At 48.5% G+C, this 57,671-nt stretch carries 50 protein-coding genes (1 of these 50 running past the window's edge); 15 read left to right on the top strand and 35 right to left on the bottom strand.

All coding sequences use genetic code 11. The annotated features are described in order from the left end of the window. Positions 1-189, bottom strand: the 5' portion of a protein-coding gene (locus KBW69_RS17850) for a hydroxymethylglutaryl-CoA reductase, degradative (protein ID WP_257255039.1). 1,134 nt of this gene lie to the left of the window's left edge; 189 of the gene's 1,323 nt are visible here — the first part of the coding sequence; the start codon lies at positions 187-189; the stop codon falls past the left edge of the window. Between KBW69_RS17850 and KBW69_RS17845 the strand changes: the two genes are divergently transcribed. Next, positions 184-411, top strand: coding sequence for a hypothetical protein (locus KBW69_RS17845; RefSeq protein WP_257255040.1), 228 nt, complete (start codon positions 184-186; stop codon positions 409-411). The genes KBW69_RS17850 and KBW69_RS17845 overlap by 6 nt on opposite strands. A gap of 32 nt (positions 412-443) precedes the next feature. Here KBW69_RS17845 and KBW69_RS17840 read toward each other — a convergent pair whose 3' ends face one another. The 9 genes from KBW69_RS17840 to KBW69_RS17800 all read right to left on the bottom strand — a co-directional run bounded on the left by KBW69_RS17840 (position 444) and on the right by KBW69_RS17800 (position 16,242). Further along, positions 444-2,177, bottom strand: coding sequence for an F-box/WD repeat-containing protein (locus KBW69_RS17840; protein WP_257281729.1), 1,734 nt, complete (start codon positions 2,175-2,177; stop codon positions 444-446). Positions 2,178-2,379: 202 nt separating this feature from the next. Next, positions 2,380-4,149: an F-box/WD repeat-containing protein gene (locus tag KBW69_RS17835; protein WP_257281728.1), complete on the bottom strand. Its 1,770-nt coding sequence runs from the start codon at positions 4,147-4,149 to the stop codon at positions 2,380-2,382. A 202-nt stretch (positions 4,150-4,351) separates the two neighbouring features. After that, positions 4,352-6,115 carry a WD40 repeat domain-containing protein gene (locus KBW69_RS17830; RefSeq protein WP_257281727.1) on the bottom strand — a complete coding sequence of 588 codons (1,764 nt, stop codon included), beginning with the start codon at positions 6,113-6,115 and terminating at the stop codon, positions 4,352-4,354. 131 nt (positions 6,116-6,246) lie between these two features. Further along, positions 6,247-8,037, bottom strand: coding sequence for a WD40 repeat domain-containing protein (locus KBW69_RS17825; protein WP_257281726.1), 1,791 nt, complete (start codon positions 8,035-8,037; stop codon positions 6,247-6,249). Between the two features lie 46 nt (positions 8,038-8,083). Beyond that, positions 8,084-9,838 carry a WD40 repeat domain-containing protein gene (locus tag KBW69_RS17820; protein ID WP_257281725.1) on the bottom strand — a complete coding sequence of 585 codons (1,755 nt, stop codon included), beginning with the start codon at positions 9,836-9,838 and terminating at the stop codon, positions 8,084-8,086. A gap of 202 nt (positions 9,839-10,040) precedes the next feature. After that, on the bottom strand, positions 10,041-11,792 hold the full coding sequence (locus KBW69_RS17815; RefSeq protein ID WP_257281724.1) for a WD40 repeat domain-containing protein: 1,752 nt from the start codon (positions 11,790-11,792) through the stop codon (positions 10,041-10,043). A 202-nt stretch (positions 11,793-11,994) separates the two neighbouring features. Beyond that, positions 11,995-13,746, bottom strand: coding sequence for a WD40 repeat domain-containing protein (locus KBW69_RS17810; protein WP_257281723.1), 1,752 nt, complete (start codon positions 13,744-13,746; stop codon positions 11,995-11,997). A 202-nt stretch (positions 13,747-13,948) separates the two neighbouring features. Further along, positions 13,949-15,661: a WD40 repeat domain-containing protein gene (locus KBW69_RS17805; protein WP_257281722.1), complete on the bottom strand. Its 1,713-nt coding sequence runs from the start codon at positions 15,659-15,661 to the stop codon at positions 13,949-13,951. Between the two features lie 251 nt (positions 15,662-15,912). Beyond that, positions 15,913-16,242: a PBPRA1643 family SWIM/SEC-C metal-binding motif protein gene (locus KBW69_RS17800; RefSeq protein WP_257254297.1), complete on the bottom strand. Its 330-nt coding sequence runs from the start codon at positions 16,240-16,242 to the stop codon at positions 15,913-15,915. 339 nt (positions 16,243-16,581) lie between these two features. Between KBW69_RS17800 and KBW69_RS17795 the strand changes: the two genes are divergently transcribed. The 7 genes from KBW69_RS17795 (at position 16,582) to KBW69_RS17765 (ending at position 24,671) form a co-directional block, all read left to right on the top strand. Further along, a complete protein-coding gene (locus tag KBW69_RS17795; protein WP_257254298.1) occupies positions 16,582-17,583 on the top strand; it encodes an ArsJ-associated glyceraldehyde-3-phosphate dehydrogenase in 1,002 nt (333 codons plus the stop codon). 4 nt (positions 17,584-17,587) lie between these two features. After that, positions 17,588-18,391, top strand: coding sequence for a metalloregulator ArsR/SmtB family transcription factor (locus tag KBW69_RS17790; protein ID WP_257281721.1), 804 nt, complete (start codon positions 17,588-17,590; stop codon positions 18,389-18,391). After that, entirely contained in the window at positions 18,388-19,617 is a 1,230-nt protein-coding gene (arsJ, locus tag KBW69_RS17785; RefSeq protein WP_257281720.1) for an organoarsenical effux MFS transporter ArsJ, read from the top strand. The genes KBW69_RS17790 and arsJ overlap by 4 nt, the downstream gene beginning before the upstream one ends. Before the next feature lie 254 nt (positions 19,618-19,871). Further along, complete coding sequence (gene fkpA, locus KBW69_RS17780) at positions 19,872-20,666, top strand: FKBP-type peptidyl-prolyl cis-trans isomerase (protein WP_257254301.1); 795 nt, start codon at positions 19,872-19,874, stop codon at positions 20,664-20,666. Between the two features lie 211 nt (positions 20,667-20,877). Further along, entirely contained in the window at positions 20,878-22,854 is a 1,977-nt protein-coding gene (locus KBW69_RS17775) for an amidase (protein ID WP_257281719.1), read from the top strand. Between the two features lie 114 nt (positions 22,855-22,968). Beyond that, positions 22,969-24,024 carry a putative transporter gene (locus KBW69_RS17770; protein WP_257254303.1) on the top strand — a complete coding sequence of 352 codons (1,056 nt, stop codon included), beginning with the start codon at positions 22,969-22,971 and terminating at the stop codon, positions 24,022-24,024. A gap of 170 nt (positions 24,025-24,194) precedes the next feature. Then, a complete protein-coding gene (locus tag KBW69_RS17765) occupies positions 24,195-24,671 on the top strand; it encodes an RING finger domain-containing protein (protein ID WP_257254305.1) in 477 nt (158 codons plus the stop codon). A gap of 182 nt (positions 24,672-24,853) precedes the next feature. On the opposite strand, the gene KBW69_RS17760 is transcribed toward KBW69_RS17765, so the two are convergent. The 6 genes from KBW69_RS17760 to argR all read right to left on the bottom strand — a co-directional run bounded on the left by KBW69_RS17760 (position 24,854) and on the right by argR (position 29,182). Next, on the bottom strand, positions 24,854-25,435 hold the full coding sequence (locus KBW69_RS17760) for a membrane integrity-associated transporter subunit PqiC (RefSeq protein ID WP_257254306.1): 582 nt from the start codon (positions 25,433-25,435) through the stop codon (positions 24,854-24,856). A 4-nt stretch (positions 25,436-25,439) separates the two neighbouring features. After that, positions 25,440-26,408 carry an MlaD family protein gene (locus KBW69_RS17755; RefSeq protein ID WP_257254309.1) on the bottom strand — a complete coding sequence of 323 codons (969 nt, stop codon included), beginning with the start codon at positions 26,406-26,408 and terminating at the stop codon, positions 25,440-25,442. Further along, positions 26,405-27,250: an ABC transporter ATP-binding protein gene (locus KBW69_RS17750; RefSeq protein ID WP_257254310.1), complete on the bottom strand. Its 846-nt coding sequence runs from the start codon at positions 27,248-27,250 to the stop codon at positions 26,405-26,407. The genes KBW69_RS17755 and KBW69_RS17750 overlap by 4 nt, the downstream gene beginning before the upstream one ends. A 2-nt stretch (positions 27,251-27,252) precedes the next feature. Continuing rightward, positions 27,253-28,374: an ABC transporter permease gene (locus KBW69_RS17745; RefSeq protein WP_257254311.1), complete on the bottom strand. Its 1,122-nt coding sequence runs from the start codon at positions 28,372-28,374 to the stop codon at positions 27,253-27,255. Positions 28,375-28,452: 78 nt separating this feature from the next. After that, the gene (locus KBW69_RS17740; RefSeq protein ID WP_257254312.1) at positions 28,453-28,716 is read right to left on the bottom strand and encodes a hypothetical protein; all 264 of its coding nucleotides are present in this window, start codon (positions 28,714-28,716) and stop codon (positions 28,453-28,455) included. A gap of 7 nt (positions 28,717-28,723) precedes the next feature. After that, entirely contained in the window at positions 28,724-29,182 is a 459-nt protein-coding gene (gene argR / locus KBW69_RS17735) for a transcriptional regulator ArgR (RefSeq protein WP_257254314.1), read from the bottom strand. A 701-nt stretch (positions 29,183-29,883) separates the two neighbouring features. Here argR and KBW69_RS17730 point away from each other — a divergent pair. The 5 genes from KBW69_RS17730 to KBW69_RS17710 all read left to right on the top strand — a co-directional run bounded on the left by KBW69_RS17730 (position 29,884) and on the right by KBW69_RS17710 (position 33,580). Continuing rightward, the gene (locus tag KBW69_RS17730; protein WP_257252332.1) at positions 29,884-30,621 is read left to right on the top strand and encodes an ATP-binding cassette domain-containing protein; all 738 of its coding nucleotides are present in this window, start codon (positions 29,884-29,886) and stop codon (positions 30,619-30,621) included. A 38-nt stretch (positions 30,622-30,659) separates the two neighbouring features. Continuing rightward, positions 30,660-31,433 carry a lysine/arginine/ornithine ABC transporter substrate-binding protein gene (locus KBW69_RS17725; RefSeq protein ID WP_257252331.1) on the top strand — a complete coding sequence of 258 codons (774 nt, stop codon included), beginning with the start codon at positions 30,660-30,662 and terminating at the stop codon, positions 31,431-31,433. A 70-nt stretch (positions 31,434-31,503) separates the two neighbouring features. Then, positions 31,504-32,166 carry an arginine ABC transporter permease ArtQ gene (artQ, locus tag KBW69_RS17720; RefSeq protein WP_257252329.1) on the top strand — a complete coding sequence of 221 codons (663 nt, stop codon included), beginning with the start codon at positions 31,504-31,506 and terminating at the stop codon, positions 32,164-32,166. Next, a complete protein-coding gene (gene artM / locus KBW69_RS17715) occupies positions 32,163-32,843 on the top strand; it encodes an arginine ABC transporter permease ArtM (RefSeq protein WP_257252327.1) in 681 nt (226 codons plus the stop codon). The genes artQ and artM overlap by 4 nt, the downstream gene beginning before the upstream one ends. Positions 32,844-32,893: 50 nt before the next feature. Further along, complete coding sequence (locus tag KBW69_RS17710; RefSeq protein WP_257252326.1) at positions 32,894-33,580, top strand: hypothetical protein; 687 nt, start codon at positions 32,894-32,896, stop codon at positions 33,578-33,580. Here the strand turns inward: KBW69_RS17710 and KBW69_RS17705 are convergent. Next, entirely contained in the window at positions 33,569-34,186 is a 618-nt protein-coding gene (locus KBW69_RS17705; RefSeq protein WP_257281718.1) for a TetR/AcrR family transcriptional regulator, read from the bottom strand. The two genes, KBW69_RS17710 and KBW69_RS17705, sit on opposite strands and share 12 nt — an antisense overlap. A 137-nt stretch (positions 34,187-34,323) precedes the next feature. On the opposite strand from KBW69_RS17705, the gene KBW69_RS17700 reads away from it, so the two are divergent. Beyond that, complete coding sequence (locus KBW69_RS17700; RefSeq protein WP_257281717.1) at positions 34,324-36,372, top strand: NADPH-dependent 2,4-dienoyl-CoA reductase; 2,049 nt, start codon at positions 34,324-34,326, stop codon at positions 36,370-36,372. 285 nt (positions 36,373-36,657) lie between these two features. Here KBW69_RS17700 and KBW69_RS17695 read toward each other — a convergent pair whose 3' ends face one another. From KBW69_RS17695 to KBW69_RS17685, 3 genes are all read right to left on the bottom strand, one after another. Next, complete coding sequence (locus KBW69_RS17695; RefSeq protein ID WP_257281716.1) at positions 36,658-38,667, bottom strand: hypothetical protein; 2,010 nt, start codon at positions 38,665-38,667, stop codon at positions 36,658-36,660. Positions 38,668-38,798: 131 nt separating this feature from the next. Further along, positions 38,799-39,968 (bottom strand): hypothetical protein, encoded by a 1,170-nt coding sequence (locus KBW69_RS17690; RefSeq protein WP_257281715.1) that lies wholly within the window; start codon positions 39,966-39,968, stop codon positions 38,799-38,801. 132 nt (positions 39,969-40,100) lie between these two features. Next, entirely contained in the window at positions 40,101-40,790 is a 690-nt protein-coding gene (locus KBW69_RS17685; RefSeq protein WP_257255225.1) for a hypothetical protein, read from the bottom strand. 375 nt (positions 40,791-41,165) lie between these two features. On the opposite strand from KBW69_RS17685, the gene KBW69_RS17680 reads away from it, so the two are divergent. Further along, positions 41,166-42,710, top strand: coding sequence for a TatD family hydrolase (locus tag KBW69_RS17680; protein ID WP_257281714.1), 1,545 nt, complete (start codon positions 41,166-41,168; stop codon positions 42,708-42,710). Positions 42,711-42,859: 149 nt separating this feature from the next. Here the strand turns inward: KBW69_RS17680 and KBW69_RS23905 are convergent, their stop codons facing one another. From KBW69_RS23905 to KBW69_RS17640, 15 genes are all read right to left on the bottom strand, one after another. Continuing rightward, complete coding sequence (locus tag KBW69_RS23905) at positions 42,860-43,021, bottom strand: transposase (RefSeq protein WP_373690713.1); 162 nt, start codon at positions 43,019-43,021, stop codon at positions 42,860-42,862. Beyond that, positions 43,002-44,864 carry a C2H2-type zinc finger protein gene (locus KBW69_RS17675; RefSeq protein ID WP_257281713.1) on the bottom strand — a complete coding sequence of 621 codons (1,863 nt, stop codon included), beginning with the start codon at positions 44,862-44,864 and terminating at the stop codon, positions 43,002-43,004. The genes KBW69_RS23905 and KBW69_RS17675 overlap by 20 nt, the downstream gene beginning before the upstream one ends. Further along, entirely contained in the window at positions 44,753-45,073 is a 321-nt protein-coding gene (locus KBW69_RS23900; RefSeq protein WP_373690712.1) for a transposase, read from the bottom strand. Before KBW69_RS23900 ends, KBW69_RS17675 begins: the two co-directional genes overlap by 112 nt. After that, positions 45,054-46,916 (bottom strand): C2H2-type zinc finger protein, encoded by a 1,863-nt coding sequence (locus KBW69_RS17670; RefSeq protein ID WP_257281712.1) that lies wholly within the window; start codon positions 46,914-46,916, stop codon positions 45,054-45,056. The genes KBW69_RS23900 and KBW69_RS17670 overlap by 20 nt, the downstream gene beginning before the upstream one ends. Further along, a complete protein-coding gene (locus KBW69_RS23895; protein WP_373690711.1) occupies positions 46,805-47,125 on the bottom strand; it encodes a transposase in 321 nt (106 codons plus the stop codon). The genes KBW69_RS17670 and KBW69_RS23895 overlap by 112 nt, the downstream gene beginning before the upstream one ends. After that, positions 47,106-48,806: a C2H2-type zinc finger protein gene (locus tag KBW69_RS17665; protein WP_257281711.1), complete on the bottom strand. Its 1,701-nt coding sequence runs from the start codon at positions 48,804-48,806 to the stop codon at positions 47,106-47,108. The genes KBW69_RS23895 and KBW69_RS17665 overlap by 20 nt, the downstream gene beginning before the upstream one ends. After that, positions 48,695-49,015, bottom strand: coding sequence for a transposase (locus KBW69_RS23890; protein ID WP_373690710.1), 321 nt, complete (start codon positions 49,013-49,015; stop codon positions 48,695-48,697). Before KBW69_RS23890 ends, KBW69_RS17665 begins: the two co-directional genes overlap by 112 nt. After that, the gene (locus tag KBW69_RS17660) at positions 48,996-50,534 is read right to left on the bottom strand and encodes a C2H2-type zinc finger protein (RefSeq protein ID WP_257281710.1); all 1,539 of its coding nucleotides are present in this window, start codon (positions 50,532-50,534) and stop codon (positions 48,996-48,998) included. The genes KBW69_RS23890 and KBW69_RS17660 overlap by 20 nt, the downstream gene beginning before the upstream one ends. 181 nt (positions 50,535-50,715) lie before the next feature. Next, complete coding sequence (locus KBW69_RS17655; protein ID WP_257281709.1) at positions 50,716-52,416, bottom strand: C2H2-type zinc finger protein; 1,701 nt, start codon at positions 52,414-52,416, stop codon at positions 50,716-50,718. Beyond that, positions 52,305-52,571 carry a transposase gene (locus KBW69_RS23885; protein WP_373690709.1) on the bottom strand — a complete coding sequence of 89 codons (267 nt, stop codon included), beginning with the start codon at positions 52,569-52,571 and terminating at the stop codon, positions 52,305-52,307. The genes KBW69_RS17655 and KBW69_RS23885 overlap by 112 nt, the downstream gene beginning before the upstream one ends. Before the next feature lie 197 nt (positions 52,572-52,768). Continuing rightward, the gene (locus KBW69_RS17650) at positions 52,769-53,902 is read right to left on the bottom strand and encodes a C2H2-type zinc finger protein (RefSeq protein WP_257281708.1); all 1,134 of its coding nucleotides are present in this window, start codon (positions 53,900-53,902) and stop codon (positions 52,769-52,771) included. Next, complete coding sequence (locus KBW69_RS23880; RefSeq protein ID WP_373690708.1) at positions 53,791-54,111, bottom strand: transposase; 321 nt, start codon at positions 54,109-54,111, stop codon at positions 53,791-53,793. The genes KBW69_RS17650 and KBW69_RS23880 overlap by 112 nt, the downstream gene beginning before the upstream one ends. Further along, positions 54,092-55,855: a C2H2-type zinc finger protein gene (locus KBW69_RS17645; protein WP_257281707.1), complete on the bottom strand. Its 1,764-nt coding sequence runs from the start codon at positions 55,853-55,855 to the stop codon at positions 54,092-54,094. The genes KBW69_RS23880 and KBW69_RS17645 overlap by 20 nt, the downstream gene beginning before the upstream one ends. Then, positions 55,762-56,082 carry a transposase gene (locus KBW69_RS23875; RefSeq protein ID WP_373690707.1) on the bottom strand — a complete coding sequence of 107 codons (321 nt, stop codon included), beginning with the start codon at positions 56,080-56,082 and terminating at the stop codon, positions 55,762-55,764. Before KBW69_RS23875 ends, KBW69_RS17645 begins: the two co-directional genes overlap by 94 nt. Beyond that, positions 56,063-57,671 (bottom strand): C2H2-type zinc finger protein (locus KBW69_RS17640; protein ID WP_257281706.1); only part of this gene is annotated, 1,609 nt, incomplete at its 5' end. The genes KBW69_RS17640 and KBW69_RS23875, both read right to left, overlap by 20 nt.

The raw sequence follows: 57,671 nt of genomic DNA, 5'->3' as shown, positions 1-57,671 counted from the left end.
CATTGGAAAAATACCGATGGTATTTTCAATTAAATGATCCGCCTGTTCTTTTTTTAAAGAGGATTTTCCTGAAATGATATCCACTTCCTCTTTTGAGAGCTCCGAAAACCGGGCGACCCGTTCGAGGCGTTCTGCCAATGACAGTTTATAAAACCCTCCAGACAGGGTTTCAAAATCTACCTTGTGCATAATAGCTTCTCTCTTAATTCCGTCAGTGCTTTCAATACAGTACAAAAATATAAAAAATATTTACTCCCAAAAAATATGCCAGGAATAACTGCCGGAACCACCAAAAATTTCCTGAAATTCACACCATACTCTTCAAAGGGTATGCAGACCTTCGGTGCAGACCAACCTTTAAAAAATCCTGAAAAGGCGGTGTTAACCGGTAAAATGCAAAACCATATATGAAATTAAATAACCACAAGACTGATAACACAAAATCAATTATGTATGCTTATTTCAATGATTTTCGCCGTGTGATCCTCACTGGCGGTGACCACATAGCGACCATCGAAACTGAAGGCGGCAGAGTTAACTGCATCCTGATGCGAAATGGAAGCTTTCACTACCCATGATCCATCGATCTGCTGGCCGATGATTTTCGCTGTTTTATCTTTACAGGCGGTTACCACATGACGACCATCAATACTGAAAACAGCTGAATTGACCTCGCCATCATGAGCAATGGAGACTTTTTCTTTCCAGACTCCTTTGGCGTTCTGACCATAGATTTTCACCGTTTTATCGTGACTTGCAGTTACCACATGGCGGCCATCGGGGCTAAAAGTGGCTGATCTCACCGATTTCTGATGGCGAATGTTGGCTTTTCGTTCCCATGATCCATCTGCCTTCTTACTATAGATTTGCGCCGAACCATCATCGCTGGCAGTCACCACATGATTGCCGTCGGGGCTGAAGGTGGCTGAGCAAATCCGCTCATTATGGCGAATGTCAGCCTTTACTTCCCAGGATCCATCGTCCTTCTGGCCGTAGATTTTCACCGTGTCATCGCAGACAGAGGGGAAATGGTAAACTTCGCCGACCACAGTCATCTGGCCTACGGTCAGCACATGGGCACCATCGGGACTGAGGGAGGCTAATTCGACATGACAGTCATGGGGAAGGGCAATAGTGCTTTTCTCCAGCCATGATCCATCGTCCTCCAGACCATAGATTTTCGACTTATCATCATTACCCCTGGTTATCAAATAGCGCCCATTAGCGCTGAAGGAGGCTGAAAAGACCGAATCTTCATGGGAAATACTGGCTTTTGGTAGCCATAATCCATTGGCCTCCTGACCATAAATTCTCGCTGAGCTATCAGCACTGGCGGTCACCAAAAAAGTGCCATCGGGACTGAATTCGGCTGAATTGACCCTGGAACCATGAGTAATGGTCACTTTTACTTCCCACGTTCCATCAGCCTCATGAGCGTAGATTTTCGCCGTGCGATCATCACTGGCGGTGACCAGATGATGGCCATCGAGGCTGAAGGTGGCTGAGTTGATAACATCAGAGTGCAAAATGTTAGTTTTTACATCCCATGACCCACCGATGTCCTGACCAGAAATTTTCGCTGTATTACGACCCTCGGTAGCAGTCTTGGTCACCACATGACGGCCATCGACACTGAAGGAGGCTGATTTAATCCCGCTGCCATGAGAAATTTCGCCTTCTTCAACTAATTTAAATGCTTTACATTCAGACATCAGTTGACTGATGGTGAAAAAGAAAAAAGCAGGAAATCCATCACTCTCCCGGCGTCCTACTACTGACTTGATGAGTGCCTCGTCATTCGTAAACTGCCCTAACCAGTCGCTGAGTTGGTTGTTGTCTTTTGTACTGATGACTGCCTTTATTTGAGCCCGGTGTGCTGAAGAAAACCGGCCATACCATGCCTTCGCCAGAACATCACCTTCTTCAATAACATCGCACAACTCGGAGCATGTTCGCTTTAAAACGGCTACATTTGGAAGATCTAAATGGGCAATGACTTCATACTTCAATTCTTTGGGCAGTGTCTTCAATAATAACGATTCACACGGGTAAGATGCAGTGATCTCCCTACCCATATCGATAACGGTTGGCGGCTCTGATTGAGATCGCCCGGGTGATGTCGGGGCTGAATCGACAATATTGGAGTTGTCGTTTATTTGCTGAGTGCATGGTGTCATTTCTGTTTCCTGTAACGTGAGTATTTCTCCTCATTTTGAAACGACATTCAAAATGGATGTGCCGAGTTAGACCCGGTTTTGGAATAAAAGTTCATAACATGTTGCTAAGCGCAACGAACACTGTTTCTGCCTTTCGACTCACGCAGAATGGCGTCACTCAGCGGCGGCCCTCTGAGTACCCCGCATCAGGTTCCGGGCTTCGTCAATCACCACCAGACTGTGCCGGTTCAGGTGATACCAGAGAACCCCTTATTTCAGTAATTTTCGCCGTGCCATCCTCACTGGCGGTGACCACATGGCAACAATCGGCACTGAAGCTGGCTGAGTTGACTTCACCCTGATGTGAAATGGAAGCTTTCACTACCCATGATCCATCGATCTGCTGGCCAATGATTTTCGCTGTTTTATCTCTACTGGCAGTCACCACATGGCGACCATCAGCGCTGAAGAAGGCTGAATCGACCTCTGCGTCATGAGCAATGGTGACTTGTTCTTCCCAGTTTCCACCGGCCTTCAGACCATAGACCTTCACCGTCTTATCATGGCTGGCGGTCACCAGGTGGCAGCCATCGGCGCTGAAAGTGGCTGATGTCACCAAACCTTTATGGAAAAAAATGGCTTTTGGTTCCCATGATTCATCGGCCTTCTGACCACAGATTTTCACTGTACCACCTATACTGGCAGTCACAATATGGCTGCTATCGGGGCTGAAGGAGGCTGAAATGACCCAGCTAGAATGGCGAATATCAGCCTGTGCTTCCCACGACCCATCAGCCTTCTGGCCACAGATTTTCACCATGTAGGGGAAATCGAGGCTGGAAGGGGGGAACATCATCGGATCGTTCTCAGGCATTTTACCGATGGTCAACACATGAGCGCCGTCGTGACTGAAGGTGGCAAACGTGACATGACTAATATCTGGAATGGAGCCTGTCTCCAGCCATGATCCATCGTCCTCCTGACTATGGATTTTCGCACTGTCAGCACCACCGGCGGTGGTTATCAGATAGCGCCCGTCAGCGCTGAAGGTAGCTGAGAGGATCGAATCATCATGGGAAATTCCAGCTTTTGGTACCCACGATCCATTAGCTTCCAGACCATAGATTTTCGCCGTGTTATCATAACTGGCGGTCACCACAAGAGTGCCACCGGGACTGAAGATGGCTGAGCTGACCATAGAGTCATGTGTAATAGTCACTTTTGCTTTCCATGATCCATCAGCACTATGACCATAGATTTTCGCCGTGCCATCATCACTGGCGGTGACCAAATGATTGCAATCGGGGCTAAAGGTAGCTGAGTTGATAAGATCAGTATGAAAAAAGCTGGTTTTTACACCCCATGACCCACTGATGTCCCGACCAGAGATTTTCACTGTGTGATCGTCAACTTTAGTACTCATGGTCACCACATGGCGGCCATCGCCACTAAAGGTGGCTGATCTAATTTCGCTATCATGAGAAATCTCACCTTTTTCAACTAATTTAAATGCTTTGCATTCAGACATCAGTTCACTGATGGTGAAATAGAAAATAGCTGGAAATTCATCACTTTCCCGGCGTTCTACAAGTGACTTGATGAGCGCCTTATCATTCGTAAAACGCCCCAACCAGTCGCTGATTTGGTCCTTATCTTTTGTACTGATGACTGCCTTTAGTTGAGCCTGATGTGCTGAAGAAAACCAGCGATACCAAGCCTTCGCCATTACATCACCTTCTTCGATAACATCGTACAACCCGGAGCATGTGCGTTTTAAAAGGGCTACTGTTGGAAGATCCAGATAGTCAATAATTTTATACTTGATTTCTATGGGCAGTTTCTTCAAAAATAGAGATTCACACGGGTAAGATGCGTTGACCTCCCTACCCATACCGATAACGGTTGGCGGCTCTGATTGAGATCGCCCGGGTGATGTCGGGGGTGAATCGACAATCTTGGAGTTGTCGTTTATTTGCTTAATGCCTGGTGTCATTTCTGTTCACTCTAAAGTTGTTATTCGTCCTGATTTTGAAACGACATTCAAAATGGATGTGACGAGTTGGACCCGGTTTTGGAATAAAAGTTCATAAGATGTTGGTAAGCGCAACGAACACTGTTTCTGTCTTTCGGCACAAGCAGAGTGGCGTCACTCAGCGGCGGTCCTCTGCGTGACCCGCATCAGGTTCCGGGCTTCGTCAATCACCACCAGTCTGTGCCGATTCAGGTGAAGCCAGAGAACCCCTTACTTCAGTGATTTTCGCCGTGCCATCGTCACTGGCGGTGACCACATGGCAACAATCGGCACTGAAGCTGGCTGAGTTGACTTCACCCTGATGTGAAATGGAAGCTTTCACTACCCATGATCCATCGAGCTGCTGGCCAATGATTTTCGCTGTTTTATCTTTACTGGCGGTTACCACATGACGACTATCAGTGCTAAAGACGGCTGAATTGACCTCGCCGTCATGAGTAATGGAGGCCTTTTCATTCCAGACTCCGTCCTTAAGGCCGTAGATTTTCACCGTTTTATTTTGACTGGCGATCAGCAGATGGCGGCTATCAGCGCTGAAAGTAACTGATGGTACCGAACTGCCATGACGAATGGTGGTTTTTGATTCCCATGATCCATCGGCCTTCAGACCGTAGATTTTCGCCGTACCATCGACACTGGCAGTCACAATATGGCTGCCATCGGTGCTGAAGTCGGCTGAAGTGACCCAAGAAGAATGGCGAATGTCAGCCTTTAGTTCCCAGGATCCATCGGTCTTATGGCCATAAATTTTCACCATGTGGGTGCCATCGCGGTTGGAGGGGGTATCGTTGAACCTACCGTACTCAGGCATTACACCAACGGTCAGCACATGGGTGCCATCGTAGCTGAAGGTGGCTGAAGTAGCATGATTGTCATAGGGAACAGTAGCATTCTCCAGCCATGATCCATCTTCCTCCTGGCTAAGGATTTTCACCCCATTAGCGCTACCGGTGCAGGTTATCACATAGCACCCATCAACGCTGAAGGTGGCTGAGCAGACTGAACCTCGATGGGAAATGCTGGCTTTTGGTACCCAGGATCCATTGGCCTCCAAACCGTAGATTTTCGCCGTGCGACCATAACTGGCGGTCAGCAAAAGAGTGCTATCGGGACTGAACGTGGCTGAGCTGACCGGACGATCATAGGTAATGGTCTCCTTTTCTTGCCAGGATCCATCGGCCTCCAAACTGTAGATTCTCGCCGTGCAATCATAACTGGCAGTGACCAGATGATTGCCATCAGGGCTAAAGGTGGCTGAGTTGATAAGATCGGTATGAAAACAGCTGGTTTTTACATACCATGACCCATTGATGTCCTGACCAGAGATTTTCGCTGTATCTTCACCAAAAGCAGAACTCACGGTCACCACGTGGCGGCCATCGCCACTAAAGGTGGCTGATCTAATCTCGCCACCATGAGAAATCTCGCCTTTTCCAACCCATTCAAATGTTTCACATTTAGACATCAGTTCAGTGATGGTGAAATAGAAAATAGCGGGAAATTGATCACTCTTTCGGCGTTGTATAAGTGACTTTATTAGCACCTCATCATTCGTAAACTGCCCTAACCAGTCGCTGAGTTGGTTGTTATCTTTTGTACTGATGACTCTCTTGAGTTGAGCCTGGAGTGCTGAAGGAAACCGCTGATACCAAGCCTTCGCCAGAGCATCACCTTCTTTGATAGCATTGTAGAACTTAGAGCATGTCCGTTTTAAAAGGGCTACCGCTGGAAGATTCAGAGAGTCAATGACTTTATACTTTATCTCTAAGGGCAGTTGCTCCAATAAAGATTCACACTGGTAAGATGCAGTGATCTCCCTACCCATACCGATACCGGTTGGTGAATCTGATCGAGAACACATAGGCGACGCCGGGGGTGAATCAACAATCTCGAAATTGTCATTTATCTGCTTAATGCCTGGTGTCATTTCTGGTTCCTGTGACGTGAGTATTTCTCCTCATTTTGAAACGACGATCAAAATGGGTGCGCCAGGTTAGACAAGGCTTTGGAATAAAAGTTCATAACATGGGTAAGTACGACAAACACTGCTTTTGTCTTTCAGCAAGGCAGGATGTCGTCGTTTAGCGACCAACTCCCTACTAACGGCAGGTTCCTCCAGATTTCGTCAATCTCTGACAAACTGGATCGTTTCACATCCGTCCAAATCGCCCTGATTTCGTAGATTTTTGCCATACCATCCTCACCGGCGGTGACCACATGGCAACAATCGGCACTGAAGGTGGCTGAGTTGACTGCCCCCTCATGGGAAATAGAAGCTTTCACTACCCATGATCCATTGATCTTCTGCCCGATGATTTTCGCTGTTTTATCCTTACTGGCGGTTACCACATGACGACCATCAGCACTGAAAACAGCTGAATTGACCTCGCCGTCATGGGCAATGCGGGCCTTTTCTTTCCAGACTCCGCCCTTAAGACCATAGATTTTCACCGTTTTATCATGACTGGCGGTCACCAGATGGCGGCCATCGGCGCTGAAAGTGGCTGATCTCACAGAACCCCCATGGCGAATGATGGCTTTTGGTTCCCATGATCCACCGGCCTTCTGACCGTAAATTTTCACCGTATTATCGCCACTGGCAGTCACCACATGACTCCCATCGGGGCTGAAAGTGGCTGAAGAGATCCAATGAGAATGAGGAATGTTAGCCTCTGGCTCCCAGGATCCATCGGGTTTCTGGCCAAAGATTTCCACCTTGTAAGCGTCATTGGCGATCACCACATGGGTGCCATCGGAACTAAAGGTGGCTAATCTGACAATTCTATCATGGGGAATGGAGCCTTTCTCCAGCCATGATCCATCGTCCTCCTGAGCATGGATTCTCGCCTTGCCATCAGCACCGGCGGTTATCACATAGCGCCCATCAGCGCTGAAGGTGGCTGAGAAGCCCAAATTTGCATGGAAAATGCTGGCTTTTGGTACCCACGATCCATTTTTTTCCTGACCGTAAACTTTCGCCGTGTGATCAGAACTGGCGGTCACCACAAGAGTGCTATCGGGACTGAAGGTGGCTGAGTTGACCGCATAATCATGAGTAATAGTGACTTTTACTTCCCATGACCCATCGGCCCTGAGACCACAGATTTTCGCCGTGTGATCATCACTGGCGGTGACCAAATGATTGCTATCGGGGCTAAAGGTGGCTGAGTTGATAGAACCAGTGTGAACAATCTCAGCTTTTACATGCCATGATTGACTGATGTTATGACCAGAGATTTTCGCTGTATCTTTAAAGAGATCAGTAGCTTTAGCCCTGGTCACCACATGGCGACCATCGCCACTGAAGGTGGCTGCTCGAACCCTGATACGATGATGAGAAATTACGCCATCTTCAACTGGTCTAAATAATATGCATTCAGACATCAGTCTACTGATGGTGAAATAGAAAATAGCAGGAAATTCATGACTCTCCCGGCGTTCCACAAGTGATTTGATTAGCGCCTCATCACTCGTAAACCGCCCCAGCCAGTCACTGAGTTGGTCCTTGTCTTTTGTACTGATGAATGCCTTTAGTTGAGCCTGATGTGCTGAAGGAAACCGGCCATACCAGGCCTTCGCCATGACATCACCTTGTTCGATAACATCGTACAACTCTGTGCATGTCCGTTTTAAAAGAGCTACCGTTGGAAGATCCAAAGAATCAATGATTTTATACTTAATTTCTATGGGCAGTTTCCCCAATAATAGAGATTCACACTGGTAAGATGCAGTGATCTCCCTTCCCATACCGATACCGGTTGGCGACTCTGATTGGGATCGCCCGGATGATGTCGGGAGTGAGTCGACAATACGTGAGTTGCCGTTTATTTGCCCAATGCCTGGTGTCATTTCTGGTTCCTGTAAGAGTTGGTATTTGTCCTGGTTCCGGGCTTCGTCAATCACTACCAGCCTGCGCCGGTTCAGGTGACACCAAAGCCCCCCTGATTTCGGTGATTTTCGCGACACCATCCTGACTGGCGGTGACCACATGGCAACAATCGGCACTGAATGTGGCTGAGTTGACTTCATCCTGATGTGAAATGGAAGCTTTCACTACCCATGATCCATCAATCTGCTGGCCAATGATTTTCGCTGTTTTATCAACACTGGCAGTCACCACATGACGGCCATCAGCACTGAAGACGGCTGAATTGACCTCGCCGTCATGAGCAATGGTGGCCTTTTCTTTCCAGACTCCGTCCTTAAGACCATAGATTTTAACCGTTTTATCAAAGCTGGCGGTCACCAGGTGGCGGCCACTGGCGCTGAACGTGGCTGATGTCACCAAATCTTCATGGCAAATGATGGCTTTTGGTTCCCATGACCCATCGCCCTTCTGACTAAAGACTTTCACTGTATCACGTATAGTGGCAGTCACAATATGGCTGCTATCGGGGCTGAAGGAGGCTGAAATGACCGAGCTAAAATGGCGAATATCAGCCTCTGGTTCCCAGAATCCATCAGCCTTCTGGCCGTAGATTTTCACCGTGTAGGGGGGGTCGAGGCTGGGAGGGGGAAACATCAACGGATCGTTCTCAGGCATTTTACCGATGATCAACACATGGGCGCCGTCGGGACTTAAGGCGGCAAATGTGACACGACTATCATTTGGAATGGAGCCTGTCTCCAGCCATGATCCGTCGTCCTGCTGACCATGGATTTTCACCCTGTCAGATCTACCGGGGGTGGTTATCACATAGCGCCCGTCAGCGCTGAAGGTAGCTGAGAGTATCCAAATTTCATGGGAAATTCTAGCTTTTGGTACCCACGATCCATTAGCCTCCAGACCATAGATTTTCGCCGTGTGGTCATAACTGGCGGTCACCACAAGAGTGCCATCGGGACTAAAGGCGGCTGAACTGACCACATGGTCATGAGTAATAGTCACTTTTTCTTTCCATGATCCGTCGGCACTGTGACCATAGATTTTCGCCTTGTGATCATCACTGGCGGTGACCAAATGATTGCAATCGGGGCTAAAGGTAGCTGAGTTGATAAGACCAGTGTGAACAATGTTAGCTTTTACATCCCATGATCCACTGATGTCCTGACCAGAGATTTTCGCTATATCATGACCGATAGCATTAGTCTTGGTCACCACATGGCGACCATCGCCACTGAAGGTGGCTGATTCGATTCCGATACCACCATGAGAAATTTCGCTTTCTTCAACTAATTCAAATGCTTTGCATTCAGACATCAGTCTAGTGATGGTGAAATAGAAAATAGCAGGAAATTCATCACTTTCCCGGCGTTCTACCAGTGACTTGATTAGCGCCTTATCATTCGTAAACCGCCCCAACCAGTCGCTGAGTTGGTTGTTGTCTTTTTTACTGATGACTGTCTTTAGTTGAGCCTGGTGTACTGAAGGAAACCGGTGATACCAAGCCTTCGCCAGAACATCACCTTCTTCGATAACATCGGACAACTCAGAGCATGTCCGTTTTAAAAGGGTCACAGTTGGAAGATCCAAATAGTCAATGACTTTATACTTCACTTCTTTGGGCAGTTCCTTCAATAATGATTCGCACTGGTAAGATGCAGTGATCTCCCTACCCATACCGGTAGCGGTTGTCTGCTCTGATTGAGGTTGCCCGGGCGAATCGACAATATTGGAGTTGTCGTTTATTTGCTTAATGCCTGGTGTCATTTCTGTTCACTCTAAAGTTGTTATTCGTCCTGATTTTGAAACGACATTCAAAATGGATGTGGCAAGTTGGACTCTGTTTTAGAGTAAAAGTTCATAATAGGTTGGTCAGTGCAACCGGCAATGTTTCTGTCTTTCAGCACACGCAGAATGGGGTTGCTTAACGGCAGCTCCCTGCTCACCCCGCAACAGGTTCCGGGCTTCGTCAATCACTACCAGCCTGCGCCGGTTCAGGTGACACCAAAGCCCCCCTGATTTCAGTGATTTTCGCCGTGCCATCCTCACTGGCGGTGAGCACATGGCAACAATCGGCACTAAAGGTGGCTGAGCTGACTTCATCCTGATGTGAAAAGGATGCTTTCACTACCCATGATCCATCGATCTGCTGGCCGATGATTTTCGCTGTTTTATCAACACTGGCAGTCATCACATGACGACCATCAGCACTGAAGACGGCTGAATTGACCTCGCCGTCATGAGCAATGGAGGCCTTTTCTTTCCAGACTCCGTCCTTAAGACCATAGATTTTCACCGTTTTATCAAAGCTGGCGGTCACCAGGTGGCGGCCACTGGCGCTGAACGTGGCTGATGTCACCAAACCTTCATGGCAAATGATGGCTTTTGGTTCCCATGACCCATCGCCCTTCTGACCAAAGATTTTCACTGTATAACGTATAGTGGCAGTCAAAATATGGCTGCTATCGGGGCTGAAGGAGGCAGAAATGACCTCGCTAAAATGGTGAATACCAAGCTTTGGTTCCCAGAATCCATCAGCCTTCTGGCCGTAGATTTTCACCGTGTAGGGGGGATCGAGGCTGGGAGGGGGAAACATCAACGGATCGTTCTCAGGCATTTTACCGATGGTCAACACATGGGCGCCGTCGGGGCTGAAGGCGGCAAATGTGACATGACTATCATTTGGAATGGAGCCTGTCTCCAGCCATGATCCATCGTCCTCCTGACCATGGATTTTCAACTTGTCAGCTCTACCTCTGGTTATCAAATAGCGCCCGTCAGCGCTGAAGGTAGCTGAGAGAATCGAACCTTCATGGAAAATTCTAGATTTTGGTACCCACGATCCATTCGCCTCCAGACCATAGATTTTCGCCGTGCGATCATAACTGGCGGTCACCACAAGCGTGCTATCGGGACTAAAGGTGGCTGAGCTGACCATATGGTCATGAGTAATAGTCACTTTTTCTTTCCATGATCCGTCGGCACTGTAACCATAGATTCTCGCCGTGTGATCATCACTGGCTGTGACCAGATGATTGCAATCGGGGCTAAAGGTGGCTGAGTTGATAAGACCAGTGTGAACAATGTTAGCTTTTACATCCCATGATCCACTGATGTCCTGACCAGAGATTTTCGCTATATTATGACCGACAGTAATAGTCTTGGTCACCACATGGCGACCATCGGCACTGAAGGTGGCTGATTCAATTCCGATGCCACCATGAGAAATCTCGCCTTGTTCAACTAATTCAAATGCTTTGCATTCAGACATCAGTCTACTGATGGTGAAATAGAAAATAGCTGGAAATTGATCACTCTCCCGGCGTTCTAACAGTGATTTGATTAGCGCCTTATCATTCGTAAACCGCCCCATCCACTCCCTCAGTTGGTTCTTGTCTTTTGTACTGATGACTGCCTCTAGTTGAGCCTGGTGTGCCGAAGAAAACCGTTTATACCAAGCCTTCGCCAGAACATCACCTTCTTCGATAACATCACACAACTCAGAGCATGTCCGTTTTAAAAGGGTCACAGTTGGAAGATCCAAATAGTCAATGACTTTATACTTCACTTCTTTGGGCAGTTCCTTCAATAATGATTCGCACTGGTAAGATGCAGTGATCTCCCTACCCATACTGGTACCGGTTATCAGCTCTGATTGAGGTTGCCCGGGCAAATCGACAATATTGGAGTTGTCGTTTATTTGCTTAATGCCTGGTGTCATTTCTGTTTACTCTAAAGTTGCTATTCGTCCTGATTTTGAAACGACATTCAAAATGGATGTGGCAAGTTGGACTCTGTTTTAGAGTAAAAGTTCATAATAGGTTGGTCAGTGCAACCGGCAATGTTTCTGTTTTTCAGCACACGCTGAATGGGGTTGCTTAACGGCAGCTCCCTGCTCACCCCGCAACAGGTTCCGGGCTTCGTCAATCACTACCAGCCTGCGCCGGTTCAGGTGACACCAAAGACCCCCTTATTTCAATGATTTTCGCCGTGCCATCCTCACTGGCGGTGAGCACATGGCAACAATCGGCACTAAAGGTGGCTGAGTTGACTTCATCCTGATGTGAAATGGAAGCTTTCACTACCCATGACCCATCGATCTGCTGACCAATGATTTTCGCTGTTTTATCTTTACTGGCGGTTACCACATGACGACCATCAGCACTGAAGACAGCTGAATTGACCTCTCCGTCATGAGCAATGGAGGCTTCTTCTATCCAGATTCCACCGGCCTTGAGACCATAGATTTTCACCGTTTTATCTTGACTGGCGGTCACCAGATAACGGCCATCGGCGCTGAAAGTGGCTGATGTCAGCAAACCCTTATGGCGAATGATGGCTTTTAGTTCCCATGAACCATCGGCCTTCTGACCACAGATTTTCACTGTACCACCTATACTGGCAGTCACAGTATGGCTGCTATCGGGGCTTAAGGAGGCTGAAATGACCCAGCTAAAATGGTGAATACCAAGCTTTGGTTCCCAGGATCCATCAGCCTTCTGGTTGTAGATTTTCACCGTACAGTCGAAATCGAGGCTGGAAAAGGGAAGCATCAACGGATCGTTATCAAGCATTTTACCGATGGTCAAAACATGTGTGCCGTCGATGCTGAAGGCGGCAAATGTGACATGACTATCATTTGGAATGGAGCCTGTCTCCAGCCATGATCCATCGTCCTCTTGACCATGGATTTTCACCTTGTCAGCGCTACCGGTTATCACATAGCGTCCGTCAGCGCTGAAGGTAGCTGAGAGGATAGAACCTTCATGGGAAATTCTAGCTTTTGGTACCCAAGATCCATTAGCCTCCAGACCATAGATTTTCGCCGTGCGATCATAACTGGCGGTCACCACAAGCGTGCTATCGGGACTAAAGGTGGCTGAGCTGACCATATGGTCATGAGTAATAGTCACTTTTTCTTTCCATGATCCGTCGGCACTGTAACCATAGATTCTCGCCGTGTGATCATCACTGGCTGTGACCAGATGATTGCAATCGGGGCTAAAGGTGGCTGAGTTGATAAGACCAGTGTGAACAATGTTAGCTTTTACATCCCATGATCCACTGATGTCCTGACCAGAGATTTTCGCTATATTATGACCGACAGTAATAGTCTTGGTCACCACATGGCGACCATCGGCACTGAAGGTGGCTGATTCAATTCCGATACCACCATGAGAAATCTCGCCTTGTTCAACTAATTCAAATGCTTTGCATTCAGACATCAGTCTACTGATGGTGAAATAGAAAATAGCTGGAAATTGATCACTCTCCCGGCGTTCTAACAGTGATTTGATTAGCGCCTTATCATTCGTAAACCGCCCCATCCACTCCCTCAGTTGGTTCTTGTCTTTTGTACTGATGACTGCCTCTAGTTGAGCCTGGTGTGCCGAAGAAAACCGTTTATACCAAGCCTTCGCCAGAACATCACCTTCTTCGATAACATCACACAACTCAGAGCATGTCCGTTTTAAAAGGGTCACAGTTGGAAGATCCAAATAGTCAATGACTTTATACTTCACTTCTTTGGGCAGTTCCTTCAATAATGATTCGCACTGGTAAGATGCAGTGATTTCCCTACCCATACCGGTAGCGGTTGTCTGCTCTGATTGAGGTTGCCCGGGCGAATCGACAATATTGGAGTTGTCGTTTATTTGCTTAATGCCTGGTGTCATTTCTGTTTACTCTAAAGTTGCTATTCGTCCTGATTTTGAAACGACATTCAAAATGGATGTGGCAAGTTGGACTCTGTTTTAGAGTAAAAGTTCATAATAGGTTGGTCAGTGCAACCGGCAATGTTTCTGTCTTTCAGCACACGCTGAATGGGGTTGCTTAACGGCAGCTCCCTGCTCACCCCGCAACAGGTTCCGGGCTTCGTCAATCACTACCAGCCTGCGCCGGTTCAGGTGACACCAAAGACCCCCTTATTTCAATGATTTTCGCCGTGCCATCCTCACTGGCGGTGAGCACATGGCAACAATCGGCACTAAAGGTGGCTGAGTTGACTTCATCCTGATGTGAAATGGAAGCTTTCACTACCCATGACCCATCGATCTGCTGACCAATGATTTTCGCTGTTTTATCTTTACTGGCGGTTACCACATGACGACCATCAGCACTGAAGACAGCTGAATTGACCCAGCCGTCATGAGCAATGGAGGCCTTTTCTATCCAGACTCCGTCCTTGAGACCATAGATTTTCACCGTTTTATCTTGACTGGCGGTCACCACATGGCGGCCATCGGCGCTGAAATTGGCTGATCTCACACAACACTCATGACAAATGATGGCTTCTGGTTCCCATGATCCACCGGCCTTATGACCATAAATTTTCACCGTACTATCGTCACTGGCAGTCATCACACGGCTGCCATCGGGACTGAAGGTGGCTGAGGAGACCCAGGCAGAATGAGGAATGACAGCCTTTGCTTCCCACGATCCATCGGCCTTCTGAACATAGATTTTCATCTTGGAGTCGTCACTGGCGGTCAGCACATGGGTGCTATCGGGACTAAAGGTGGCTAATCTGACAAAACTGTCATGGGGAATGGAGCCTTTCTCCAGCCATGATCCATCGTCCTCCTGACGATGGATTATCGCCTTGTCATCAGCACCGGCGCTTATCACATAGCGGCGATCAGCGCTGAAGCTGGCTGACATGACCGCAGCTTCATGGAAAATGGTGGCTTTTGGTGCCCAGGATCCATTGGCTGCCTGACCATAGATTCTCGCCGAGTGATCATCACTGGAGGTCACCACAAGAGCGCCACCGGGACTGAAGGTGGCTGAGTTGACCTTTTCACCATGAGTAATAGTCAATTTTGCTTCCCATGATCCATCGGCCCTGAGACCATAGATTCTCGCCCTGCCATCATCACTGGCGGTGACCAGATGACTGCCATCGGGACTGAAGGTGGCTGAGTTGATAAAGTCAGTGTGAACAATGTTAGTTTTTACCTCCCATGATCCACTGATGCCCTGACCAGAGATTTTCGCTATGTTATGACCGAAAACCGCAGTGTTGGTCACCACATGCCGACCATCGCCGCTGAATGAGGCTGATACAATCTGGCTACCATGAGAAATCTCGCCTTTTTCAACTAATTTAAATGTTTTACATTTAGACATCAGTTCACTCATGGTGAAACAGAAAATAGCTGGAAATGCATCACTCTCCCGGCGACCTGCAATTGACTCGATTAGCGTCTCATCATTCGTAAACTGCCCCAACCAGCCGCTGAGTTGGTTGTTGTCTTTGGTACTGATGACTGTCTTTAGTTGAGCCTGATGTGCTGAAGGAAACCGGTGATACCAAGCCTTCGCCAGAGCATCACCTTCTTGAATAGCATTGTAGAACTTGAAGCATGTCCGTTTTAAAAGGGCCACAGTTGGAAGATTCAAAGAGTCAATGACTTTATATTTGATTTCTAAGGGCAGTTCCTCCAGTAAAGATTCACACTGGTGAGATTCACTGATCTCCCTACCCATACCGATACCGGTTGGTGAATCTGATCGGGAAGACTTAGGTAACGTCGGGGGTGAATCAACACTCTTGGAGTTGTCGTTTATTTGCTTAATATCCGGTGTCATTTCTGTTTACTCCAAAGCGGGTATTTGTCCTGATTTTGAAATGCGATTCAAAAGATGAGGCAAATTGGACTCGGTTTTAGAGTAAAAGTTCATAACATGTCGAACAGTGGTTCAGACCATTTCAGCCATATTGTGAAACGGTCCTTAATCCGGGAGCTGAACAATGGCCGGTAGTATATGAAACACCACCAGGGAACCACAACAAAGCCTTTTGAAGTAGAAGCTGCCTGAAAGTCGGGCAGGTGCTAATATCAGCCGCAGCACTTCTTGTATTTTTTGCCACTGCCACAAACACAGGGATCATTACGGCCCGGTGTTTTTTCTACCACCTTGGTGGTGGGCAGGTTCTTCAGCAGTTCCAGGTCGGAGACATCTTCCTGCTTCTCTTCATCGACCTCAATGATGTAAAACCAGCCATTCTCTTCAAAGATGGCCGATAACTCCTGCTCACGCTCTTCATTCTGAACAACCACACTGGCAGGGTTTTTCTCAGTACCCAGTCTGGCTGTTTTCTTGCGCTCAAAACCCCGGTTGTGTTTATCCGCAAGGTTCATCAGACGGTTGCCTTCGGCATAAAGCATAGGTAGCCCACCATTCTTGATCGTAAATTCTGTATCCGCACCCGATAACCTCCAAGCACGAACAGCCAGTAAAACCGGCGTAATCTAATGGATTTGAGAGGATTTAGCCAGAAGTCTGATGATTTTTTAGTCAAATAACTCATTATCCGGCTTCCAGATTCCCGGGACTCACACCAGCGAGTCCTGATCGCTGACTCAAGAATGCTAAGGGCTAAGTAGAATTACTGAAATCAACTTTGAATACTTGACGCCCTCTTCTTTATATTTGATTATCCGCATATACAAATATTCAAACTTTTTCTTCAAATCATCAGCCAACCTTGTTGTTGTGAGGTCACCATGGCGGTAAAAGTAGGTATTAATGGTTTTGGTCGAATCGGTCGCCTGGTGTTGCGTGCTGCTTTTGACTGGCCAGAACTGGAGTTTGTCAGAATCAATGACGTAGCAGGCAGTGCCCCAACCCTGGCGCACCTTCTGGAGTTTGATTCTGTTCAGGGTCGCTGGTCGCGCACTGTCTCAGCCACTGACAACAGCATTACCGTTGATGGCAAGACGATCATCTGCAGTCAGATAAAAGAGATAGACGACCTGGACTGGTCCGATTGCGATGTGGTTATTGACGGCACCGGCGTACACAAGAAAACACCAATCCTGCAAAAATACCTCAACCAGGGCGTCAAACGGGTAGTTGTCACTGCTCCTGTAAAAGAAGAAGGTGTTCTTAATGCCGTTATAGGTGTCAACGACCACCTGTTCGATCCGGAAACACACCGGATTGTAACGGCTGCATCCTGTACCACCAACTGCCTGGCACCTGTCGTAAAGGTCATTCACGAAAATCTGGGTATTGTCCGTGGCAGCATGACGACGATTCACGACATCACCAACACCCAGACGATTCTGGATGCACCACACAAGGATCTTCGTCGTGCCAGAGCCTGCGGAATGTCCCTGATCCCAACCACTACCGGTTCCGCAACAGCCATTACTCATATTTTCCCGGAATTGAAGGGCAAGCTGAATGGCCATGCAGTTCGGGTGCCACTGGCCAACGCATCTCTGACCGATGTGGTGTTTGAAGTGGAAAGAGACACCAGCATTGAAGAAGTGAACCAGCTGCTGAAGTCCGCTGCAGAAAATGAGCTCGAAGGCATTCTCGGTTATGAGAACAAACCTCTGGTTTCCATCGATTATCTGGGCGATACCCGCTCCAGCATTGTGGATGCGCTCTCAACCATGGTGGTCAATAATCGAATGGTGAAGATCTATGCCTGGTATGACAATGAGATGGGTTATTCAGTAAGAACGGCTGAACTGGCCAGAAAAGTCGGGTTAGCCTGATTTGATGATGACACCACTGCTTTCTATCCTGTTTCTCTGCACGGGAAACTCGGCCCGTTCCCAGCTGGCAGAAGCCATCTTTCGCAATATGGCCGGTAATGACTTCAGAGTGTTCAGTGCTGGTACTCAGCCCCAGGGCATTGATGACAGGGTCTTTCAGACACTGAAAAAGCGGGGCATTGCTACTGATGGCCTGAAAAGCGAGAGTCTGGAGGATCTTGATGAACAGCAATTTGATTACGTCATCACCCTGTGTGATAACGCCAAGAATGAATGTGCTCACTATCCTCAATCAGATGCCCTGTTACACTGGGACCTGGCAGACCCCAGACAACAGGATGGGCTGACCCCGTTTGACAACACTGCTGACATTCTGGAGGGACAAATCAAACTGTTTCTACAGTTGAATACTCCCGGTGTTATCAAAAGCGACTCCAACCCGGATGAGTTTTTCAAGCTGCTTTCAGACAATACACGATTGCGTATTCTCATGCTGATTGAAGATGAGCATGAACTCTGCGTCAATGATCTGGTGGTCGCCCTTCAGGAAAGTCAGTCCAAGATTTCCCGCCATCTGGCACAGATGCGAACGTTAAAGATATTGAGCTCCCATCGTCGTGCCCAGAACATTTTCTATCGCCTCAATCCGGAGCTTCCGCCCTGGATGGAGCTGGTTCTGGCGGTAACAAGAACCGGCCAGCCGGACTTCATTAATCAGGAAAAGATCCGCCTGAAAGCACATGCTTCAAACAACAGTCTAAACAACATTTCAAACAACACTGCATCAGCAAATGCCGGGAAAATATGATACTGAAGAACCTGTCGTATGACCTCAGACAATATTTGCTGGTCACGTTCAATTACTGGAATTTTACCCTGACCGATGGCGCCCTCCGGATGCTGGTCGTACTGCATTTTTACAGTCTCGGCTATGAGTCTCTGGAAATTGCCATGCTGTTTCTGTTCTATGAGTTCTTTGGTGTCGTCACCAATCTGGTCGGTGGCTGGCTGGCTTCCAGACTGGGATTGAACCGAACCATGAACTTCGGTCTTGGCCTGCAGATTATTGCCTTATTGTTACTTACGGTACCTACCCAATGGCTGACCGTGCCACTGGTTATGTTTGCCCAGGCCCTGTCAGGTATTGCTAAAGACCTGAATAAAATGAGCGCCAAAACATCGATCAAAAAACTGGTCAGCAATGAACACCAGGGCAGGCTTTATCAGTGGATTGCCATCCTGACAGGATCAAAAAATGCTCTCAAAGGGGCTGGTTTCTTTTTAGGTGGTACGCTTTTGTCAATGATCGGCTTCAAAAATACGCTGTTTGCCATGGCGGCCGTTCTGGCCCTGGTTCTGATTATGAGTCTGATCTGGCTGAACCGGGATATGGGCAAGTCCAAAGCCAAAGCGAAATTTAGCCATATATTTTCTGACAACCGCGCCATTAATATCCTTTCAGCAGCCAGAATGTTTCTGTTTGGCTCCCGGGATGTCTGGTTTGTTATTGCCCTGCCCGTCTACCTATCCAGTGTCTTCGGATGGAGTCACTCTGAAACCGGTGGTTTTATGGCCCTCTGGGTGATGGGGTATGGTTTCGTGCAAGGGCTGGCACCACGGATTACCGGTCATGAAAGCGATTCCCCCCCCGGACGTACATCTGCCACTGTCTGGGCAGCAACACTGTTATTATCTGCACTGGCTGTTGCCTTTGGCATCCAATTGGAATGGTATCCTGAGCTGACCATTATCGCCGGACTGCTGGTGTTCGGAGCCATCTTTGCCATCAACTCCTCACTGCATTCTTACCTCATTGTCAGCTACGCCCGTGAGGATGGTGCGTCCATGGATGTGGGATTCTATTATATGGCCAATGCCATGGGTCGACTCATGGGTACCCTGTTATCAGGCTGGCTGTTTCAGGTGGGTGGACTGGCTGTCTGTCTTTGGGTATCTTGCCTGTTCATTGCCCTGACAACACTAATATCCCGGGGCCTGCCGAGGCTCCATCCCCACGCAACTTCCTCCCGATAACAATCATTAAGACACAGACTTAATCCATAAAAAAAGGTACAAATGTACCAATAAAAACCGCTGTTTTCGTCAGCATCCAGTTTGAAAAGGTCAAGAAAGTGTCAGAACCCATAAAAAAGGCTATTAAAAGTTCAATTACCACAATCCCTGTGCCATTATTTATTGTTTAATCATCATGACAGGGACTCTCCCCGTCTTTTCCGGGTCTAAGCCCTTTACTGGCAGGACTTTGACCAACCCATTGGAGAAAAATAGTGAAAAAAGTTCTCAAAGTGACCGCGTTGGCCGCTGTAGTTGCTCTTGCCGCAGGTTGTAAAGATGACACCCAACCCATTACCGAAGAAGTCAAGCTGGAATCCCCTGAACAGAAAGCCGCCTACGCTATGGGGGCTTCCCTGGGCAATTACGCTGATCAAACCCTCAAGCAGCAGGAAGAAATGGGTATCACCATTGACCGTGATCTGCTCAAAAAAGGATTCATGGAAGCCTTGAATGGCGAGAGCAAGCTGAACGATGACGAGATTCGCTCCGCCCTGCAGGGTCACGAAGAGCGTATCCGCCCGATCATCGAGAAGAAGGTTCAGGAACGCCTGGACGAAGACCGCAAGAAGGGTGAAGACTTCCTGAAAGAAAACGCTAAAAAAGAAGGTGTGAAAACCACTGATTCAGGCCTGCAGTACGAGGTGATTGAAGCCGGTGAAGAAGGCGCTGCAAAACCGGGCCTTGAAGACCAGGTCACTGTTCACTACACGGGTACCCTGATTGATGGCACCGTTTTCGACAGCAGTGTTGAGCGCGGGCAGCCAGCCACCTTCCCTCTGAACGGTGTGATCAAAGGCTGGCAGGAAGGTCTGCAACTGATGCCAGTTGGCTCCAAGTACAAACTGTATGTCCCTGCTGAACTGGGTTACGGTGATCAGGCTGCCGGGTCTATCCCACCCGCTTCTACCCTTATCTTCGAAGTTGAACTGCTGGATATCGCTGACGATGACGACAAAAACAGCAAGGGCAAAAACAGCAGCGATAAAAACAACAGTGACAAGAAATAAGTTCTGATTATTGTTTTCAGTGAGTCAAAAAGGCCGGAAATCTTCCGGCCTTTTTTTATGGTCGACCCACGGCCCTTCGACATCTTCAGTTCATGCAAAGATTGAGTACAGGTCGATATCAGACCAGAAACTCAAATGGCTCAGACTCCCGATCATCTATACTGGACCCCTGCTGAGAAAATTATCAATGCATTTTTGTTGAGGAACCGGAATGCGCTTTTCAGACGTGACTCTTGTGTTGACCCTTCTTCTGTTGGTAACCGGTAGTTATGGCTATGACTTATCCGACCCCACTCTTGTTGAGATTGACCGCCGTACCGGGCAAAAGCCTTATATCACCAGAGAATATTCTCCTGACTGGCTTCGTTCTTCACAAAGCCTTTCCGGACAATGGCTGTCCCTTGCCCGAAATTGTGTCATTTTTTTTAGGAGTCGGGATCAACAGATTGAGTTCATGAAAAGTCAGCTACCAGCTAGCGGCATGAACCCTGAAGATCCTGTGCTTTTCTCTGAAGCAGAATTATCAGCACTCAATGCAGGTATTCCGGACATGCCTGAACCGCCACCATTTGAAGAGACTTCTTCTGAAGAGGCTCCTTCTCTGGATAGTGACTCTCGTGGCAGCCCAGCTATCAGTATATCCGAACTGTTTGATCGAGCCGGTGGCATTGATGACATTCAGCAATTGTTTGCAGAACAAAAACTAACCCCTTCCAGGCTGGTTGAAAATATTTATGACTGGTACGACAAAAAGCTACCAGACAGCTTGAAGGATGTACTGATTGAGCGAAACAAAGATCTGGCAATGCAAATGGCTAAAGCCTCGGATGAGCGATGGCTAAAGTGTATTTCAGAATACCGGGGTGTTATTGAAGCGTGTAAAAAACAACGGATTATCCGTCAGCTGGAAGGTATTCCAATTGCCGTAAAATCAGAAATCAACGTTGCAAGCTATCACCCGACCGCTGGCATTGATCGTAAAAAAATGCCCTATCATTCGCCATTTTACACGGTGAATAAAGAGACTGAATCTGAAGTGGTTCGATTGTTAAAGAGTGAGGGTGTTATTATCCTGGGGATAACCAATCAACATATTTTCGGGCTTGGGGCAACGGGAGAAAATCCTCACTTTCCCAGGATCGCTAATCGTTTCAGTCCCTTTCATATCCCGGGTGGATCATCAAGTGGTAGTGCCCTTATGGTTGCGCTTGGCCTGTCACCATTAACGGTAGGTACTGATGGTGGCGGGTCCATCTCCATTCCTGCCTCATTAAATGGCTTGCCCGGTCTTAAACCCACCACAGACAAGATTTCCACCAAAAATTATGAAAATGCAGCGCCAGGTTTGACGGCCATTGGACTCATTGGTAGTCGTTTTAAAGACATCGCCCTCGGTTATCAGGTTTCAAGCGGACGCCTTCCCACCATCCAAGTGGCTGAAACTTTGAAGACGCTCAAAATAGGTCTTGATCCCGAGTGGCTTGAACATGCAGACAAAGAAGTTTCAGAGAAGACATTTGAGTGTCTTGACCGACTGGGTACCCAACTTAAAAAACTCCAAACTCGCAAAAACAGCCTCTTCGTCAGAATGCAATTTATGCCTGAAAACTTCAGAAAACGGCTCTGGGCAACCCATATGGTCCTGTTTGGGCACCGGGAAGCGGAGGGGAAATTCAAATTTATGGGCATCGTTGACATGCCGAGTGAAACCGAAATGGCTTTGTTGATGGGCAAGGCTGTGTCATATGAACAGCTCCAGCGAGCCAAACATAACCAGGAAGTGTTGGCAGATCACTTTGAAAAAAATATATTCTCAAAGGTTGATGTTGTTGTCATGCCAACGACGCTGACACCAGCAACAGCCAAGTTGAATTACTGGCTACAAAATACTGCTGGCGAGTTGAATTTATCCAATGCGTATCTTCTGGCATTTAATACTTCCCTGGCTAACCTGACAGGAGGCCCCAGAGTGACCATTCCCTGCGGCTTTAATCATGAAGGTCTGCCTTTTGGCCTTCAGGTAATGGGTGCTAAAGACAGCGAATATATCTTACTTGCACTTGGCAGTTTGCTTGAGCAGGAAATGGGTAGAGAACTGATGGAAAAGGCGGACAGCAACACCTTTGTGAAACGTTTTAGACCCCACGAAAAACCATCCCCTGATGCTGGTCTTCGCAGCGAGCTTTAAAGTCAGGATAAAAAATTTATCGCCATTGTGAACTGGCTGCCGCATTAAAAAATGAACGCTTCGGCTCCTCAACTGTCAAAACTTATATATACAATGCACTAAAGGAGTTCAAGGATGTTGAAGTGTTTTTTCTTGTCAAGGCAATGGGCTATATGGGCCTGGGGAGGACTTGCCGTGATGCTGACCTCAATCTTTATTGAAGTCAGCATGATGGTCAAGCTGAATGAATGGTATGGCGAGATGTGGGATATGATGCAGCTGGCCAAACCGGAATCCATTGACCGCTTCTGGGAGCTGATACTGGTATTCTGCACCATTGCTTTTCCTTTTGTGTTACTGAGAAGCCTCTCCAACTTCCTTTCACAGCACTTTTGCTTTCGCTGGCGGCAAGCCATGACCCTGACTTACCTGCCCTTCTGGCAGAAAATAGATCGTGATATTGAAGGTGCCTCCCAACGCTTACAGGAAGACCCTCAGCGTTTTGCCAGAGTCACCGAACTACTTGCCCTGGGGCTGTTTCGCTCCATTCTGACCTTGATCGCTTTTATTCCTATTCTCTGGACACTCAGTGAAGAGATATGCGACAAGCTGGCGAACTGGCTCAGCAGCCCGGCATTTATGGAGAACTATGATAAAATTCCGCTATCACTGAAAGGCATGGAAATCATGAGTCAGATGCCGGGCTCCCTGCTCTGGTTTTCCTGTCTGTTGTCTTTCAGTGCCATCATCATCTCCTATTATGTGGGTATCCGCTTGCCTGGACTTGAATACAACAACCAGAAAGTCGAAGCCAGATTCAGAAAACAGCTGGTTTATGCCGAAGACGATAAAACCTACGCCGACACACCCACGCTGCTGGAGCTCTTTACCGGACTGCGTTTTAACTACTTTCGACTGTTCCTCAACCACTCCTATTTCGCCCTCTGGCAGAACTTCTTCTTTCAGTTTGTAGTGATTGCCGACCTGATGGTCATTGGTCCGGGTGTTATTTACGGCATCATCTTAATGGGGACTTTAAACAGAGTGTCCCATGCATTCAGCAGTGTTTCAGACAGCCTTTCCTACTTCACTGAAAACTGGGCAACCGTCACTGAGTTGTTATCCATTATTAAACGACTCAGAGAGTTTGAAGTGAATATCGGTTATCGTTCTGAATCAGGGTCGTCCTAGCTGTCGAAAATTCAATACAAATCTTAACTCTGTGCTCGCGTTGCTCTGGCTTCTGCATCCATGCGCAGCGAATTGGTCGGCCTCCTGGACCTTTCCGGATCGTTTAGTATCCTTAACAACTAAAGCATCAGCCACCCTTCAGAAAGCAAATCTATTACGGACTTAATAATATGAAAATTAATATAATCAGACATTTATTAATTCTTCTAATTATTTTTTTTATTTCAAATGAGGTATCTGCTCAATCAGTTTGCCCTATTTGTCTTGAAATATTGCACTATGAGGATAAAAGTATTTCTTTATGCTGTCAGCATGCATTTCATGAGCATTGTATTTTACGTTGGAATAAAAGAGAAAAAAAAAACACATGCCCAATATGCAGAAAGGAACTAATCTACCATCACGATTTGCATATTTTAAAAGCTCATGACTTATGCGGAAAAGTTCCTTACATTAAAATTGAAATCACACCCCACCTTTGCTCTTTTTCTGAACTTTACTCTGTCAGATCGAGAGTAGATGAGGTTTTATCTGTAATCTTAAAACAAGAAATTGATATGAGATTGGAAAAAGAAATTGAACGCTTAAGATTGAAGATCATTAATTTACATCTTGTTGACGATGATGACGATGACGATGACTTGTGAAAGCATTACAGTCGTTCTGTGCTATCAAGCTGATTGAAACCGGAATGCTGACCTGCCGTGTTGACGTGTCTGATCCGTCCGTGGACGTATGAAGAAGTCATGCACGATGACTTTCTTCCAAAGGATCCGCCGCACTAAGAGGCTGACCGAGAATAGCGCCCGTCCAGGCGACCAACAACTCTTCACTGCTGAGCAACAACGCCCTTTTCTATTCGCTGACTCAGATCAGCCAGCAAATAGCTGAAGCTTTCAACCCATTGCTCAGGACTGCTTCCTTTTGGGAGATTTCTGGTTAACCTGACGGTGCGAGATTCAACACTTGCCTGTTTTTTAAGAAAGGTAAAACTGGCATCCAGCTCCAGATTGTTGCCAGACCAGGCCAGATTACTGATATCGACAGCCACTGTGATCTCAGGTGCCTGACTCCTCAACCAGGGGCCGGATTGAACATCAGAACGGGGGAACAATGCTTTCAGATTCTGAGTCAAAGTACGAGTTATTGCATCCTGTAGAGGTTCACCCCAGCGTTGATTATCGTAGCGGATAAGCTTATACCCACCGTCGTTTACAATCAGACTGGATCGATCCATCCAGCCTGGAATCCTGACCGGAGCCACACCAATTGATGGCACTGAACTGTGATCGGGTTTATCTTCGACCGCAGGTTTCAGGGTGAAGTACTGAAAAGGCGTGACACGACTCGCACAGGCCGACAAAAGAAGAACGGCAAGCAGAGGCAAGAACCATTTAACGTTATTCTTCATGACATTACTCACCTGTATCTCTGCCCAACAGCACTGAACCCGGCTGTTCTTCCAACAACTCTGCCAACTCCCTGACAGCATCCGCCGAGCGACTGATGTCTTTACTGCTGCGATCCAGCTGATACATCAGTGGCGAGTCAGGCGCCATGGTATCACTCAGTTCCACCGTCGTTTGCTCCACCGTTTTTAGCGTAGCTTCTACTGTCGACAATACCTCGTTCACCTTGCCAAGCGTTTTTGGCAGTTCTTTTTCAATAGCCTGAGACATCTGGTTCATGCTCTCAGCCATAGGGACAAATTCATCCCTGATGTCTGACATACTTTTGGCCATACCCTCTGACATGGCCCCAAACTGAACAAAAGCCTTATTGAGGTTCGCTGGCATCTGCTGAAATGCCTGACTGCCACTGATGGTATTCAGGTTGTGAGCAATGCTTTTCAGATCAGTGATCAGCGCAGGTAGATTCATTTTGTCCAGATCCTGGGTAATGGTTTCAAAATCTGTGGGCACCGTCGGGAGCTGTGGATATTGGGTAGAGACAGGAATCGTTCGAGAGCTGGCTTTATAGAAGTCCACTTCAATGTACAACAACCCTGTCAGAAGACTCTGGGTTTTCAGCTTGGCGGCCAGCCCCCGGGCCACCAGCTGTTTCACGATATCTTCAGGAATTTTTCCTCCCTTACCGATCACCATGTCCGGATAAATATCGATAAACACCGTGTTTAATAACTCTTCCTTGTCAACATACAGCTGGGTGCGAATCTCTGTGACTTCTCCAATTTTGACCCCCCGCAGCGTAACAGGAGCACCAATATTCAGACCCATAACACTACTGTCGTAGATCAGCTCATAACGCTCTTTGCTGTGACTGGAATAACTGCCTTGACCAACAAACATGGCAAGACCCAATGCCATTAAGATCATGGCGATCACGAACAGGCCAGCAAAAATGGAGTACCTTTTTTTATTCATCGTCCTCTTTCCCCGTAAGTCGGTTGAAGACTCTCTCCGGAAGCCCGTTGAAGACTCCGCCCACGGGACAAAAATTCCCTGACCAGGGGCTGAGAGCTGTGTTTCAGCATATGGGACGGAGCCCCGGTATCCAGCTGTGTTTTAGTTTGCGCATCGAGAAATACGCCATTGGAGCCTATGGCAAAAATACTTTCCAGCTCATGGGTGACAATCACAATCGTCACCCCCAGTGACTGACTGAGCCGAAGAATCAGATCGTCCAGGCGTCTGGCGCTCAATGGATCAAGGCCGGCTGATGGCTCATCAAAAAACAGCACATCAGGGTCCAGAGCCATAGCCCTGGCCAGACCGGCACGCTTGGCCATACCGCCACTGATTTGCGATGGAAAATAGTTTTCGTAGCCCGCCAACCCGACCAGAGCCAATTTGTAACCCACCAGATCGACTATCTCTGCCGGTTTCATCCGGGTATATTGTGTGAGAGGAAAACCAACGTTTTCTGCCAGAGTCATGGCACTGAACAGGGCACCACTCTGATAAGTGACTCCCCATCGTTTTCGCATTTCCAACTGTTGCTGCTCTGTAGCAGAAAAGTAGTCAAGCCCCTCATAGGCAATAGTTCCAGCGGCTGGCTGATACAGTCCGATCATATGCTTGAGCAAAGTGCTTTTACCACAACCGCTGCCACCCATAATCACAAATACATCGCCTTTGTGAACTTTGAAGGTCAGGTCCTGCTGGATAAGGTTGCTGCCGTATTTCATAGTCAGCTGGCAGACTTCGATCGCAGCTCCTGTTTCAGAGCTGGTTTTGGCCATTGCTTCGGGATCTGGCGTGTCCATTATCAAATACCCAGCCGGAAATAGAGAATATTCAAACCTGCATCCGCTACCACCAGATAGACAATGGCAGTGACCACAGCCGTAGTGGTTGCCTTACCCACTGCTGCAGAAGAACGGCCACAGGCCAGCCCGGCCTGACACCCGGCAAAACTGATCAAAATAGCGAACACCAGACTTTTAAATAAGCCGGTCATCACATCGGCCATGACAAAAGCACCGGAAAGCTGGTGAAAATACTGAGTGAAGGTAATGTCCATGCCCAAAGCCACTACTGAGCCTCCCAGCATGCCCAATACATCGCTATAAAGCGTCAACAATGGCATGGCCACAATAAGAGCCAGCATTCTGGGAAGCACCAGATATTCTACGGTCTTAATGCCCAGCGTGGTAAGCGCATCGACTTCTTCATTGACCTGCATGGTACCCAGCTGCGCGGCATAGGCAGCTCCTGTCCGCCCCGCCATGATAATAGCCGTCATCAAAGCTCCCATTTCACGAACCATACCTAAACCAACAAGATCAGCAACGTAGACTTCAGCTCCAAACTGACGTAACTGAACTGTCCCCAGGTAAGCCAGAATCATGCCCACCAGAAAGCTCAGCAACGTCACGATGGGAAGTGCCACTGGCCCGGCCTGATGCAAAAACTGAAAAAAGTCACCACGCCGGACATCACTGCGCATCCTGAACATTCTTAGCATTCCGAGCGAGATATCTCCCAGAAAAAGCACAAAATCTTCCAGCCACTGAAACACCCCTTTCGCCAGAGACTCCAGCGACTTCAATGAAAAGAAGGCTTTTTTAGTCGAAAAGTTTTGCAAAGGAACTGCGATGGCCAACTGATGTAGGTTCAGGGCATCTTCCGGCAACCCGGAGAGCAACAGCTTTATATTATTACTGTCACAGTGTCGTTGAAGCTTGAGCAACCAGGCGGAAAACCCGGAATCCCACCGAAAGGAAGCGTCGGTCTGTAGATCGAGCGTCTTAAGGTCGCCCGGAACCATCTCAGGGATTATCTGCGCAGCATCAGGTAATCCCTGATATCGGTCCCAACTACCGGAGAGGCTGGCACTCATGTGTTCTGGATTAACTTTATACGCTATCTTGAAACTGGGTGATGCCATCGAGCCTGAAAGCACTGAAGAAATAAGCCACAAGCATATAGACAAAAATGCAGCGGGTAAATGTTCCCGTGGCAGACTTTACTCTGCTTCCAAAGCTACCCATGAATAAGGATTTGTGCCGGGAGGTGTGTCTGCGGTGGTCAGGATCATTCCATAAGCAACCAACAGATTCGTTGCATAAAGCCATTGCCACGCAACTGACCCAATGAAGGTTGTTTTCACCTCGCAACTGAAAGGTCTTTGTCGTTTATAATAAGTTGGTAAATCAAGTTCTGCATAAAATCCCGCTTTTACGACACCCTCTCTTCGTCGGGAAGTCGGGAAGATGGTCAAGCAGGCCATCAAGCTGCTACATAAACAGCTTGACGATGCTCTCCTGAAGCCTGTCAATTTCAGCGGAGGAAATCGGAGCTACAAAAATAGTGTCGTCGCCCGCTACACAGCCCAGGATACCATCGGAGCGGCCGACGGAATCCAACAGCCGTGCAATCATCTGGGCTGCCCCCGGACTGGTTTTGATCACAATCAACATACCGTTGTTGGCTACGTCTTCCACCAGATCCCTGACCGCGATATTGGAATCCATTCTCCCCAGTTCAGGGGGTAGACAATACACTTGTTCATTACGGGCATTGCGAACACGAACAGCACCGTGACGACATAGTAGCCTGGAAACTTTTGATTGACTGATGTTTTCAAAACCCTGACTCTGAAGCTGCTCGACAATTTGGCTTTGGGATCCGCAACGCTCTTCTTTTAGCAACTGCCTGAAAGCCTTAATGAGTTCTTCCTGTTTTTGACTGGCCATAATCTTTGTTGATTACTCCTGAAATCCCAGACAGTAGTGACCAGAACCCTGGCCTCCTCTAGGAGCCTGACCGAGAATGGCGCCCGTAGCGAGGACGGCAGAAAATTGAGGATGAAAATTCGTTTTTGTGAGGAGAATAGCGAGCTATTTGACGAACAAAAGCGGATTTTCAGACCAATTTGCTGCCGCCGCAGTAGGGCAGCTATTCTCGGTCAGGCTCCTAGCAGCCTGTCGGACTTAAGGCTGTCCTACTGCGGTTGCAATAAATTGGTCTAAAAATTCCTGCTTCTTCGTCAAATAGCTCGCTATTCTCCTCAGAAGCAGAAATTTTTATCCTCAATTTCTTGCAATCCTCGCTACGGACGCTTAAGTCCGACAGGCTGCTAGGTAAAAAAACGTTAATCATGAATAGATATTCATAATTACTTGATTTTATCCACGATCATATAAGAGAATCCACTTTCTTGTGAACCAGTCGTCTGTTCGGCCTATGCTTTCCCGGTAAGAAAGGGTTAAGCTCAACGGACCCCGTCAGCCCTGAAGCCTGCCCATACTGCAAATCGGGACAGGCTTTTTTGTGCAAGCGCCTTAAACACCTTGCATGGGGCAGGACTCTGACAGGCAGTCATGAGCAAAAAAATTTCCGCTGCATCTCATACTCACCGAGGCGGGAATTCTCACAAAATGGCAGATGAAAGGCAATGGGCATAATCGTAGAGGGCCTCAGCAAAGCATTCGGCTCCACAAAGGTTCTTAAAAATATCAGTTTTACTATCCCCCGTGGTGAAACCACTGTTCTTCTTGGAGCCAGCGGCGCAGGCAAAAGCACCTTGCTGCGCATGCTGAACTTGCTGGAAACACCCGACAAGGGCACCATGAGCATTGCTGATATGGCGTTTAATTTCAACGACAGTCATAACAGCAGACAGCTGAACAAACAGGCTTGCGCCCTGAGGCGCAAGGTAGGCATGGTATTTCAGCAATATAATCTCTGGCCACATATGACGGTGCTTGGCAATCTGATTGAGGCTCCGGTTGTGCAGGGTATGCCCAAGGAACAAGCCACGACTAAAGCCAGAGAACTGTTGGAGCGTGTCGGCCTGTCTGAAAAAGCAGATGCATGGCCTTCTTCTCTGTCGGGAGGTCAGCAGCAGCGGGTGGCTATTGCCCGCTCCCTGATGCTGTCACCTGATGTTCTTTTGTTCGATGAACCCACTGCTGCTCTGGATCCGGCTATCACCAATCAGGTGGTAGAAGTGATCAGGGAACTGAGCCATTCCGGTATCACCCAGGTAGTGGTCACTCACGAAGTCGAATTCGCGCGAAAAATTGCCAGCAAAGTGATTTATCTCGAAGATGGCCATATTGTTGAAGATGGATCATCCGACCACTTTGCTCACCCCCGGACAGAGGCTTTCCGCCGCTATCTGGAACATTGATCCACCGGATACTTTTGGGATTTCTGGAGTACCAAACAATGAAAAAAATGTTCGCTTCAATACTGGCGACCAGTGCTTTGACAATAGCCACTGCACTCATTAGCGTTCAATCTGTTCAGGCTCAGGCTGCCGAAACTATTCGCTTTGCTACAGAAGCTACTTACCCTCCTTTTGAGTATGTGGGTAAGGACAATCAACTGGAAGGATTTGATATTGATCTGGCCAAAGCCATCTGTGACGAACTGAAAGCAGAATGTACATTTAGCAACCAGTCCTTTGACAGTCTGATCCCGAGCCTGAAGTTCCGCCGCTTTGACGCGGTAATTTCAGGGATGGATATTACTCCGGACCGCCTCAGGCAAGTCGACTTCAGTGGTCCTTACTATGAGAATTCAGCTGCCTTTGTAACCCATAAAAACAAAGGACTAACCTCTATTGAAGCACTCAGGAACCATTCTGTAGGTGTCCAGAACGGCTCTACCCATCAGCAGTATCTGATCGATAAACTGGAGAGTCAGGGTGTTAAGGTTCGTCCTTACGACTCGTTCCAGAATGCCTTTCTGGATATGACCAGTGGACGGGTTGATGCTGTCTTCGCCGATACTGCGGTTGCCAACGAATGGTTAGCAAAAAGAGGCGAAGGTCAGTATGCTCAACTAGGCCCAGAGGTGAAGGATGCGGACTACTTTGGCATCGGCTACGGAATTGCGGTCAGAAAACAGGACAATCTGAAGGAAAAAATGGATTCAGCCCTGAAAAAACTGAAAGAAAACGGCACATATCAAAAGATCTACGACAAATACTTTAACTAGAGCCCCAACGACTTCCTGGCTGCGGCCCATCCAGCTGCAGCCCCCTAACATCTGACAGACCTTTGTATCCATGCTTGATCTCTTCCTCAATGCAACTCTGATGACTCTGGGACTGGCGCTTTCTTCCCTGGTTCTGGGTATGATACTGGCTGGCCTACTCGCTTTGGGTGAACTGAGCCGTTTCCGGTTGCTGAGATACCTGACCATTTCGTGGGTCACTCTGGTCAGGGGACTGCCCGAGATCCTGGTGGTCTTCTTTATCTACTTCGGTGTGACCCACCTGCTCTTTCTGCTCACTGATGAGTTTATCGAAATCAGCCCTTTCACGGCCGGTACTGTTGCTCTGTCGCTGATCTTTTCCGCCTATGCCAGCCAGACTCTGCGGGGCGCTTTCATGGCCGTTCCGAGGGGGCAGTCAGAAGCGGCCAAAGCTTTAGGCATCAGCTCTGTCCGGTGTTTTTATCGGGTGGTACTGCCCCAGGCCTGGCGTCATGCATTACCCGGGCTGGGTAATCAGTGGCTGGTGCTGCTGAAAGATACGGCATTGGTTGCTCTCATCGGTGTGACTGACCTGTTACGTCAAGCCCAACTGCTTTCATCCAAGACTTATGAACCGTTTACCTGGTATGCAACAGCCGGTGCCATCTATCTGGTGATCACCCTAATCAGCCAACACTGTCTGGACAAGATGAAGCAGAAAACCAGTCAACACATCAGGACTGTGGACGTATGATATTAGAATCCTTGCCCGAATATCTGCCTCAACTATTGAAAGGTCTTCAGACTACTCTGGAGCTGACCCTTGCCAGCCTGCTGACCGGCCTGGTGATAGCTTTGCTGTTCACCCTGATCCTATCTTTGCGCTTTAAACCTCTGGTCTGGCTGGTTCGGTTGCAAATCCTGCTCTTCACCGGCACGCCCCTTCTGGTCCAGATTTTTCTGATTTATTATGGCCCTGCCCAGTTTCCGATCCTACAGGAAACCGCATTATGGTCATTGCTCAGCGAACCCTGGTTCTGTGCCATGCTGGCTCTGGCCCTGAATAGCGCAGCTTATTCCACGCAACTGTTCAAGGGGTCTATTGATGCAGTCTCTGCCGGCGAATGGGAAGCAGCTATGGCGCTGGGTATGACCCGTCAGCAGGCTCTGACCCGCATCATATTGCCCCATGCGATTCGCAGGGCACTGCCAGCCTACGGCAATGAAATAATTCTGGTAATGAAAGGAACCTCACTGGCCAGCACCATTACGTTAATGGATCTCATGGGCTATGCCGCTCGCCTGAACGCCCAGACGTACGATACTCTCACAGTGTTCTCTCTGGCGGGTCTGATCTATCTGACACTGACTGGAATACTGACACTGATAGTAAGATGGATAGAGCGTAGAGCGCTGGCATTTTCCCGCTAAATGCCGACTCTGTCCCGGAAGGCGGCAGCCAACCTGATCAGGAAATTACATTGCAGAGTACACTCTGGCTTATCAACGCCACATCAGTCACCATGGCAATAATACTGTTATCGTCAGCCGTTCAGGCTGAAAGTACTGCCCAACCCTGCCGACAGTTCTCCCTGAATGGATACGGACTCAATAACAGCAAAGCCATGGAAAACTGCCTGAACTTCATAAAAGCAAAAGCCAGCGTTTTCTATCAACAGCAGGACCCTTACCACAATCTGAGACATGGAGAACGAGTGGTAAGACATGCCCTGACCATTAACCAATCCGAATCGGGCAACGCCTTTCTTGTTGAAGCCGGTGCCTGGCTCCATCAATACCATGACCATCTGGACCAACTCGAGAAACTTCTGAAACAGACCGGATTAAATCCCGCCACTCAATCTCAGCTGCATGAGATTGTCAGGCTTTGCCGCCCCCACCTGATTTCCGGGAGTTCCCCCATAGAGGCGAAAATTGTCTTTGATGCCGATGCCATGGATCTCATGGGAGCCTACGGCATAACCAGAGAACTGGCCTGTAACCTTGAAGTCAGAAAGCTCCCCTACGATCAGGCACTGATGCAAACCCGAAAAGTACAACATCTTTTTGAAGAGAAACTAATGACCGGAACGGCTCGCGCCATGGCTCGAAATGATATCAGTGTCGCCCATCGGTTCTGGCGCAACTTTGATGAGTCAGAACCGTGATGATGAACTCATATTCTGTACTAACAGCCTTGCCGCTACATCGCACATGCTGTTGATAGAAGCCTTATCGAGATAAACTCCATCAATTAATAAACGACTTAAACCGTGCAAACTCCCCCAGGTGACCTGGGCTACCCGCAGGGCATCCTGATCTTGACTGAAATCATCACCCGTCAGGCATTTTTTGACAAAGTCGGCGTAAAGTTGGAAAGCTTCAAATGAGATTTTACTCAGTTCATCAGTGGGCTGCCCATTCTTCCAGATAGGTCGGCCAAACATCAGGTCATATTGCTCGGCATGATTCTGGGCAAAATCGATGTAAGCATGGGAAAACTCACGAAACCAACGTTCAAGATCGTCCGGAGCCTCTTTCAGCCTGCTCCCCAATGCCTGGTACCATTGATTGAAACCTTGCTCAGCAATGGCACACAACAGTTCATTCTTGTCTTTGAAATGGTGATAGGCAGCGGTTCTCGAGACCCCAACACCTTCAGCCAACCCACGCATAGAGAGCTTCTCAACGCCGGACCCGGCGATCATCCGGGTTGCCTCATTAATGAGGCTTTGTCGCAAGTCTCCATGATGGTAATTCTTTTTGGCTGACATATTTTTACTCAATGGCAGTGCTCTGTTTCAGAAAATGAATACTCAATCTTGACAGTGTCAACATACAGTCTTATCTTGACGCTGTCCAGATAACATAATTACAAATGCCCCTTAAAGAACATGATGAGGATCTCTCGATGATCACCTCCACAAACAGCCCTGAGCCGCATAAGCTGTACCCTCACTTGCTGGAACCACTGGATCTGGGCTTCACACAGTTGAAAAACCGGGTATTGATGGGTTCCATGCACACCAACCTGGAAGAGCATCCCGGTGGCTACGAGCGACTGGCTGCTTATTTTGGTGAGCGAGCAAAAGGTGGCGTCGGCCTGATGGTGACGGGCGGTATTGCGCCCAACTGGGAATCCGGCGGCTTGCCCAATGCGGCCCAGATTACAACAGAGGAAGAGATTGCCGGTCACAGCCTGGTCACACAGGCCGTGCACAAGGAAGACGGCAAGATCTGTATGCAGATCCTGCACACGGGTCGCTATGCCTACCATCCCAAGGCCATTGCTCCAAGTGCCCTGCAAGCACCGATTGCGCCCTTTCCACCCAAAGAGCTGACACCGGAAGAGATTGACGGCCAGATTGAAGATTTTGTGCAATGCAGCCTGAACGCTCAGAAAGCCGGCTACGACGGTGTTGAAATCATGGGTTCGGAAGGTTATTTCATCAACCAGTTTATCGTCGCCAAAACCAATCACCGGGATGATGACTGGGGTGGCCGATACGAAAACCGCATCCGACTTCCGATTGAAGTCATTCGTCGCGTAAGAGAAAAGACCGGCACGGACTTTATTATTATTTATCGTCTTTCCATGCTGGATCTGGTTGAAGGTGGCAGCAGCTGGGATGAGATTGTCGAGTTAGGCAAAGAGATTGAAAAGGCGGGAGCGACCATTATCAATACAGGTATCGGCTGGCACGAAGCGCGCATTCCCACCATTGCAACCATGGTCCCCCGTGCTGCATTCACTTGGGTCACCGCAAAGATCAGAAAAGAGTTAAGCATTCCTGTTATCACCTCCAACCGTATCAATATGCCAGATGTGGCTGAAACGGTTCTGGCCAGAGGCGATGCCGACATGGTTTCCATGGCTCGCCCTCTGCTGGCTGACCCTGAGTGGGTTAACAAAGCTGAAGAGGGCCGTGCTGATGAAATCAACACCTGTATCGCCTGTAATCAAGCCTGTCTGGACCATGCTTTTGAACTGAAACTGGTCAGCTGTCTTGTTAATCCGAGAGCCTGTCATGAGACCGAATTAAACTATCTGCCTACTGACGAGCCGAAAAAACTTGCAGTGGTCGGTGCCGGTCCCGCCGGCCTGTCTTTTGCGACCACTGCCGCTTACAGAGGTCATGATGTCACTCTGTTTGAAGCCGCTGACAAAATCGGTGGTCAGTTCAACATTGCCAAACAGGTGCCGGGCAAGGAAGAGTTCTATGAAACACTTCGTTACTTCCAGCGCCAGATAGAGCTGACCGGTGTCAACCTGAAACTAAACACCCGGGTTTCCGCCAGTGAACTGGAAAACAGCGATTTTGATGAAGTCATCGTAGCGACCGGTGTCACACCGCGTACACCCGATATTGAGGGACTGGATCACCCCAAAGTCCTGACCTACCTGGATGTCTTCAGGGGCGCAGAAGTCGGCAAAACCGTAGCAGTGATCGGTGCCGGCGGAATTGGTTTCGATCTGAGTGAATTCATTACCCAGAAAGGTCCTTCACACAGTCTGGATGTTGAAGCATTTATGAAAGATTGGGGGGTCGATATGAGCCTCAGTAACCGGGGTGGTCTCGCTCTTTCCGGTTCCCGTGGAGAAGAAAGTTCACGGGAGGTTTACCTGCTTCAGCGCAAGAAGACGAAGCCGGGAGCCACCCTGGGTAAAACCACCGGGTGGATTCACCGAACCGAAATGCTCAAGCGTGGCGTAAAAATGGTGCCCTCCTGCGAATATCACAAGGTAGACGATAGTGGTCTTCATGTGTCCATTGATGGCGAGCCAAAGGTTCTGGATGTGGATAACGTAGTCATCTGTGCGGGTCAATTACCACTCAGAGAGCTGGCCGACACCATCACCGGAAAGCCTGTTCACCTTATCGGTGGTGCCGACGTGGCTGCAGAACTGGATGCCAAGCGAGCTATCAATCAGGGGGCTCGCCTCGCCGCTGAAATCTAATCCGCTTATGTGACGATAGACTTACACACACCCTAGCAGCCTGTCGGACTTAAGCGTCCGTAGCGAGGATTGCAAGAAATTGAGGATAAAAATTTCTGCTTCTGAGGAGAATAGCGAGCTATTTGACGAAGAAGCAGGAATTTTTAGACCAATTTATTGCAACCGCAGTAGGACAGCCTTAAGTGCGACAGGCTGCTAGCCCTGAGCTTGTCAAAAGCTTCGACTAGCCCAGGGCAAACGGTATGGGGTATTAAGGAATTTCATCAGGCGCTGGGTAGTTTGAGCTTAATTTCCCCGTGGATTTTGATCAGTGACTGGTGATTGTTGCTCCAGAATGTTTATAGATAATTTGCACAACCCTTTTATAAGGGCTTGTAAAGGAAAACTACAATTGTGTGCTAATCCAAGATTATGATTGCCATCAATAACATTAGAGTTGTCACACAGCAAGCGTCTTTCTATTTCCCCTGAAGTTTCCATTATTTCAGGATCAGGTCTCTTAATACGCATCACATGTGCGAAGTAGTTATGTTTTTTGTGAGCATGCTTTGAATGATAAAAAGCACCATTCATTTCATAAGGTTGCATAGCTAACCAATAGACTATTTCTAATGCAACTCTATTCAGCCATTGTTCAAAACCGGTATCATCCAATCCAAGATTTTTCTGCAAGCTTATCGTTTTTGTTGAATAATACCCACACAAAAAATGTTCCAGAACTTCTCTGACAAATGTCTTTACATCTTCAACAGCTAACGGGTTTTTGTAATGAAACTCAGGATTTAAACGTTTTCCACGAGCATAAACAATAACAATGGCAATAATGTTATCCATAAGGGCATTAAAATAAGCTAATAAGTTTCCAACCTCTGGAAAGAACTTTGTATTTAGAGTGTTCCTGGAACTCAGGCTCGGCAATATGTTTCCAAATATTTGGCTGTCGCCAAGGTCTCTAAGTCCGGACCAGGATAAATCTGAGCACTCAGTGTCTCTTACCCAATTACAAATTGATCCGGGAAAGCTATCTGCATTTTTACAAAAAACATTGGATAGCGCTCCCATAGTCGTCCATACAGGGTAGCCTTTTCTGGGTCTGTATTTATCATGCTGTACTTTAATAAGACTGTCGAATGTCAGACCGTATCTTGCATAGGTTCCTATATCAATCGCTGCCTTTTTTAACCCTTCTTCGGACCTTCCGTGTGGATTTTTGGTATCTGATGAATCTAATTGGCTTGCATAATTAACATAATCTTGTGATGCCGTGAAAAGATAACCGTGTAGTCGACCTTCAGAAATTTCGAGCTTGTAATTATTTTCAGACACAGGAACAGAAAATAAACCTTTACTGAAAGGTATTTCACTGGCGAAATCCTGATCAGAAAATAAGTTGTGCAAGGCATTGTGTATTTTAAGCTCACGAGTGAACTCATCCCATGGTTCACCTTTTCGTTGATATTTAAAGTACAAGGTTCGATTATCAGGAAGAGTGAACTGGAAGGATCTTTCACCACATTTTTTTTCAACTGTGGCTTCATCTGATAACATTAATTCTATTTCTAGATCTTCCTCATTTGTGCTTATTTTTGGATTTTGTTTTTTTATTTCATCTTCTATTTTGTGGCCGATTTCAATATCCGGGGGTAAAAAATGACTATTTTTGTAACAGGCAATAATAAGTTCAGAAAAATAAGGATTATGTCCTTCGTAATTTAAACTTGCTTTAGCGAATAAAAGTTCTGGTGGAGCGCAGGATTGCAGGGGATGACTGTTTTTTGCTGATTCAATAATGTCTTCCAGACTTTCAGTTGAGAATAGATACTTGCTTGTTTTTGCTGCATCATACAATTTTTCACGGCTAACTCTGTGTGAATGATGAAGTCTATCTTCAATTTTGTATCTCAATGCTTGTAATCTTGCTATTTTATTGAACAGAATCTCTTTATCTGCTGTGCTGAATTCTTGTTTGAGTTTTTCCAGTTTTTTTTCACTAATAACCCTCTTACCCATTTTTATTATCAGATAGAGCCAGTCTTCGTCACTGAAATGTTGGGTGTTGCCATGCAGGTAATCGCTCATCAATGATATTTTGTATTGTTCACCAACAGTGAAATAACCTTCTGGCTTTGCCAACGTTAAGATTTTGCTGATTTTTCTCTGATGAAGGGGCTTTTGCTCATGTTGAAGAGTTTCATCGATAGTCAAACGCCTTTTATTTTCTGCATTCAGATCTTTCTGGAAGACTGTATCTGCCCTGATGGGCTGGGGTTGTGAGGGGATTGGTGACAAAAACATGGAAGTACTCCTTTACAATTCCATTTCATACCTTTTATTGGTCCATATTTTTCCGAAAAAGTTCAAAATTTTGATGCTTCGCCCTGAGCTTGTCGAAGCCTCTGACAACCTCAGGCACTCAGCTTCACGGGTTAAAGTGATTCTATTTGCTCCTGAAGATTCTCCTGAACAACTTCAGGCCACTGACCTACATAAGTCCTGATAAAGCCACTCTTTGATATCCCGTGTCTGTTCATATCTTCAAACAGCCGCTTCAGATCAAGGCGCACTTCAGACGGTTCCAGAACTGAAACAGAAAGCCCCAAGGTATCAATCAGCGAAAAGCCCGACTTTTCATCATAAAAGACATTATTGAAGTGCAGGTCACGATGAACCGCTCTGGAAAGAGTAGAAAGCCCATCCAGTTCCGAGTCTCTGTGACGCAGGTGAAAGTGCGCCAGAATTTGCCCAAACCCTGAAAACATGGCATCAATGTCAACCTTGCTTGTGGGTTTACGGGACTGTGCAACCCAATCTTCCAGAGAATGTCCCTTCACGGCTTTAAACAGGGAATGAATTCGCCCATTAACCAATCCACTCCATTCATCAAAACCAAAAGCCACTGGCTCCTCTTCAGGCACAAAGTAGCATTCAGCCACTTTCAACATGGGAGCAATCATAAAGCCACTGTTGGCATAGCCTTTCAAAATATACTGCTGACCGTTGATCTGTATCGTGCTCAGCGAAGACACCGAAGGAAAATGAATCAATAAATCCATGACCTTGCCCTCGTACATTTTGTCAGACAACCCCTGTAAGGCCGAATAACGCAGGGGAATTTCCTGCCACTGACTGGCATTGTTCCCCGGCCAACGCCAGTTGAAATAGTCTGCCAAGTCGGTTTGCCAATTATTACAGGCCATTGTTGCAGGCTCCATGGCTCCCGTTTCTCTCAACAGCCTCACTGCTTCTGTGCGGTTTTTACTGGAAATCAGGGACTGACAGAACTCACTGCCCAGCTTGGGCTTCCAGAGTTCAAAGGGCTGGACATTACATTTGGATACGGAAATGTTCAGTGTCTCAGGCCATGAAAAGGAAACCGCAGACACAGCCACAGCGACCAATAAAAGAACGTAATCATCCCGATAGGCCCTGGCCAAAGAAATGAATAGTGCGGCCGAGGGGATCTGGTAGCCGACAGAACGACTGCATTCCTCAGTCTGGCAACTTTCTGAAGAAAACGAGTGTGGTGCCTGTGTCAAGAGCAGCAGGGTCAGTAGAATAGGAGGTGTCTGTCCATAGACAAAGCGGGTTGGCGGCATGATGCACTCCTCAATCAGTCCTTTAACATTTTTAGACCCTGATCGTTCCAGAGAGTTCAATGGCTATCGAACATCATGCAATGATCCCGATTCATGCCGCCAGCCTGGATACAGTTAACAAGCCTCTACTTTTCAATAACCACGAGGTGTCTCGTGCTGTCTCCATTTGAAAAACTTTCCGTAACACAAACCCAGAACATCTCCAATAGTGACCCAATGGAACCATCCGGTGCATCTGCCGACCTGTGCTACAGCAAAATAGGATGCCACCGTACCTAGCAGAGCAGCCGCGCCGTAACCAACCCATAATCCGGCTTCAGCAGCGGTGCTTTTCCAGTTCTGGCAGCTGCCAGTCAACTCGTCAAGATAAGATCGGGTTGTGTCACAGGCAGGCCGTGTAAGTGTCGAAATATAATACTTGGGATAGATATATTGCCATTCCGAGCCAGTGACTGTGCAGGGTAATGTCTCTGAGCCGGTATCCTGAATGCTTTCCTGACTCTTTAGTAAAGCAGTGCGGATTGCTTCACGGCCAAGACATTTTTTCATGGCCTGAATATCAAGCCGTGAAGCCTTGTCGAATTTAGTTGTAAAAATGGTACGTTCCCACTGAAACACAGTTTCTCCTGTTGACGCATTAAGCGCACAACCACCGATGCAGTCAAACGGATGGTTTTTACAGACCTCTTCACCGTTCGGACAGGAAGCATCGAACATAATGCCATTGATGTTTCTTTCTGCAACCGGGTTTGCTGCAACCAAAGCAGAAGAGAGGCCCACAGAAATTAAAATAAAGCTGTTGCTCAGGAGATTGACCATCACTATTTTTTACTCCAATTGAAAAAAAGCGCAGAGATGCACTGGCATCTCTCATTAAGGCTGCTTAAAAATGGCATAAAATCAGCGACATTCAATTTTGAAGTGATTCCATCTGCTCCTTAAGACGCTCCTGAACATCTTCTGGCCACTGATCGACATAGGCCCTGATAAAGCTAGTCTTTGATATTCCTCTTCCCTTCATCTCTGCGAACAGTTGACATCAGATTCCTGTTTTCCTGTTAGTTATGCTTACGTCAATGTTCTGAACTTTCAATCCAAGAACCACTCTGATTTATTTGAGGTCATCGCTGTTGAATGCCCTTCAACCCGATATTCTTGTAATCAAGGATAATACCCACTTAATAGAAGAAGCTTAATATGATTAACTCGGATCACACTATCGGCGCAGTTGGAGGTTCAAACCCAACCACGTCACAACCTGTTCAACCTCAATCGCAAGAGACTGGAGAAGGTGCTCGTTTCGGTAGGACTGTCAGTACTGGTGATAGCAACAATATAGTTTCAGTAAGAACACCCAACTTATCTCATTCTCAAACGGTCAGATCAGCCACTTTAAGCCCTGATGGCAGATTTGTGAAAGTTGATAATGTCGATGAAAAAGCGATACTTTCCAATATCACGTCACCCAATTCAGTGTCCCCTCATGACGTTAGCAGCAAAGGTACGCAGTGGGCCGCCGACGAAGCGGACCTGAAAGTCTGGCAAGAAGGCCGTTCAACAAAGCCACGAAAAATGAAAAAAAAGAAGAAGTGCTCAGGTTCTGCTGACAAGCCTTTTTCAGGCGTTTCTCTCGTTGCATCCCGATACCATGGCAACCCGAACTACCATACCGTTCAGGGTCAGCAGGTCATGGATAAGAACCCGGAGTCCCGATATTGCCAGCGCTCAACCGGGGCCTCTGCATCACCTGATGTGCCTGCCACAGATGATGATTCCTGGAGTTTCCAGTTAGCTGCCGGGCCAGAGTCGGGCAAGGTATATCTGACTCGCCCGAAGTTCAGGCCTCTATACATGACGCCACTGGTTGATATTGGAGCCAATCTCGTTAAAGACAGCTTTAACTTGCCCCGGGTTATTGCAGAAGCTTCCCGGGCAGGGGTTGGTAGCATCATGGTAACGGGCACTTCCATTTCTGCGTCGAAAAAGGCTCAGAAACTGGTGGATCAATGGTCGGAGCCATCGGCGAAAGCCACTGAAGCTTGTGGATTTTCAGATTCCCCCCCATGCTCTTTGTACTATACAGTGGGATGCCACCCACACCACGCCAAGAATTTCCACCGGGATGGTGGCATACGGGAAATGAGAGAAATACTTGAACAAGGGGATCGTCACTGCATTGCGGTGGGTGAGTGTGGATTGGATTACGATCGCAAATGGTCGTCTCCTGAAGTGCAACGGACCGTGTTCAGGAAACAGTTGGCGCTGGCTGCAGAGCTGAAAAAACCACTGTTTTTGCATGAGCGGCTTGCCCATGATGACTTCATGGGTATTCTGGCAGACTACATAAATCAGTTGCCTTCACCAGCCATGGCTTGCGTTCACTGCTTCACCGGTAACAGTGAGCAACTGCAGGCCTATCTTGATCTGGGCTGTTCCATCGGAATTACCGGTTGGATCGGCGACAAGCGTAACAAAGATCTGGTTAAGGCACTGCGCTCTGTCAGTTGGGAGACTCTGCGTGAGCGCCTGATGGTTGAGACCGATGCACCGTTTTTAGAGCCTTATCTGGTCATGCCACCGCGGTTAGAGCATCGTCGGGGTGGCAAAAGAGAAAATGATAATGAACCGGCTAATCTGCCCTATGTGATCCATGCGCTGAGCCAGGTGCTTAGAGTGGATGGCGAAGAGATTGCCGCTGCAACCACCGACAATGCCAGACGTATATTCTCGCTCGGTGACTGAGGCAGTATTGGTATCCCGCCTGCAATGAGTCGGATTATTGACAACCTCCCCGCCGTAAAGATTGTCTGGGCGACCCCGTCTGGGCGACCCCGTCTGGGCGACCCCGATAAAAACACGGGCAGAAAGCGGGAGGTATTTTACTTTTCCTGTCAGGTAGCGTAATCGCTATAAACACCTGACGGAGTCGTTAACCCGCCGCAGGTGATAGACCGATGGACGTGAACATTGCACTTCAGATCATGCCCAAACGTTTGCTGTGCCTTTCCCTCTTTAGCCTGTGACAAGCAGAAATCAATCACTTGACTTAGCATCATCAAGCTTTCGTTTTCGATGTTGCCTTTTGTGAGTCGACAGCGCTTGATTGTTTGGCAGGGTCTTCTGGCACTCAGGGCAAGTTTGCTCTCCGGTGTGATATTGACTTTTGTGAGCCGACAGGGCTCGAGCATTTGGCAGGGTCTTCTGACACTTAGGGCAGGTTTGCTCTGGGGTGTGATCTTTTCTTTTGTGATTCGTCAGGGCTTTCGCGTTTGGCAGGGTCTTCTGGCACTTAGGGCAGGTTTGCTCTCCGGTGTGATATAGACTTTTGTGAACCGACAGAGCTTGAGCGTTTGGCAGAGTCTTCTGGCACTCAGGGCAGGTTTGCTCTGGGGTGTGATCTTTTCTTTTGTGAACCGTCAGGGCTTGAGCGTTTGGCAGGGTCTTTTGGCACTCAGGGCAGGTTTGCTCTGAAGTGTGATCTTTTCTTTTGTGATTCGACAGGGCTTGAGTGTTTGGCAGGGTCTTCTGGCACTCAGGACAGGTTTGCTCTGGACTGTGAGCTTGTCTTTTGTGATTCATCAGGGTTCGAGCGTTTGGCAGGACCTTCTGGCACCAGGGGCAGGTTTGCTCTGAGGTGTGATATTGACTTTTGTGAGCCGACAGGGCTCTGGCGTTTGGCAGGGTCTTCTGGCACTTAGGGCAGCTTTGCTCTGGGGTGTGATCTTTTCTTTTGTGATACGTCAGTGCTTGAGCGTTTGGCAGGGTCTTCTGGCACTCAGGGCAGGTTTGTTCCCCCGTGTGATCTTTTCTTTTGTGAACCGACAGGGCTTGAGCGTTTGGCAGGGTCCTCTGGCACTCAGGGCAGGTTTGCTCTCCGGTGTGATATAGACTTTTGTGAACCGACAGGGCTTGAGCGTTTGCCAAGGTCTTCTGGCACTCAGGGCAGGTTTGCTCTGGGGTGTGATCTTTTCTTCTGTGAACCAACAGGGCCCTGGTGTTTGGCAGGATCTTCTGGCACTCAGGGCAGGTTTGCTCTCCTGTGTGATATTGACTTTTGTGAACCGACAGGGCTTGAGCGTTTGGCAGGGTCTTCCGGCACTCAGGGCAGGTTTGCTCTCCGGTGTGATATTGACTTTTGTGAGTGCTCAATGAGGCTTTAGTACCAAGTAATTTTTCACAGCCAGGGTGATAACATCGGTATTTTTTGGAGCCTGCCTTCCTTTGTTTTTTCGCAGGAGGTGGATGTAATGTTAATGCTGGACCGGTTGTGCTGTCAGCTCCCAAGTCAACTCTCGGAACTATAGCAGGATGGCTTAACGGGCCTGATTCCTGATCGCCTGCTTGCAAATAGACATCTGTTCTGCCAGCGAAAGAGTCGTCTGAGGTTGAACGACACCAGGTACTTGTGGAGGGAGCGAAGATACAGCGTCCTTGTCGATGACAACAGGGCTGTTGATGGCAATTTTCGTCAAGGCTATGTCGGGAGTCGGTAGGTCGGCCCGAATTTTCATCTTTATGTTCGTTGTCGTATAGATAATGAGATTTTTCTGAATACTTATTGAATGACTGACCATGATCCTCTGGCCCCTTTGTCCGGGAATAGTTGCCGCCGCCCGTTCCGTACATCAAAATGATAATCTGAAATTTGTTTCGCCGACAGGGTTTGTCATCGCAAGGCGTGCGTGGCCCTGAATATCCGTTTGCGCGGGTAATGTGTAATGGTTCGTTTTGCACCGGCCTCTCATCGTTCATTAGCATCGCAGATAACGTGCCCGACTCAGTTTTTATAGAAAAACTCTGGCTGTTCGAAGCCCTATTCTGGTTAACCTCAAAGATAAAACGGTATGTCTGTGGCTCGACCGGGCAAACGAATGGCACAAAGACCAATACGTGCAAGAGTAGACTTTTAATGGTTCTATCCTCTGTTTTCTGTGGATAGGAGCAGTGAGGATAGACGAGGGGATAAGAGTTTTGTCATCGATTAACCCGCCGCAGGTGAGAGACCGATGGACGTGAACATTGCACTTCAGCTCATGCCCAAACGTATGCAGCGCCTTTCCCTCTTTAGCCTGTAACAAGCAGACATCAATCACTTGACTTTGCATCATCAAGCTTTCGTTTTCGGTGATGCCTTCTGTGATCCGACAGGGCTTTCGCGTTTGGCAGTGTCTTCTGGCACTCAGGACAGGTTTCCTCTGGGGTGTGATCTTTTCTTTTGTGATCCGTCAGGGCTTGGGCGTTTGGCAGGGTCTTCTGGCACTCGGGGCAGGTTTGCTCTCCGGTGTGATATTGACTTTTGTGAGCCGACAGGGCTTGGGCGTTTGGCAGGGTCTTCTGGCACTCAGGGCAGCTTTGTTCCGGGGTGTGATCTTTTCTTTTGTGAACCATCAGGGCTTGAGCGTTTGGCAGGGTCTTCTGGCACTCAGGGCAGATTTGTTCTGGGGTGTGATTTTTTCTTTTGTGATCCGACAGGGCTTGAGCGTGTGGCAGGGTCTTCTGGCATTCAGGGCAGGTTTGCTCTCCGGTGTGATAGTGTCTTTTGTGATCCGACAGGGCCCTCGCGTTTGGCAGGATCTTCTGGCACTCAGGACAGGTTTGCTCTGGGGTATGATATTTTTTTTTGTGATCCCAAAGGGCTTGAGCGTTTGGCAGTGTCTTCTGGCACTCAGGGCAGGTTTGCTCTCCGCTGTGATATCGCCTTTTGTGATCCGACAGGGCTTTCGCGTTTGGCAGGGTCTTCTGGCACTCAGGGCAGGTTTGCTCCGGGGTGTGATTTTTTCTTTTGTGAGCTGACAGGGCTTGTGCATTTGGCAGGTTTTTTTGGCACTCAGGGCAGGTTTGCTCCGGGGTGTGGTCTTTTCTTTTGTGATTCGACAGGGCTTGAGCGCTTGGGAGGGTCTTCTGGCACTCAGGGCAGGTTTGCTCTCCGGTGTGATATTGACTTTTGTGAACCGACAGGGCTCGAGCGCTTGGGAGGGTCTTCTGGCACTCTGGGCAGGTTTGCTCCGGGGTGTGGTCTTTTCTTTTGTGATTCGACAGGGCTTGAGCGTTTGGCAGGGTCTTCTGGCACTCAGGGCAGGTTTGTTCTCCAGTGTGATATTGTCTTTTGTGATTCGACAGGGCTTGAGCGTTTGGTAGGGTCTTCTGGCACTCCGGGCAGGTTTGCTCTCCGGTGTGATATTGCCTTTTGTGATTGTTCAATGAGACTTGAGAGCTAAATGATTTTTCACAGCCGAGGTGATCACATCGGTATTTTTTGAAGCCTGCCTTCCTTTGTTTTTTCGCAGGAGGTGGGTTTGATGTTAATGATGGACCGGTTGTGCTGTCAGCGCCTGAGACCACTGTCGGACCTGCAGCAAGATGGCTTACCGGGCCAGATTCCTGATCGCCTGTTTGCAAACAGACATCTGTTCTGTAAGCGAAAGAGTCGCCTGAGGTTGCACGACACTGGGTACTTGTGGAGGGGGCGAAGATACAGCGTCCTTGTCGATGACAACAGGGCTGTTCATGGCAATTTTCTTCAAGGCTATGTCGGGAGTTGGCAGGCCGACCCGAATTTTCATCATTATGGTTGTTGTCGTATGGATAATGCGATTTTTCTGAATGTCTATTGAATGACTGACCATGATCCTCTTGCCCCGTTGTCCGGGAATAGGTACCGCCGCCCGTTCCGTACATCAAAGTGATGATCTGAAATTTGTTTCGCCTGCCGGGTTTGTCATTGTGTGGCGAGCCTGATCCTGAATATCCGTTTGTGCGGGTCATATGTGATGGTTCGTTTTGCACCGACCTCCCATCGGTCATTGGCAGTGCAGATAATGTGCCCGGCTCAGTTTTTATAGAAAAAATCTGGCTGGTCGAAGCCCCAATCTGGTTAACCTCAACGATAAAACGGTAAGTCTGCGGCTCAACCGGGCAGGCGAAAGGCACACAGACCAATACGTGCAAGAGTAGACTTTTAATGATTCTATCCTTTGTTTTCTATGGACAAGAGCAGTGAGGATAGACGAGGGGATAAGAGTTTTGTCATCGGTTAACCCGCCGCAGGTGAGAGACCGATGGACGTGAACATTGCACTTCAGCTCATGCCCAAACGTATATAGCGCCTTTCCCTCTTTAGCCTGTGACAAGCAGACATCAATCACTTGACTTTGCATCATCAGGCTTTCGTTTTCGGTGTTGCCTTTTGTGAGCCGACAGTGCATGGGCGTTTGGCAGGGTCTTCTGGCACTCAGGACAGGTTTGCTCTGGGGTGTGATCTTTTCTTTTGTGTTCCGACAGGGCTTGAGCGTGTGGCAGGGTCTTCTGGCATTCAGGGCAGGTTTGCTCACCGGTGTGATAGTGACTTTTGTGAGCCGACAGGGCTTGGGCGTTTGGCAGGGTCTTCTGGCACTCAGGGCAGGTTTGCTCTGGGGTGTGATCTTTTCTTTTGTGAGTCGACAGAGCTTGAGCGTTTGGCAGGGTCTTCTGGCACTCAGGGCAGATTTGCTCTGAAGTGTGATCTTTTCTTTTGTGATTCAACAAGGCTCTCGCGTTTGGCAGGATCTTCCGGCACTGAGGGCAGGTTTGCTCTCCGGTATGATATTGACTTTTGTGAGCCGACAGGGCTTGGGCGTTTGGCAGGATCTTCTGGCACTCCGGGCAGGTTTGCTCTGGGGTATGATCTTTTCTTTTGTGAATCGATAGGGCTTGAGCGTTTGGCAGGGTCTTCTGGCATTCAGGGCAGGTTTGTTCTCCGGTGTGATATAGACTTCTGTGAACCGACAGGACTTGAGCGTTTGGCAGGGTCTTCTGGCACTCAGGGCAGGTTTGCTCTGGGGTGTGATCTTTTCTTTTGTGAGTCGACAGAGCTTGAGCGTGTGGCAGGGTCTTCTGGCACTCCGGGCAGATTTGCTCTGGGGTGTGATCTTTTCTTTTGTGATCCGTCAGGGCTTGAGCGTGTGGCAGGGTCTTCTGGCATTCAGGGCAGGTTTGCTCTCCGGTGTGATAGTGTCTTTTGTGATCCGACAGGGCTTGAGCGTTTGGCAGGGTCTTCTGGCACTCCGGGCAGGTTTGCTCTCCGGTGTGATATTGCCTTTTGTGATTGTTCAATGAGGCTTGAGAGCTAAATGTTTTTTCACAGCCGAGGTGATCACATCGGTATTTTTTGAAGCCTGCCTTCCTTTGTTTTTTCGCAGGAGGTGGTTTTAATGTTAATGATGGACCGGTTGTGCTGTCAGATCCCGAGTCAACTGTCGGACCTTCAGCAGGATGACTTACCGGGCCAGATTCCTGATCGCCTGTTTGCACACAGACATCCGTTCTGCAAGCGAAAGAGTCGCCTGAGGTTGCACGACACTGGGTACTTGTCGAGGGAGCGAAGATACAGCGTCCTTGTCGATGACAACAGGGCTGTTCATGGCAATTTTCTTCAAGGCTATGCCGGGAGTTGGCAGGCCGACCCGAATTTTCATCATTATGGTTGTTGTCGTATGGATAATGCGATTTTTCTGAATGTCTATTGAATGACTGACCATGATCCTCTTGCCCCGTTGTCCGGGAATAGGTACCGCCGCCCGTTCCGTACGTTAAAGTGATGATCTGAAGTTTGTTTCGCCTGCCGGGTTTGTCATTGGGTGGCGAGCCTGATCCTGAATATCCGTTTGTGCAGGTCACATGTGATGGTTCGTTTTGCACCGACCTCCCATCGGTCATTGGCAGCGCAAATAATGTGCCCGGCTCAGTTTTTATAGAAAAAATCTGGCTGGTCGAAGCCCCAATCTGGTTAACCTCAACGATAAAACGGTAAGTCTGCGGCTCAACCGGGCAGGCGAAAGGCACACAGACCAATACGTGCAAGAGTAGACTTTTAATGATTCTATCCTTTGTTTTCTATGGACAAGAGCAGTGAGGATAGACGAGGGGATAAGAGTTTTGTCATCGGTTAACCCGCCGCAGGTGAGAGACCGATGGACGTGAACATGGCACTTCAGCTCATGCCCAAACGTATATAGCGCCTTTCCCTCTTTAGCCTGTGACAAGCAGACATCAATCACTTGACTTTCCATCATCAGGCTTTCGTTTTCGGTGTTGCCTTTTGTGATCCGACAAGGCTCGAGCGTTTGGCAGGGACTTCTGGCACTCACGGCAGGTTTGCTCTCCGGTGTGATATTGAATTTTGTGATCCGACAGGGCTTTCGCGTTTGGCAGGATTTTCTGGCACTCAGTGCAGTTTTTTTCTCCACTGTGATATTGACTTTTGTGAGCCGAAAGGGCATGAGCATTTGGCAGGGTCTTCTGGCACTCAGTACAGGTTTGCTCTGGGGTGTGATCTTTTCTTTTGTGATCCGACAGAGCTTGGACGTTTGGCAGGGTCTTCTGGCACTCAGGGCAGGTTTGCTCTCCGGTGTGATATTGACTTTTGTGAGCCGACAGGGCTCGAGCGTTTGGCAGGGTCTTCTGGCACTCAGGGCAGGTTTGCTCCGGGGTGTGAACTTTTCTTTTGTGATATGTCAGAGCTTGTGCGCTTGGCAGAGTCTTCTGGCACTCAGGACAGGTTTGCTCCGGGGTGTGATCTTTTCTTTTGTGATTCGACAGGGCTTGAGCGTTTGGCAGGGTCTTCTGGCACTCGGGGCAGGTTTGCTCCGGGGTGTGATCTTTTCTTTTGTGAACCGACAGGGCTTGAGCGTTAGGCAGGGTCTTCTGGCACTCAGGGCAGGTTTGCTCTGGGGTATGATCTTTTCTTTTGTGAACCGACAGGGCTTGTGCGTTTGGCAGGGTTTTCTGGCACTCAGGGCAGTTTCGCTCTCCAGTGTGATATTGCCTTTTGTGAGTGCTCAATGAGTCTCGAGAGCTAAATGATTTTTCACAGCCGGGGTGAGCACATCGGTATTTTTTGGAGCCTGCCTTCCTTTGTTTTTTCGCAGGAGGTGGGTTTAATGCTAATGATGGACCGTTTGTGCTGTCAGATCCCGAGTCAACTGTCGGACCTTCAGCAGGGTGGCTTACCGGGCCTGATTCCTGATCGCCTGTTTGCAAATAGACATCTGTTCTGCCAGCGAAAGAGTCGTCTGAGGTTGAACGACACCAGGTACTTGTGGAGGGAGCGAAGATACAGCGTCCTTGTCGATGACAACAGGGCTGCTCATGGCAATTTTCGTCAAGGCTATGTCGGGAGTCGGTGGGCCGACCCGAATTTTCACCATTATGGTCGTTGTCGTATGGATAATGCGATTTTTCTGAATGTCCATTGAATGACTGACCATGATCCTCTTGCCCCGTTGTCCGGGAATAGTTACTGCCGCCCGTTCCGTACGTTAAAGTGATGATCTGAAGTTTGTTTCGCCTGCCGGGTTTGTCATCGGGTGGCGAGCCTGATCCTGAATATCCGTTTGTGCGGGTCACATGTGATGGTTCGTTTTGCACCGACCTCCCATCGCTCATTGGCATTGCAGATAATCTGCCCGGCTCAGTTTTTATAGAAAAAATCTGGCTTGTCGAAGCCCCATTCTGGTTAACCTCAACGATAAAACGGTAAGTCTGCGGCTCAACCGGGCAGGCGAAAGGCACACAGACCAATACGTGCAAGAGGAGGCTTTTAATGGTTCTGTCCTTTGTTTCTACAGGAGCAGTGAGGATAGACGAGAGGATAAGAGTTTTGTCATCGGTTAACCCGCCGCGGGTGATAGACCGATGCACGTGAACATTGCAGTTGAGATCATTCCCGAACGTGCGCGGTGCCCCCTTCAGAGCCTGTAACAAGGAGACATTACTCACTTGACTTTTCATCATCAAGCTTTCGTTTTCGGTGTTGTCTTTTGTGAGTCGACAGGGCTTGAGTATTTGGCAGGGTCTTCTGGCACTCAGGGCAGATTTGCTCTCCGGTGTGGTATAGACTTTTGTGAACCGACAGGGTTTTCGCATTTGGCAGGGTCTTCTGGCACTCAGGGCAGGTTTGCTCTGGTGTGTGATCTCTTCTTTTGTGATCCGTCAGAGCTTGAGCGTTTACCAGAGTCTTCTGGCACTCAGGGCAGGTTTGCTCGCCGGTGTGATATTTTCTTTTGTGATCCGACAGGGCTTGAGCGTTTGGCAGGATCTTCTGGCACTCGAGGCAGGTTTGCTCCGGGGTGTGATCTTTTCTTTTGTGATCCGACAGGGCTTTCGCGTTTGGCAGGGTCTTCTGGCACTCAGGGCAAGTTTGCTCTCCGGTGTGATAGTGACTTTTGTGGGCCGTCAGGGCTTTCGAGTTTGGCAGGATCTTTTGGCACTCAGGGCAGGTTTGCTCTGGAGTGTGATCTTTTCTTTTGTGAACTGACAGGGCTTTCGCGTTTGGCAGGTTCTTCTGGCACTCAGGGCAGGATTGCTCCGGGGTGTGATCTTTTCTTTTGTGAGCTGACAGGGCTTGTGCGTTTGGCAGTTTTTTTTGGCACTCAGGGCAGGTTTGCTCCCCGGTATGATCCTTTCTTTTGTGAGCCGACAGGGCTTGAGCGCTTGGGAGGGTCTTCTGGCACTCAGGGCAGGCTTGCTCTCCGGTGTGATATTGACTTTTGTGAGCCGACAGGGCTCGAGCGTTTGGCAGAACCTTCTGGCACTCAGGGCAGGTTTGCTCCGGGGTGTGGTCTTTTCTTTTGTGATTCGACAGGGCTTGAGCGTTTGGCAGGGTCTTCTGGCACTTAGGGCAGGTTTTCTCTCCGGTGTGATAGTGTCTTTTGTGAGCGTTCAATGAGGCTTGAGAGCCAAGTAATTTTTCACAGCCGGGGTGAGCACATCGGTAATTTTTGGAACCTGCCTTCCTTTGTTTTTTCGCAGGAGGTGGGTTTAATGTTAATGATGGACCGTTTGTGCTGTCAGATCCCGAGTCAACTGTCGGACCTTCAGCAGGGCGGCTTACCGGGCCTGATTCCTGATCGCCTGTTTGCAAATAGACATCTGTTCTGACAGCGAAAGAGTCGTCTGAGGTTGAACGACACCAGGTACTTGTTGAGGGAGCGAAGAGACAGCGTCCTTGTCGATGACAACAGGGCTGTTCATGGCAATTTTCGTCAAAGCTATGTCGGGAGTCTGTGGGCCGACCCGAATTTTCATCATTATGGTCGTTGTCGTATGGATAATGCGATTTTTCTGAATGTCCATTGAATGACTGACCATGATCCTCTTGCCCCGTTGTCCGGGAATAGTTACCGCCGCCCGTTCCGTACGTTAAAGTGATGATCTGAAGTTTGTTTCGCCTGCCGGGTTTGTCATCGGGTGGCGAGCCTGATCCTGAATATCCGTTTGTGCGGGTAACATGTGATGGTTCGTTTTGCACCGACCTCCCATCGTTCATTGGCATTGCAGATAATCTGCCCGGCTCAGTTTTTATAGAAAAACTCTGGTTTGTCGAAGCCCTATTCTGGTTAACCTCAACGGTAAAACGGTAAGTCTGCGACTCAACCGGGCAAACGAAAGGCACAAAGACCAATACCTGCAAGAGTAGACTTTTAATGGTTCTATCCTTTGTTTTCTATGGGTAGGAGCAGTGAGGATAGACGAGGGGATAAGAGTTTTGTCGTCGGTTAACCCGCCGCAGGTGATAGACCGATGGACGTGAACATTGCACTTCAGAACATGCCCAAACGTTTGCAGCGCCTTTTCCTCTCTAGCAGCCTGTCGGACTTAAGCGTCCGTAGCGAGGATTGCAAGAAATTGAGGATAAAAATTTCTGCTTCTGAGGAGAATAGCGAGCTATTTGACGAAGAAGCAGGAATTTTTAGACCAATTTATTGCAACCGCAGTAGGACAGCCTTAAGTCCGACAGGCTGCTAGCCTGTGACAAGCAGACATCAATCACTTGACTTTGCATCATCAAGCTTTCGTTTTCGGTGTTGCCTTCTGTGATTCGACAAGGCTCGAGCGTTTGGCAGGGTCTTCTGGCACTCAGGGCAGGTTTGCTCTGGGGTATGATCTTTTCTTTTGTGATCCAACAGGGCTCGAGTGTTTGGCAGGGTCTTCTGGCACTCAGGGCAGGTTTGCTCTCCGGTGTGATATTGACTTTTGTGAACTGACAGGACTTTTGCGTTTGACAGGGTCTTCTCGCACTCAGGGCAGGTTTGTTCCGGGGTGTGATCTTTTCTTTTGTGATCCGACAGGGCTTTCACGTTTGGCAGGGTCTTCTGGCAATCGGGGCAGGTTTTCTCTCCGGTGTGATATTGTCTTTTGTGAGCGTTCAATGAGGCTTGAGAGCCAAGTGATTTTTCACAGCCGGGCTGATCACATCGGTAATTTTTGGAGCCTGCCTTCCTTTGTTTTTTCGCAGGAGGTGGATGTGATGTTAATGCTGGACCGATTGTGCTGTCAGCTCCCGAGTCAACTCTCGGAACTTTAGCAGGATGGCTTACCGGGCCTGATTCCTGATCGCGTGTTTGCAAATAGACATCTGTTCTACCAACGAAAGAGTCGTCTGAGGTTGAACGACACCAGGTACTTGTGGAGGGAGCGAAGATACAGCGTCCTTGTCGATGACAACAGGGCTGTTCGTGGCAATTTTCGTCAAAGCTATGTCGGGAGTCTGTGGGCCGACCCGAATTTTCATCATTATGGTCGTTGTCGTATAGAGAATGCGATTTTTCTGAATGCCTACTGAATGGCTGACAGTGATTTTCTGGCCCCGTTGTCCCGGAATAGTTACCGCCGCCCGTTCCGTACATCAAAGTGATGATCTGAAATTTGTTTCGCCGACAGGGTTTGTCATAGGGTGGTAAGCCTGACTCTGAATATCCGTTTGTGCGGGTAATGTGTGATGGTTCGTTTTGCATCGATCTCCCATCGTTCACAGGCATTGCAGATAATGTGACCGGCTCAGTTTTTATAGAAAAACGCTGGCTTGTCGAAGCCCCATTCTGGTTAATCTCAACGATAAAACGGTAAGTCTCTGGCTCAACCGGGCAGACGAAAGGCACAAAGACCAATACGTGCAAGAGTAGACTTTTAATGGTTCTATCCTTCGTTTTCTATGGATAGGAGCCGTGAGGATAGACGAGGGGATAAGAGTTTTGTCATCGGTTAACCCGCCGCAGGTGATAGACAGATGGGCGTGAACATTCCACTTCAGAACATGCCCAAACGTTTGCAGTGCCTTTTCCTCTTCAGCCTCTGACAAGCAGACTTCAATCACTTGACTTTGCATCATCAAGCTTTCGTTTTCGGTGTTGCCTTCTGTGATCCGACAAGGCTCGAGCGTTTGGCAGGGTCTTCTGGCACTCAGGGCAGGTTTGCTCTCCGGTATGATCTTTTCTTTTGTGATCCAACAGGGCTCGAGCGTTTGGCAGGGTCTTCTGGCACTCAGGGCAGGTTTTTTCTCCGGTGTGATATAGACTTTTGTGAACCGACAGGGCTTGAGCATTTAGCAGGGCCTTCTGGCACTCAGGGCAGATTTGTTCCGGGGTGTGATCTTTTCTTTTGTGATTCGATAGCGCTTTAGCGTTTGGCAGAGTCTTCTGGCACTCGGGGCAGGTTTGCTCTCCAGTGTGATGCTGACTTTTGTGATTCGACAGGGCTTGATTATTTGGCAGGGTCTTCTGGCAATCAGGGCAGATTTGCTCTCCGTTGTGATATTGGCTTTTATGAACCGACATGGCTTGAGTGTTTGGCAGGGTCTTCTGGCACTCTGGGCAGGTTTGCTTTGGGGTGTGACCCATTCTTTTGTGAGCCGACAGGGCTTTCGTGTTTGGCAGAGTCTTCTGGCACTCAGGGCAGGTTTGCTCTCCGGTGTGATATAGACTTTTGTGAACCGACAGAGCTTGAGCGCTTGGGAGGGTCTTCTGGCACTCAGGGCAGGTTTGCTCTCCGGTGTGATATTGACTTTTGTGAACCGACAGGGCTCTCGCGTTTGACAGGGTCTTCTGGCACTCCGGGCAGGTTTGCTCTGGGGTGTGGTCTTTTCTTTTGTGAACCGACAGGGCTTGAGCGTTTGGCAGAGTCTTCTGGCACTCAGGGCAGGTTTGCTCCGGGGTGTGATATTTTCTTCTGTGATCCGACAGGGCTATCGCGTTTGGCAGGATCTTCTGGCACTCAGAGCAGGTTTGCTCTCCGGTATGATCTCTTCTTTTGTGAACCGACAGGGCTTGAGCGTTTGGCAGGGTCTTCTGGCACTCAGGGCAGGTTGGCTCTCCGGTGTGATATTGACTTTTGTGAGTGTTCAATGAGGCTTGAGAGCCAAGTGATTTTTCACAGCCGGGGTGATCACATCGGTATTTTTTGGAGCCTGTCTTCCTTTGTATTTTCGCAGAAGGTGCATTTAATGTTAATGATGGACCGGTTGTGCTGTCAGCGCCTGAGACCACTGTCGGACCTTCAGCAGGATGGCTTACCGGGCCAGATTCCTGATCGCCTGTTTGCAAACAGACATCTGTTCTGTAAGCGAAAGAGTCACCTGAGGTTGCACGACACTGGGTACTTGTCGAGGGAGCGAAGATACAGCGTCCTTGTCGATGACAACAGGGCTGTTCATGGCAATTTTCTTCAAGGCTATGTCGGGAGTTGCCAGGTCGGCCCGAATTTTCATCATTATGGTTGTTGTCGTATGGATAATGCGATTTTTCTGAATGTCTATTGAATGACTGACCATGATCCTTTGGCCCCGTTGTCCGGGAATAGTCACCGCCGCCCGCTCCGTACATCATAGTGATGATCTGAAGTTTGTTTCGTCTGCAGGGTTTGTCATAGGGTGGTGAGCCTGACTCTGGATATCCGTTTGTGCAGGTAATGTATGATGGTTCGTTCTGCATCGGCCCCCAATCGGTCATTGGCATCGCAGATAATGTGCCCGGCTCAGTTTTTATAAAAAAATTCTGGCTTGTCGAAGCCCCATTCTGGTTAACCTCAACGATAAAACGGTAAGTCTGCGACTCAACCGGGCAGGCGAAAGGCACACAGACCAATACGTGCAGGAGTAGACTTTTAATGGTTCTATCCTTTGTTTTCTATGAATAGGAGCAGTGAGGATAGACGAGAGGATAAGAGTTTTGTCATCGGTTAACCCGCCGCAGGTGATAGACAGATGGACGTGAACATTGCACTTCAGATCATGCCCAAACGTTTGCAGTGCCTTTTCTTCTTTAGCCTGTGGCAAGCAGATATCAATCACTTGACTTTGCATCATCAAGCTTTCGTTTTCGGTGTAGCCTTTTGTGATCCGACAGGGCTTTCGCATTTGGCAGGGTCTTATGGCACTCAGGGCAGGTTTGCTCTGGGGTGTGATATTTACTTTTGTGAACTGACAGGGCTTTCGCGTTTGGCAGGGTCTTCTGGCACTCAGGGCAGGTTCGCTCTGGGGTGTGATATTTACTTTTGTGCACCGACAGGGCTTGAGCGTTTGGCAGGGTCTTCTGGCACTCAGGGCAGGTTTGCTCTCCGGTATGATATAGACTTTGGTGAACCGACAGGGCTTGAGCGTTTGGCAGAGTCTTCTGGCACTCAGGACAGGTTTGCTCTGGGGTGTGATCTTTTCTTTTGTGATATGTCAGAGCTTGTGCGCTTGGCAGGGTCTTCTGGCACTCAGAGCAGGTTTGCTCCGGGGTGTGATCTTTTCTTTTGTGATATGTCAGAGCTTGTGCGCTTGGCAGGGTCTTCTGGCACTCAGAGCAGACTTGCTCCGGGGTGTGATCTTTTCTTTTGTGATATGTCAGAGCTTGTGCGCTTGGCAGGGTCTTCTGGCACTTAGGGCAGGTTTGTTCCGGGGTGTGATCTTTTCTTCTGTGATATGTCAGAGCATGTGCGCTTGGCAGGATCTTCTGACACCCGGGGCAGGTTTGTTCTCCGGTGTGATATTGACTTTTGTGAGCCGACAGTGCTCTGGCGTTTGGCAGGATCTTCTGGCACTCAGAGCAGGTTTGTTCCCCTGTGTGATCTTTTCTTTTGTGAACCGACAGGGCTTGAGCGCTTGGCAGGGTCTTCTGGCACTCAGGGCAGGTTTGTTCCCCGGTGTGATCTTTTCTTTTGTGATTCGACAGGGCTTGAGCGTTTGGCAGGGTCTTCTGGCACTTAGGGCAGGTTTGCTCTCCGGTATGATATAGACTTTTGTGAACCGCCAGGGCTTGAGCGTTTGGCTTGGTCTTCTGGCACTCAGGACAGGTTTGCTCTGGGGTGTGATCTTTTCTTTTGTGAACCGACAGGGCTCTCGCGTTTGGCAGGATCTTCTGGCACTTAAGGCAGGTTTTCTCTCCGGTATGATCTTTTCTTTTGTGAGCCCACAGGGCTTGAGCGTTTGGCAGAGTCTTCTGGCACTCAGGGCAGGTTCGCTCTCCGGTGTGATATTGCCTTTTGTGATCCCACAGGGCTTTCGCTTTTGGCAGGATCTTCTGGCACTCAGGACAGGTTTGCTCTCCGGTGTGATATTGCCTTTTGTGAGTATTCAATGAGCCTTGAGAACCAAGTAATTTTTCACAGCCGGGGTGATCACATCGGTATTTTTTCGAGCCTGCCTTCCTTTGTTTTTTCGCAGAAGGTGGATTTAATGTTAATGATGGACTGGTTGTGCTGTCAGCGCCTGAGGCAATTGTCGGATCTTCAGCAGGGCGGCTTACCGACCCTGATTCCTGATCGCCTGTTTGCAAATAGACATCTGTTCTGCAGGCGAAAGAGTCATCTGAGGTTGAACGACACTGGATACTTGTGGAGGGAGCGAAGATACAGCGTCCTTGTCGATGACAACAGGGCTGTTCATGGCAATTTTCGTCAAGGCTATGT

The sequence above is a fragment of the Endozoicomonas sp. ISHI1 genome (assembly GCF_024606225.1).
In the GTDB taxonomy this organism is placed as follows: Bacteria; Pseudomonadota; Gammaproteobacteria; order Pseudomonadales; family Endozoicomonadaceae; genus Endozoicomonas_A.
Note: the sequence above shows the minus strand (reverse complement) of the source record. Positions and strands in the feature narration are given on the sequence as shown.

What these genes read in the sequence shown, in the direction of transcription:
- KBW69_RS17840 (WP_257281729.1), bottom strand. Translation starts at nt 2,177, where the DNA reads ATGACACCATGCACTCAGCAAATAAACGACAACTCCAATATTGTCGAT.
- KBW69_RS17835 (WP_257281728.1), bottom strand. Translation starts at nt 4,149, where the DNA reads ATGACACCAGGCATTAAGCAAATAAACGACAACTCCAAGATTGTCGAT.
- KBW69_RS17830 (WP_257281727.1), bottom strand. Translation starts at nt 6,115, where the DNA reads ATGACACCAGGCATTAAGCAGATAAATGACAATTTCGAGATTGTTGAT.
- KBW69_RS17825 (WP_257281726.1), bottom strand. Translation starts at nt 8,037, where the DNA reads ATGACACCAGGCATTGGGCAAATAAACGGCAACTCACGTATTGTCGAC.
- KBW69_RS17820 (WP_257281725.1), bottom strand. Translation starts at nt 9,838, where the DNA reads ATGACACCAGGCATTAAGCAAATAAACGACAACTCCAATATTGTCGAT.
- KBW69_RS17815 (WP_257281724.1), bottom strand. Translation starts at nt 11,792, where the DNA reads ATGACACCAGGCATTAAGCAAATAAACGACAACTCCAATATTGTCGAT.
- KBW69_RS17810 (WP_257281723.1), bottom strand. Translation starts at nt 13,746, where the DNA reads ATGACACCAGGCATTAAGCAAATAAACGACAACTCCAATATTGTCGAT.
- KBW69_RS17805 (WP_257281722.1), bottom strand. Translation starts at nt 15,661, where the DNA reads ATGACACCGGATATTAAGCAAATAAACGACAACTCCAAGAGTGTTGAT.
- KBW69_RS17800 (WP_257254297.1), bottom strand. Translation starts at nt 16,242, where the DNA reads ATGCTTTATGCCGAAGGCAACCGTCTGATGAACCTTGCGGATAAACAC.
- KBW69_RS17795 (WP_257254298.1), top strand. Translation starts at nt 16,582, where the DNA reads ATGGCGGTAAAAGTAGGTATTAATGGTTTTGGTCGAATCGGTCGCCTG.
- KBW69_RS17790 (WP_257281721.1), top strand. Translation starts at nt 17,588, where the DNA reads ATGATGACACCACTGCTTTCTATCCTGTTTCTCTGCACGGGAAACTCG.
- arsJ (WP_257281720.1), top strand. Translation starts at nt 18,388, where the DNA reads ATGATACTGAAGAACCTGTCGTATGACCTCAGACAATATTTGCTGGTC.
- KBW69_RS17775 (WP_257281719.1), top strand. Translation starts at nt 20,878, where the DNA reads ATGCGCTTTTCAGACGTGACTCTTGTGTTGACCCTTCTTCTGTTGGTA.
- KBW69_RS17770 (WP_257254303.1), top strand. Translation starts at nt 22,969, where the DNA reads ATGTTGAAGTGTTTTTTCTTGTCAAGGCAATGGGCTATATGGGCCTGG.
- KBW69_RS17765 (WP_257254305.1), top strand. Translation starts at nt 24,195, where the DNA reads ATGAAAATTAATATAATCAGACATTTATTAATTCTTCTAATTATTTTT.
- KBW69_RS17760 (WP_257254306.1), bottom strand. Translation starts at nt 25,435, where the DNA reads ATGAAGAATAACGTTAAATGGTTCTTGCCTCTGCTTGCCGTTCTTCTT.
- KBW69_RS17755 (WP_257254309.1), bottom strand. Translation starts at nt 26,408, where the DNA reads ATGAATAAAAAAAGGTACTCCATTTTTGCTGGCCTGTTCGTGATCGCC.
- KBW69_RS17750 (WP_257254310.1), bottom strand. Translation starts at nt 27,250, where the DNA reads ATGGACACGCCAGATCCCGAAGCAATGGCCAAAACCAGCTCTGAAACA.
- KBW69_RS17745 (WP_257254311.1), bottom strand. Translation starts at nt 28,374, where the DNA reads ATGGCATCACCCAGTTTCAAGATAGCGTATAAAGTTAATCCAGAACAC.
- KBW69_RS17740 (WP_257254312.1), bottom strand. Translation starts at nt 28,716, where the DNA reads ATGGCCTGCTTGACCATCTTCCCGACTTCCCGACGAAGAGAGGGTGTC.
- argR (WP_257254314.1), bottom strand. Translation starts at nt 29,182, where the DNA reads ATGGCCAGTCAAAAACAGGAAGAACTCATTAAGGCTTTCAGGCAGTTG.
- KBW69_RS17730 (WP_257252332.1), top strand. Translation starts at nt 29,884, where the DNA reads ATGGGCATAATCGTAGAGGGCCTCAGCAAAGCATTCGGCTCCACAAAG.
- KBW69_RS17725 (WP_257252331.1), top strand. Translation starts at nt 30,660, where the DNA reads ATGAAAAAAATGTTCGCTTCAATACTGGCGACCAGTGCTTTGACAATA.
- artQ (WP_257252329.1), top strand. Translation starts at nt 31,504, where the DNA reads ATGCTTGATCTCTTCCTCAATGCAACTCTGATGACTCTGGGACTGGCG.
- artM (WP_257252327.1), top strand. Translation starts at nt 32,163, where the DNA reads ATGATATTAGAATCCTTGCCCGAATATCTGCCTCAACTATTGAAAGGT.
- KBW69_RS17705 (WP_257281718.1), bottom strand. Translation starts at nt 34,186, where the DNA reads ATGTCAGCCAAAAAGAATTACCATCATGGAGACTTGCGACAAAGCCTC.
- KBW69_RS17700 (WP_257281717.1), top strand. Translation starts at nt 34,324, where the DNA reads ATGATCACCTCCACAAACAGCCCTGAGCCGCATAAGCTGTACCCTCAC.
- KBW69_RS17695 (WP_257281716.1), bottom strand. Translation starts at nt 38,667, where the DNA reads ATGTTTTTGTCACCAATCCCCTCACAACCCCAGCCCATCAGGGCAGAT.
- KBW69_RS17690 (WP_257281715.1), bottom strand. Translation starts at nt 39,968, where the DNA reads ATGCCGCCAACCCGCTTTGTCTATGGACAGACACCTCCTATTCTACTG.
- KBW69_RS17680 (WP_257281714.1), top strand. Translation starts at nt 41,166, where the DNA reads ATGATTAACTCGGATCACACTATCGGCGCAGTTGGAGGTTCAAACCCA.
- KBW69_RS23905 (WP_373690713.1), bottom strand. Translation starts at nt 43,021, where the DNA reads ATGCTAAGTCAAGTGATTGATTTCTGCTTGTCACAGGCTAAAGAGGGA.
- KBW69_RS23900 (WP_373690712.1), bottom strand. Translation starts at nt 45,073, where the DNA reads ATGCAAAGTCAAGTGATTGATGTCTGCTTGTTACAGGCTAAAGAGGGA.
- KBW69_RS23895 (WP_373690711.1), bottom strand. Translation starts at nt 47,125, where the DNA reads ATGCAAAGTCAAGTGATTGATGTCTGCTTGTCACAGGCTAAAGAGGGA.
- KBW69_RS23890 (WP_373690710.1), bottom strand. Translation starts at nt 49,015, where the DNA reads ATGGAAAGTCAAGTGATTGATGTCTGCTTGTCACAGGCTAAAGAGGGA.
- KBW69_RS23880 (WP_373690708.1), bottom strand. Translation starts at nt 54,111, where the DNA reads ATGCAAAGTCAAGTGATTGAAGTCTGCTTGTCAGAGGCTGAAGAGGAA.
- KBW69_RS23875 (WP_373690707.1), bottom strand. Translation starts at nt 56,082, where the DNA reads ATGCAAAGTCAAGTGATTGATATCTGCTTGCCACAGGCTAAAGAAGAA.